Raw genomic sequence first — 57,457 nt, forward strand, 5'->3', positions numbered from 1 at the left:
GGGCCGGCTGGCCCTGTCGGCCGGCTTCTACGCGGTGTTCGCGGTCGGCCTGGTCGTCATCCTGACCTGAGCGACGGCCCCCGGGGCCCCGGTGCAGCGGGGGCACCCCTTGCGCTGCTAGGTATCGTTACCTAGCAGATCTAGGGATGGAGTGCGTGGTGCACATCGACAAGGACCTCGTGGCCGCCTCGGCCACGCCGCTCGTGCTCGGCATCCTGGCCGAGGAGGAGTCCTCGTACGGGTACGCGATCCTCAAGCGGGTGCGCGAGCTCTCGGACGGACGCATGGAGTGGACGGACGGGATGCTCTACCCGCTCCTGCACCGGCTCGAGCGCCAGGGCCTCGTCGGCGCCTCCTGGGGGACGTCGGAGGAGGGCCGGCGGCGCAAGCACTACGCCCTCACCGAGGCCGGTCGGCGTCAGCTCGCCGAGCGGCAGAGCCAGTGGGCGGTCGTGAGCCAGACGCTGGCCCGGGTCTGGGACGCGCCCGGTGCGGCCGGTCCGCTGTCGGGGCCGGTGCTCGCGTGAGCTCCGGTCTGGAGGAGCAGGTCGCGCAGTGGCGCGGCTTCGTGCGGCGGCGCGCGGTGCTGAGCGCGGACGACGTGGCCGAGCTCGAGGAGCACCTGCGCGGACAGGTGGACGACCTGAGGGCCGTCGGGCTCTCCGACGACGAGGCCTTCCTCGTCGCCGTCTCCCGGATGGGCAGCATGGACGCGCTCTCCCGGGAGTTCGCCGCGGTGCACTCCGAGCGGCTGTGGAAGCAGCTCGTGCTCAGCGACGAGGACCGGGGCCCCGCCGCCCGGGCCGCCTCCCGCCGGCGGACGTGGCTGGTGCTGGCGCTGGCCGTCGGCGCAGCGCTCACGTTCCGCGCAGCGCTGTGGCTGATGGACACCGATGTGGTGTGGCGCGCGGGCGCGGGGCTCGTGCTCCCGTGGCTGGCCGGCTCGTTCTGCCTGCGGCACCGGGTGCCGCGCGGCGTGGTGCTCACCGCCGCCGCGGGCTGGGTCGCGCTGCTCGTCGTCCTGCTGGTGTCCCCGTTCGAGGCCGGCGGCGACACCCTCGTGCTGGCCGCCGCGCACGCCCCCGTCGTGTGGTGGCTGCTCGCCGGGGCGTTCTACACCGGGGGCCGGTGGCGCGACCCGGCCCGGCGGATGGACTTCGTGCGCTTCACCGGCGAGTGGGCCGTCTACTACTTCCTCCTCGCCGCCGGCGGAGGCGCCCTGATCGGGCTCTCGCTCGCCGTCTTCGGTGCGGTGGGGGTGGACGCGTCACCGGTGCTGCTCTCGTGGGTCCTGCCGTGCGGGGCGGCCGGCGCGACCGTGGTCGCCGCCTGGCTGGTGGAGGCCAAGCAGAGCGTCGTGGAGAACATGGCGCCCGTGCTGGCCCGCGTGTTCTCGCCGCTCGTGCTGGCGCTGCTGGTGGCGCTGCTGGTGGCGTTCGCGCTGGACCCGCGGGTGCTGGGGGTGGACCGCGACCTGCTCGTCCTCATGACGGTCGTGCTGGTCGTCGTCCTGGGGCTGTGGCTCTACACCGTCTCGGCGCGCCGGCCGGAGGCGCCGGTGGGGGCCTGGGACCGGGGCCTCGTCGCGCTGCTCCTCGCGGCCGTCGCGGTCGACCTCGTGGTGCTGGTGGCCATGGCCGGACGCATCGCCGAGCTCGGCCTCACGCCGAACCGCGCCGCCGCTCTCGGCCTCAACCTCCTGCTGCTGGGCGACCTGGTGGGCTCGGCGTGGCTGGCGATCGGCTTCGCGCGGCAGGCGCGCCCGTTCTCGGCGCTCGAGCGTTGGCAGACGTCCTCCCTGCCCGTGCTCGGCGCCTGGGCGGCCCTCGTGGCCGTCGCGTGGGGGCCCCTGTTCTCCTGGACGTGAGCCGTCCCGGGCGGCCCTCACGGGGAGGTGCGCGGCTCCAGCCACTGCACCGAGACGTCCACGGGGCGGCCGAGGATCTCCTCGACGCGCGCGTCGAGGTCGGAGGTCGGGGGAGGACGCACCGCGGAGACCAGCAGGACGCCGACCCCGCCGTCGTCGGTGACGACCTGGAGCACCTGGGCGTCCGGGACGGGCGCGAGCCACGCGTCGAGCGCGGAGCGCACGGCGGCCTCCTCGTCCTCGCTCCTGACGGCGTCGAGGCCGGTCGTGGCGAGCGGGATCGCCAGGACCGCCAGGGCGAGCCCGCCCGCGAGGGAGAGCGTGAGCAGTCGGTGGCCGCCGAGCCCGGCGACCGTCCCGAAGCCGTGCAGCACGAGGACGGCGCCGGTCGCCACGACGATCGCCACCATGTTGATCGCGAAGAGCAGGAAGGCGCCCAGGGCCTCGCTCGGTCGCCCGCCTGCCAGGCACGAGCCGGACACGCACAGCGGAGGCACGAGCGAGACCGCGATCGCGACGCCGGGCAGGGAGTCGCCGACGTCGGCGCGCACGAGCGCGAGCCCGCCCGCGACCCCGGCGGCGAGCGCCACGGCCAGGTCGGGCAGGGCGGGGGCGGTCCTGGCCAGGACCTGCTCCCCGTCGAGCAGGACGACGAGGTCGCGGGTCGTGGCCGCGATGAGCATCGAGACCGCCAGCACCGCCAGGGTGCCGCCGGTCAGCACCAGCGCGGCGCGGGCCGCGCGACGCCCGGCCCCGGCCACGAGGCCGACCGCCAGGGCCTGGATCGGCCCCATGAGCGGGGCGACGATCATGCCGCCGATGACCGCGGCGACCGAGCCCGCCAGCACGCCGTAGGTGGCGATCACGGTGGCCAGGACCAGCAGCAGCACGAACCGCGCGAGCCGCTGTCTCGCCTGCGGACCGTCGAAGTGCACGCGGTCCGCGAGGGCGGCCCGCTCGTCGGGCGTCATGGCCCCACCACGGGGGATCGGCGCGGTGACCCACGGCCGCCCGTCCTGGTCGTCGGGGTCGGCGACGGGAGTGGTCACGGGGCCGGCGGTGGGGTCGGCGGTGGGATCGCGGGGCTCCAGGGCGCGCAGGGTGACGACCAGCCCGCCGGCCAGCCACGCGAACGCCAGCGTCACCAGCGCCGCCTGGCCGAAGAGGTCGGTGAGCAGCAGCCCGGCGACGGCCCCCGCCGTCTCGGCGGCGGCCAGCCCCGCGAGCCACGCCCTGGCCCCGGTGCGGTCTCCGACGGTCGCGAGGGCGAGCAGGTCCCCGGCCGCGCGGACGGCCAGCACCGCACCGGCGGCCCGGGCGGGGGTGCCGGCGTCACCGGGCGCCGCGAGCAGCACCACCGCCCCGGCGAGCGGGGCCAGGGCGCGCACGGCCGCTGCTCGGCGTCCGGCAGGGTGCACGCGCCGGACCTCGGCCACCTCCGCGGTGGCCAGCCCCAGGAAGGCCAGGCCGATGGCCGGGGTGAGGGTCGCGTGGTCGAGGGGGAGCAGGACCCACGCGAGCAGCACCGCGAGCACCAGCAGCGAACGCAGCGCGGCGGGCGCCAGGAGCCCGCGGCCGAGCGGTGCCGGCCCCGCGGGTGCCGGAGCGGGGGCACCAGTGGCGGCGGGCGCGGCGGGCGGACGTGACGATCCCCCTGACGTCATGCGCCGAGGCTAGGGACGGCCGCCGGGCCGGGGGAGGGCTCGCCCGCCGCGCTGTGCGATCGGGAACGGGTCAGCCCGCGGTGCCGGCGGTGGCCCCGGAGCGGGCCACGCCCCACAGCGCGGCGACGTGCCCGGCGTCCGTGCCGCAGCAGCCGCCGACGACGCGGACGGCCGGCATCCGGTCGCGCACGGCGGCCGTCGCGCCGGTGAGCAGGTCGAGGTCGCCGGCGTCGAGGTCGTCCGCCTCGTCCAGCTCGGTGTGGCTGAGGGTGGAGGCGTTGGGCCGGAAGAACGTGAGGCGCTCCTGCCAGGGGCCGCCGTCGAGGCCGGCCAGCACGTGGAGCGGGTGGGCGCAGTTGAGGCCGTACCAGTCGGCGGGGGCGACCTCGTCGACGACGTCGATCGCCTCGGCGACCGTCCGTCCGTCGGGGAGCCGGCCGTCCGTCTCGACCGTGAAGGAGACCGCCACCGGCAGGCCCACCGAGCGCGCAGCGCGGACGATCCCGATCGCCTCGGCGGGTGCCGTCATCGTCATCGCGTGCACCAGGTCGGCGCCGGCCGCGTCGAAGGAGCGGAGCTGGCGCAGGTGGTAGTCGGCCGCCTCGTCCGCGTCGGAGCCCGCGGCCACGTACCCGTCGCCGCGGGGCCCCACGACCCCGGAGACGAGCGCGCGGCGCAGGTCGGCGCCCTCGGCGATGCCCCGTGCCAGGCGGACCGCCAGACGGTTCACCCGGTCCAGGCCCGCAGCGTCGTAGCCCACGCGGGCGCCCCAGTCGGGGTTGGCCCGCCACGTGGGGGTCTCGACGAGGAGACCTGCGTCGGCGCGGTCGGCGATCGCGGCGAAGGCGAGGTAGTACTCGCGCAGGAGCCGTGCCCCCTCGTGCTCCTCGACCAGGGGGAACGCGGCGAACTCCGGGAGGTCGATCCCACGGTGGAAGATCAGGTCGGTCTCCAGCCCCGCGTCCGTGACCCACGCCGTGCCCTGCAAGAGACCGCTCATCACACGCACCCCTCCCGTGACCCGGGTCACCTCCCGGTGCGGTCGGGTCTACCACGCGGGCGCCGCGGCGGGGAGGGGCGTCACCGGCGCCGGAGTCCCGCGGAACAGCCCTGGTGCCGCCCCGCGTCACACGGCGCCCACCACCCCGGCACCACCCTGGGACCGGCGGCGCGAGAAATCTCGCGCGGCGGCCCGGCCGGCGGCACAGTGAGGATCGCGGGGGCGGTGGACGTATGTACCTCAATGTGGGGATGCGGCTGCCGAAGAGGAACGGAGCAGGCGCGTGTCGAGCAGGATCCCACGCGCGCCGTCCGCCCCAGCACCGCCAGCCAGGAGCCCGAGATGACCGAGCACGAGCAGGTCTACGAGAAGTCCGCCGCGCTGCAGCGCACCTATGCCCACCTCCGCGACGGCCTGGAGAACGGGTATGCGCCCGGCCAGCTGCGCGCCTACGCCCAGGTCGTGGCCCGGCAGGCCCTCGAGCTCGCCGACCTCCTGGAGGCGGCCGGCCGCGAGGCCGGCATCCTCCTCTCCGCCGCGACCGGGGAGTCCGAGGCGTGCGGTGAGTCGTTCGGGCGCCCGCTCGTCATCGGCGACACCGTGCCCGCGGAGTGGCTCGACCAGGACTGACGACCGCGACGTCCGGCCCGCCTCACCCGTGGTGGGCGAGGCGTGGCGCGGGTCCGTGGCGGTTGGCTCGGGGGTCCGACGCCGCCCGGGGGGAGCGCGTTGCCGGTGTCCAGGCGCCACCCGCCCCGGCGGTCCACGCCGCACCCGGTGCGGCTGACCCCAGGGGGACCCGCATGGCCGCACCCAGCATGAGCAAGCGTCTCGCCGCCGAGTTCCTGGGCACCTTCGTGCTCGTGCTCGGGGGCTGCGGGACGGCCGTCCTCGCCACCTCGAACACGGACGTCGGGGTCGGCTGGCTCGGCGTCGCGCTCGCCTTCGGCCTCACCGTCGTGACCATGGCCTACGCCGTCGGGCACGTGTCGGGTGGCCACTTCAACCCGGCCGTCACGCTCGGTGCCGCGGCGGGCGGACGCAACGCCTGGAAGGACACCCCGGCCTACATCGTGACCCAGCTCGTCGCAGGCGTGGTGGCCGGCGCCGTGCTCCTGCTCATCGCCAGCGGGCAGGACGGCTTCTCCGCGACGGAGAGCGGCTTCGCGTCCAACGGGTACGGCGACCGCTCGCCCATGGGCTACGGCCTCCTGGCCTGCCTGGTGACGGAGGTCGTGCTCACCGCGATCTTCCTGTTCGTCATCCTCGGTTCCACCGACTCCCGCGCGCCCAAGGGCCTGGCGCCGCTGGCCATCGGCCTCGCGCTGACCCTCATCCACCTCATCAGCATCCCGGTCACGAACACCTCGGTGAACCCGGCCCGGTCGATCGGCGTGGGTCTCTTCGCCGGCGGGGACGCCATCGCCCAGCTGTGGCTCTTCATCGTCGCCCCGATCGCCGGCGCGCTGATCGCCGGCTTCAGCTATGCCTTCCTCCTCGGAGACGAGGAGCCGGTGAGCCTGCCGGAGGCGATGGAGTCCTGAGCCGTCAGGGCCGCCCAGCAGGCGTCAGGGAGTAGCGGACGCATCCGGTCTAGATCGTGGTGCGGCGGTGCTCGCACCGGGCTGAAGAGCGCTCCTATGCTCCGGGCGTCCGTTCCCCGGCCCCGCTCGCGGCGAGCGGAGAAGGAGCCGTCGCGATGCGCTGGCCCGGTCCGTCCACGTCCTGGTCCCTGCCCGGTCTCTCGGCCTGTCTCTCGGCCGCTCTCCCCGCCGGTCGCACGGCCAGGCTGCTACGGCGCGGCGTCGCGCTGGCCTGTGCCTCCGGCGGGCTGGCGGTGGTCGTGGTCGGCACGCCGCTGACCGCGCCCGCCACGGCCGCGACGACGACGGTGACCGCCACCTTCACGAACAGCAGCTGGACGGTGCCCGCGGGCATCACCTCGGTCCACGTGCGCGCGGTCGGTGCCTCGGGTGGCTCCACCTTCTACGACGGGACGAGGGGCGGCAGCGGCGCCGTCGTGGAGACGGACCTCGCGGTGAGCCCGGGCGACGTCCTGACCGCCCACGTGGGCGGCGCCGGGGCAGCCGGCTCCTACTCCTCCGGCGGCTCGGGCGGCTCGAACGGCGGCGCCGCCGCCGGCTCCTGGACGTCGGGCGGCGGCGGCGGCGCGAGCGACCTGCGCCTCGACGGGGACGCCCTCGCCGACCGGGTCGTCGTGGCGGCAGGCGGGGGCGGGGCGGCCTTCTACGGGAGCGGCAGCGCTGCGGGCGGCGACGCCGGGGCCGCCGGCAACGTGGTGGGCGGGTGCAGCGGCGCGATCGCCGCCCAGCCCGGCACCGAGTCCGCCGGGGGTGCCGGCTCCTACGGCACCGGCGACTGCTCGTACTGGACGGCGGGTGGCAGCGGCTCGTTCGGCGCCGGCGGAGCGGGTGGCTTCAACAGCGGCTCGAACACCTCCGGCGGCGGCGGTGGCGCCGGCTGGTACGGCGGGGGCGGTGGCGGCCAGTACGCCTCCGGGGCCGGCGGGTCCTCGCACGTCGACGCCGACCTCGGCTCCTCCACGACCGTCACGACGGCGTCCTACCAGGCCACCCCGACCGTCGTCGTCACCTACGCCCTGGCGGCGCAGGACGTCACGTTCGGGGACGACACCCCGACCGAGACGGTCGCCGGCACGTCCACGGACCTCACGGTGACCGGGGGCGGGAGCGGGAACGACGTCGTCCTGTCGGTCGGCGACGGCACCAGCGACGCCGCCTGCACCCTCACCGGTAGCACCGTCAGCTTCGCCCACGCGGGCACCTGCGAGATCGTCGCGACCCAGGCCGGTGACGACGTCTCCTACCTGGACGGGACGGCCACGGCCACCATCACCGTCGACCCGGCCCCGACGACCACCGACCTCGACGTCGAGGCGGGCTCGCTCTCCGCCACGGTCGGCGTCGACGACCCGTCCACGCTCCTGCCCGAGGGCGAGGTCACCTTCAGCCTGGGCGACGAGGTGGTCGGGACGGCCGACCTGGCCGACGGCACCGCCACGCTCGACCAGGACGTGCCGGCCGGCTCGGCAGCCCAGGTGACCGCGAGCTTCGCCGGCACCGCCGACCTCGAGGGATCCCAGGACACCGCCACGCGCGCCGCGCAGTCCGTGTCCTTCGACGACGCCCCCGACGAGGCGACCGTGGGCACGACCGCCGACCTGTCGACCACCGGTGGGGCCTCCTCCATCGGCGTGACCCTCGCGGTGGGTGCGGGCACCACCGGCACCGCGTGCACGGTGGCGGGGAGCACGGTGACGTTCGCGCACGCCGGGACCTGCGAGGTGCGAGCCGACCAGGCGGGGGACTGGCGGTTCCTCCCCGCGGCCGCGACGACGACCGTGACGGTCGCCGCGACGTCCACCACCACGGCGGTGGCGGTCGGTCGGGCCAAGGTGACCGCCACGGTGAGCGCGGCCGCGCCGTCCACGCTCGTCCCGACCGGGACGGTGGAGTTCCTCGTCGACGGCGAGAGCCTCGGCACGGCCGCCCTCGCCGACGGCACCGCCGTCCTCTCCCAGGCCGTGCCCACGGGCGCGACCCGCACGGTGACGGCCCGCTACCTCGGCAGCGACGACGCGACCTCGTCGCAGGCCTCGGTGGAACGCCGTGACCCGACGATCAGCGCCACGGTGAGCAGCGCCCACAACCCCGTGCACGGCTGGTACCGCACGCCGGTGACGGTCAGCTTCACCTGCCAGGCGCAGGGCTCCGCGCTCGTGTCCTGCCCCTCCGCGCTCGTGCTGACCCGGAACGGCAGGTCCGTCGGCACCTCGGGCACGGTGACGGCGAAGGACGGCGGGTCCGCCACCGCGACGGTCGCCGGGCTGCACATCGACACCGTGGCCCCGAAGGTCCACGTCACCGGCGTACGGCCGGGCCGGACGTACCGCGGGGTCGCGCCGACCCCGCGCTGCGTCGCCCGCGACGGGCTCTCCGGCTCCGCCGGGTGCGACGTCACCGAGAAGGTGGTCTCGCTCCGGGGCACCCGCACGGTCGTCCGCTACACGGCGACGGGCGAGGACGTGGCCGGCAACGTCCGTCGCGTGGTCGGGCGGTACACGCTCGTGCCCCGCGGCTGACCCGGGGACTCAGGAGTCGTCGGCCTGCCCCCGCGCGGCGGGCAGGTCGAAGGTGAAGGTGGTGCCGGGGCCGCCGTGGGGGTCGATGGGGCGCGGGGGAGTGGAGCAGGAGATGCGTCCCCCGTGCCGCTCCACCACCGAGCGGCAGATCGCGAGGCCCAGGCCCGTCCCCTCGTAGGTCGTGAGGTGGGCGTGGGCCCGGGTGAACCGGGAGAACACCCGCTCCTGCCACTCCTCCGGGATGCCGATGCCGTTGTCGGTGACCCGGACGACGAGCCGGTCGCCCTCGCGGTGCGCGTCGACGGCCAGCTCCGGCAGGTGCCCGGTGGGGACGTACTTCGCGGCGTTGCCGACGAGGTTGCGCAGGAGCTGGCGGACCATCATCGGGTCCGCCAGGACCCGGGACGCCGACGCGTCGACGCGGACCCGCGCGTGGGGCGCCGCCTCGGCCACGACCTGGGAGAACAGGCCCCCGCGGCCGAGCAGGTCCAGCTCCTCGGCCTGGAGGGCCGCCCCCTCGGCGGTCGCCTGCGCCAGGACGTCGGCCAGGACGTCGTCCATGCGCTCCACCGCCCGGGCGGCGTGGTCCACCGCGGCCAGCGCCCGCTCGGCGGAGGCCTCGTCGTGCTCGGTGGACCCGGAGCCACCGCTCGCGGCACCCTCGCCCCCCTCGCCCCCCTCGCCCCCCTCGCCCTGGGGCTGGAGATGGCTCGACGCCATCTCGAGCCACCCGGAGGCTGCCGTGAGCGGGCCGCGGATGTCGTGGGCGGCGATCTGCGCGAACTCGGCCAGGCGGTTCGTCCGGTCGCGCTCCTCGGTGACGTCCGAGGCGACCACCAGCACGAGGGGGCGGGCGCGACCCCCGGCGGTGCCGGGATCGAGCCGACGCGCCGAGATGGTGAGCACCAGGTGGCCGCCGTCGACGGTCTCCACCTGCACGTCCTGAGGCGCGACGACGCCCTCCACGAGCGCCCGGCGGGAGGGGCGCTCGTCGGGCGGCAGCGGTGTGCCGTCCGCTGCCCGGAGCCAGGCGTCCAGGTGCTGCCCGTCGCCCGGGCGCCTCAGGTGCGTGAGGAGCCGGCGGGCGGCGTCGTTGGCCTCGACCACGCGGCCCTCCTCGTCGGCCACGACGAGGGCGTCGGTGACGTGGCTGGTGATAGCCCCCAGCAGCTGCGCCCGCTGGACGTGGAAGGCACGGTTGGCGGCCAGCGTCCCCGTGAACCGCTGGTAGTCCCAGGTGTAGGCGTAGGCCATCGCGGTCGCGGCGATGACGCAGGAGAGGAACAGCTGGACGGCGAACGACTCCGCGGTCGTGTCGTCGATGGTGCTGAACGTGGTCAGGCCCCTGCCGGTGAGCACCAGCACCGCGACGACGTAGGCCCACGTGAGCGCGACCAGGAGCCGTGCGCGGCTCCGACCGCCGATCCAGGCGAACGCCAGGAGCGCGATGCTCACCGTCTGCGCGTACGGCCAGAACAGGCAGGCCACGGCCACCCCGAACCAGACGACCACCCACAGCGTCAGCGGCACGTGGCCCCGCGTGGGCGTCGTCGCGCGCGCCGAGTCCTCCGCGGCCCGCGCTTCCCCGCGCTCGCCCAGACGGCCGGCCGTCAGCGGTCCACGACCCAGGCGGGCGACGGTCGCGCTGGCGGTCACGGTGCCCGCGACGTCCACCGCCCCCAGCAGGAGCACCGCGCCGAGCACGAGGATCATCCCGAGGACGTGCCGGGCGAACCAGGCGCCCACCGTGCTGGGCTCCACCGGGAACCCGCTGAGGGTGAGGCCGGCGACCGCGAACGAGACACCGACCGCGCAGGCCAGCACGACGACCGCGAGGAACACGGCCATCGCCGAGACGAGGCGCGGCTGCGGCTCGACGTCCACGCCGCCCCCGCCGAGCTCCGAGCCGATCCGCGGGAGGCGCCGGCGCCGCGGACTGGGCGCCGTGTCCACCGGCTTCTCGCCCTCGGCCGGCTCCGGCGCCGCGGTGTCGAGCTCCGCTGTCACGGTGTCGTGCTCCGCCTCCTCGGCGACGGGCGTCGCGTCCTGCGCGGCGGAGGGTGCGGCGGAGGGTGCGGCGGAGGGTGCGGAAGCCTCGGCCACCGGCTCGTCCGCGCGGAGGTCGGAGGGGTGGGGGAGCCTGCCCAGGAGGTAGCGCCGCACGAGCACCGCGGCCACCCACGCCTCGAGGAGGCCGCTCAACGACCCGAAGACCGTGAGGGAGAGCGGGGCGTCGGTGAGGGCGTTCGCCGCCGCGTGCATGCCGAGCAGGCCGACGCTCACCAGGACGGCGCGTGGTCGGGTGGTGGGCAGGACGAGGAGGGCCAGCACCGCGACCGCCTGCGCCGGCCACACCAGCGAGACCCCGTCCGGGCCGACGAGCAGGCGCCCGAGGAGGAGGGCACCCACGTACGCCACGAGCAGGACGCCGTGGGTGGCGATCGTCCGGCGGTCCGGCAGCCGGCGGGGGCGGCCGGTGGGGGTCCTGCGGCTGGGCAGCGGGGGTCCGGGGCGGTCACCGTGGTCGCCCTGGCCGTCGTGGTCGCTGTGGCCGTCGTGGTCGTCGACGGCGTCCGGCGTCGCCGCGGCCTCCGCGGTGTCGGGTCCTGGCATGGCGTCGCCAGGGACCTCGGCGGAGTCGTCGCCCGGCGAGCGCCGGCCGTCGCCGAGGCCTTCGGCCGGCTCGAGCGGAGCGGGAGCCTGCGGGGCAGCACCGTCGCCGGTGCGTCCCGTCGAGCCGGGGCCGCCGTCCACGGCCGCGGGCGGACGGAAGGGCCCCGAGCGCTGGAACGTCGAGGTGCGCACCATGTCGGTGATGACGCGCTGGCGATCGATCGACGGCGGCGCCGGCCACCGCGTCCCCGCCTCGTCGCCCCCACGGCCGCGGCGCCGCGGCGCGCGGCCCTCCTGCCGGGCGTCGCTCTGCGAGTCCTGGCGCGTGTCCTGGGACGAGGTATCCCTGGGTCGGGTCACGGAGGCTCCTGGGGGGAATCGAGCCGGTGCTGCGGGAGGCGGCGGTGCTGTCGGTGGTCCTGTCGGTGGTGCTGCCGGAAACGCTGGGGCGGTGGGACGGCGGTGCTCCGGGACGGGCGTGCGCGGGCGTCCTGCACACCCGTTACCTCGGGGGGTACGGACCATCGTGCCTCCTGGGACGCCCGAGCGCAGCGTCTCTTCAGGAATCCGCTGCGGTCCGCAACGGCCGGGGTGCACGGGCGCGTCGTCTGGCCCGGGGACGCCGTGGGAGGCGCGCCGGGACACCGGGGCGCGCCCCGGGTGGCCCCGGGTGGCCCCGGGTGGCCCCGGCCCGGGGGACCAAGGTCACCTCAGCCACCGGCCGGCGCGGACGATGGGCCCAGTGCGTCCCCTGCTCCACCCGTCGGCACCCGCCGGCACCGCCGCCGGCCGGTCGGACGCACCGGCCACCCGTCCTGCGTGAGCCCCGCCGCCCGGAGACGTCCCGCCAGGAGCAGCCAGCCGATGAACGCCACCCGCACCCGTCCCGCGCCCAACGGGCTCGAGACGACCTTCCCGCCCTCGGACCTGTTCTTCTCGCGCACGGACGACCGCGGTCACATCCTGTCCGGCAACACCGTGTTCGCCCAGGTCTCCAAGTACGAGCTGGCCGACCTCGTCGGCGCCCCGCACTCCATCGTCCGCCACCCCTCGATGCCGCGTGGTCTCTTCCGCCTGCTCTGGACGGAGATCTCCGAGGGACGGCAGATCGTCGCCTACACCGACAACCTCGCCTCGGACGGGAGCCACTACTGGACGCTGGCCTCGATCCGGCCCGTGCCCGGCGGCGAGTACCTGTCGGTGCGCGCCAAGCCGTGCGACACGGCGACGATGGAGGTCGTCTCGGGGCTGTACGCCCAGGTGCTCGAGCACGAGCAGGAGCTGGCCGCGGGCGGGATGGCCGCCCGCGACGTCGCGGACGCCGGCTACGTCCGGCTGCTCGAGCTGCTCGCCTCCGCCGGCTACCCCAGCTACCGGGAGTTCCAGCGCGAGCTGCTGCCGCGTGAGGTGGCGCTGCGCTCGGAGGCGACGGCGAGCGGCGGGCAGCACCCCTCGGCGCGACGCGGACGGGTCCACGGCGAGCTCGACGACTCCCACGCGGCGCTCGTGCAGGCCCTCGACACCCTCGTCGGCGGGCTGGGGCCCTTCACCTCCGAGAGCGCGAGGCTGGGGGACCAGGCGGCCTACCTGCGCACGTTGGCCCGCACCATCCGTCGCTTCAGCCTCAACTCGCAGATCCTGGGCTACCAGGTGGGCGACTCCGGTGCCGGGCTCTCCGCCGTCGCGCGCCTCATCAACGACGAGGCCGGACGCTTCGCGGGTCTCGTGACCCCCGTGGCGGACACGATCGCCAGCATCCGCGAGCACCTGGCCGAGCTCACGTTCGCCGTGGCCTCGGCCAAGATGCAGCTGGACGTGATCGACGTCTTCGTCACCGACCTCGGGGCCTCCCACGTGGCCCCCGACGGCAGCACCCAGGGCGCCGACCCGGTGCGGATGGCCGACCTGCGCGGGCTCGTGGACAACCTGGCGCTCGACATCGAGGCGGCCGCGGGCGCGCTCCACGAGCTCCAGGAGCTGTCCTCCGGGCTCGACCGTCCGCTGGGCAAGGTGGAGCTCGTCCTCTCCCAGATCAGCCTGCTCGCGTTCAACGGGCGGGTGGAGGCGGTGCGCCTCGAGGACCCGGCCAGCGCCCTCCAGCTCTTCAACGAGGTCCGGGCGCTCGCCAAGGCGGCCGGCAGCCAGCTCTCGGGCGGCACGACGCTCGCGGGGCTGGTCCGCGAGGCCGCCCGCGAGGAGATGGTCGTGCAGGACAGCCTCCTGCACGTCCTCACCGTGCTCGAGTCGTTCGGCCGCGCCGCCTGACCCCTGGCCACACCGCGTCCGCCCGATAGTCCCTGACCAACGGACCCGATTCCCGCCCCGCGGAGGGTCCGTTGGTCAGGGACTATCGCTGCTCCTGGCCGCGGCGGAAACTTTGCAAACGATTTCGCTGGGACCCCTCCGACTCGTCGTGTGAAGGACGATGAAGAAGGTGTGAACACCATCCTGCTCGTCGAGGACGACGAGGACATCGCGTTCCTCGTCCGGCTGGTGCTGACCTCGGCGGGCTGCCAGGTCACCACCTGTCGCACCGCCGACGAGGCCCTCAGACACCTGGCCGCCGCCGCCCTCCCGGCCACCCCGCCCTTCGACCTCCTGGTCACCGATGTCCACCTCCCGGGGCCCCTGGACGGGCTGGCGCTCGTGGCCCGGGCGCGGGCCGAGGGCCTGGAGCCGGTCGCCGGCACCCTGGTGATCTCGGCCAGCGTGGGTACCGCCGACCTGGCCGGGTACGCCCGGGCCGGGGTGGGGGAGAGCTTCCTGGGCAAGCCGTTCGAGCTGAGCGACCTCACGGCGAGGGTGCGCGACCTGCTGGAGCGGGCCGGGCGCCCGTGCGTCGGGGCGCCGCTCGCGGTCTGAGGCCCGCGATCCCGCGGGTCGGGCGCCGCACCCGGGCGCGCCTGCGGCACCCTGGTGCGGTGACGGGTGGCGTGAGGGGCGACAGGGCCGTGACCGAGCCGGCCGAGCCGGGCGAGCCGGTTGAGCCGGGCGTAGGAGTCCCCACCCACGCCCTCGAGGACGAGGTCCTCGCTGCCACCGGTGCGTCGCGGCTGGCGGCGCTGGACGAGGTCGGCCGCGGCGCGGCCGCCGGTGAGCTCGTCGTCTGCGCGGTCGTCCCCGGGCCGAGGCCGGCGCCGGAGGGGCTCGCCGACTCCAAGCTGCTGTCGGCGGCCGAGCGGGCCAGGCTGGAGACGGTCCTCCTGGGATGGGTCGAGGCGCACGCCTTCGGCGCGGCGAGCGCGGCCGAGATCGACGACCTGGGCATGGCCCGCTGCCTCACGCTGGCCGCCACCCGGGCGTTGGCCGGGCTGCCGCAGCCGCCCGACCACGTCCTGCTCGACGGGCCGCACGACTACGTGGGGCACCCGTGGCAGGTGACGGCCCGGGCCAAGGCCGACCGGGACAGCATCGCGGTGGCCGCCGCGTCCGTGCTGGCCAAGGAGCACCGCGACCGACGCATGCGCGCGCTCGCCGAGACGTGGCCGGGCTACGGGTTCGAGGAGAACGTCGGCTACCTCTCGGGCGCCCACGACGAGGCGCTCGGACGCCTCGGGCCGACGCCCGAGCACCGCACGAGCTGGCGCTTCATGGAGTCGCACCCGCAGTGGGAGCACGCCCGCCGGGGCGTCGTGCAGCTCTCGCTCTTCGGCGGCTGACGGCCGCCCAGGACGCGACGGGCCGGAGGCTCAGCCGCGCAGCACCTTCTCCAGGGCCTTGCCCTTCGCGAGCTCGTCGACCAGCTTGTCGAGGATGCGGACGCGGCGCATGAGCGGGTCCTCGACCTGCTCGACCCGGACGCCGCAGACGACGCCGGTCACCAGGTCGGAGGCGGGGTTGAGGCAGGCGTCCTCGAAGAAGGCGGCGAAGGTGGTGCCCGCCTCCACGTGGGCCGCGAGCGCGGCGTCGTCGAACCCGGTGAGCCAGGTCAGGACGGCGTGGAGCTCCTCCTTGGTCCGGCCCTTCCGCTCCACCTTGGCGAGGTAGAGCGGGTAGACGGAGCCGAAGGGCATGGCGGCGACGCGGTCCATGCCGACAGCGTAGGCGCTGGTGTGGGCAGGGCCACTGCCGTAGGGCGACGGCGGTCAGGTTCCGGTCAGGTCCGCGGGGCAAGGGTGAGGTGTGACCCTCTCCCCGGACTCCCCGCAGCCGTCACCCGGTACCCCTGACCGCGGGCCCGCCGCGCCCCTCGCCGCCGGCGTCGGGCTCGTGCTGGCGCGGGCGAGGGCCGTCGTGGTCGTGCCGACCTACTGCGAGGCCGAGGGCATCGACGCGATCCTCGACCGGCTGCTCGCGCTCACCCCGCCGGACGGCGTGGACCTCGACGTCCTCGTGGTCGACGACGAGAGCCCGGACGGGACGGGCGACCTGGTCGCGGCCAGGGCCGCCACCGACCCGCGCCTCCACCTCCTGCGCCGTCACGACCGCACCGGCCTGGGCGCCGCCTACCGCGACGGCTTCGCGCACGCACTGGCCGAGGGCTACGACGCGGTGGTGCAGATGGACGCGGACGGCTCGCACCCGGCCGACGCGGTGCCGGCGATGCTGGAGCGGCTGCTCGGGCACGGGTCCGAGGGCTCGGACGATCGCCCCGACGTGGTCCTGGGCTCGCGCTACGTGCCCGGCGGCCGCACCGAGGGCTGGCCCCTGCGTCGCCGGCTGCTCTCGCGCGCCGCCAACGGCTACGCCCGCACCGTGCTGGGCCTGGGCACCCGTGACGCCACCGCCGGGTTCCGGGCCTGGAGCGCGGACGCGGTGCGCCGGGCGGGCGTCCTGTCGACCCGCTCCTCCGGATACGGCTTCCAGGTCGAGAACACCTGGCACGCCGAGCGCCGCGGCCTGCGGGTCGACGAGCACCCCATCACCTTCACCGAGCGGGAGACCGGAGCGTCCAAGATGAGCCTCGCCACCGCCCGCGAGGCGTGGATGCTCGTGCTGCGCTGGCGGCTGGGGGAGGTGCGACCGTGGACGCCGGTCGTCCTGGTGCTCGCGCTCGCCCTGATCGCCCGCCTCGCCATGCTGACCCAGCCGCTCACCTCCGACGAGGGCGGCTTCCTCATGGTCGCCGCCCAGTGGCACGCCGGCACCTCGCTGTACGGCGACTACTGGGTCGACAGGCCCCCGCTGCTCATCGGGCTCTTCCAGCTCGCGGACCTCCTGCGCGCGGGCCTGCTGGGCGCGGCCCACGCGGTGCTCGGCGGGGGCGCGGCCCTGCCGGCCTGGCTCACCGACGGTGCCGCCGCGCTGCGCCTCGTGGGGCTCGGCTGCGTCGCCGTCTCCGTGCTGCTCGCCGCGCGGCTGACGTCGCTGCTGGCGCCCACCCGGCGGGTGGCGCCCCTGCTCGGGGCCGCGGTCGCGGGCATCTTCCTGGTCGACCCCCTGCTCGGCGCCTCCGAGGTGGACGGCGAGCTGCTGGCCGCGCCCCTCGTGCTCGGCGGCCTGCTCACCGTCGTCCTGGCGTGGCGGGCCGGCGACGTGGGGCGGACCCGCGCCGCCCTCGGCTGGTGGGCCCTGGCCGGGCTGCTCACGGCGGCCGGGTTCGGGGTCAAGCAGTCGATGCTGGACGTCGGGGTGGCCGGTGCGGTCGCCGTGCTCGTCCTGCTCCGGCGGGGACGCCGCGGCGAGGCGCTGCGGGCGGTCGGCGCGCTGGGCCTCGGCGTGGTCGTGGGCTGCGCGGCGATGGTCGCGTGGGCCGCGCTGCGCGGCACCGACCCGGTGCAGCTCCTGCACGCGGTCGTCACCTTCCGGTTCCGCGCCTCGGCGGTGATCGGCGCCGACGCGTCCTCGGCCACTCCCGCCCGCGCCCTCAGCCTGGTGAGCGCCTTCGCCGGTTCGGGCGCGCTGTTCCTCCTCCTGGTCGCGGCCGTGCCCGGGCTGCGGCGCCGCGGGCTCGCGGCACCCCGCTCCGAGGGCACGGGCGTGGGCGTGCCGCTGGGGCTGCTCTGCGTGGCGGTCGTCGCCTGGGAGCTCGTGGCGGTCGCCGCGGGCGGCTCCTACTGGCTGCACTACCTCATCGGCACGGTGCCCGGGCTCGTCCTGGTCGCCGGGTGGGTGCTGGACCGGCGTCCCTACCGGGGCCGTCGGGTGGCCGGCGTCCTCGCCTACGCGGCGGCCGTGGGCGTCGCCGCCGTGGCCGTGGTGGCGACGGCGGCCCCCAGCACGTCGGCCGCGGACAGCGCCCAGGTCTCCCACTACCTGGCCGCGCACTCGACGCCCGCCGACACCGCCGTCGTGGCGTTCGGGGACCCCGCGATCCTCGAGGAGGCCGGGCTGGCCAGCCCCTACCCGGAGCTGTGGAGCCTGCCGGTCCGGGTGCGGGACGCCGACCTGACGACCCTGACCCGGGTGCTGCGCTCGCCCGAGGCGCCGACCTTCGTGGTGGTCGACGGCGACAGCCTGGCGACCTGGGGGGTGGACGCCACCCGCGCGGAGGCCGTCCTGCTGGAGCGCTACCGCGTGGTGCACGTCGCCGACGACTGGCACGTGTACCGGCTGCGAGCCTGAGTTCGTCCGGCAGGAGGGGCTCGTCCGGCAGGATGGGGCCGTGCACTACGTGGGAGTCGACCTCGCCTGGGGGCAGCGCAACCCGACCGGCCTCGCCGTCATCGACGAGCAGGCGCGGCTCCTGCACGTCTCGACCGTCCGCTCGGACGACGAGATCGTCGAGGCGCTCGCCCCGTTCACCGACGGGCCCTGCGCGGTGGGGATCGACGCGCCCATCGTCGTCGCCAACGCGACGGGCTCGCGGCCGGCCGAGCAGGCGTTGAGCAAGGACTTCCGCCGCTTCGAGGCCGGCACCCACCCCTCGAACACCGGCAAGCCCGAGTTCGCCGGCGGACGCACCCGGGCCCGCGTCCTGTGCAAGCGGCTCCAGCTGGACCCCGACCCGCGCAGCGGCCGCGCCCGCCGCGCGATCGAGGTCTACCCGCACGCGGCGTCCGTCGTCCTCTTCGACCTCTCGCTCACGCTGAAGTACAAGGCGAAGCCGGGACGCGACCTCGAGCTGCTGCGGCGCGAGCTGCTCACGCTCATGGGCCACGTCGAGACCATCGTGGAGACCGACGGCTCGTGGGCGGTGCTGCGCCGACAGGTGGAGACGGCGACCCGCAAGTCGCAGCTGCGGGTCGTCGAGGACCAGGTGGACGCCGTCGTCTGCGCCTACGTCGCCCTGTTCGCCGACACCCGGCCGGACGAGACGACGATCTACGGCGACCCCGAGCAGCGGTACCTGGAGACCGGCTACATCGTCACCCCGACCCTGCCCGCGCAGGGCGTCGAGCCGCCCGCCACGCGGGTCGCGCGCCGCGGCGGGGACGAGCTGGCGCTCGCCGTCCAGGCCTACGCGGACGACCAGCCGGGGCTGGTGGTGGCCGGGCGCGCGTGGGTCGAGGTGGTCACCGAGGTCCTGGACGAGGCTGGCATCAACTACCTCACGGTGACGGGCCGGACCAAGAGCGTCACCTCCTTCGCGGAGAAGGCCACCCGCCGGGGGGCCGACGGCGCCCTGCTCTACCCCGACCCGCTCCACGACATCCTCGACCAGGTCGGGGTCCGGGTGATCACGTACGTGCTCTCGGACGTGGCCGCGGTCGCCGACCTGCTCGGTGCCCAGGCCGACGTCCTGGATGACCGGGACATGGGCCGCGCGACCGCCAGCGAGGGCCGGTTCGGCTACGCCAGTCGCCACCTGCTGCTCGAGGCCGGCGCCGACCTCGCCTCCCGTCGCCCCGAGCTGGCCGAGCGGCAGGCCCAGGTGCAGCTGCGGACGGTGCTCCAGCACGCCTGGGCCGAGTTCGAGCACGAGGCGCGGTACAAGGGCAACGTCCCGCCGGAGCACGCGCACGACCTGGACCGGCGCTTCACCCTCGCCGCCGGCCTCCTCGAGCTGGCCGACCAGGAGTTCTCCGCGATCCGGGAGCGCCTCGGCTCGCCCGAGGAGACGCAGGACGACGTGCCGGGGGCCGCGCCCGCGACGGAGCCGGGCCCGACGGAGCCCAGTGCATCGCACCTGGACCCGCGCCTGGACCCGCGCGAGCTGGCGGCTTTCCTGGCCGGGCAGTTCCACGACGCCGGCTGGTCGCGCACCGACCACTACGACTGGATCGCCGGCCTCCTGCTCGAGCTCGGCATCACGAGCCTCGACGAGCTGGGCGAGGTGCTGCGCGACCCGGGGCTGCGCGGGCTCAACGAGGCGATGGCCTACCGGTTCCCGCCGGGTGCCGTGCGGCGCCTGGACGACGCGCTGCTGGGTGCGTTCGGCGAGCGCTACGTCGACCTGCGCGGCAACGCGCACCGGCGGGACCTGCTGGCCCAGCGCGCCGCGGCGATGGCCGAGGCGCGCCGGGGCTGAGCAGGCTCAGACGACGTCCTTGGCCTCGCTGATGATCTTCGCGAGCGTGGTCATCTGGGTGGCCTGCGAGGCGTAGTCCATCGCGGCGCCGTTCCAGGAGTAGACCTGCCCGGCGACGAGGGCCGGGTCGTCGGCGAACGTGGGCTGGTCGGCGAGGTCGTCGGCCTGGTAGCCCTCGACGTTGGCGAGGATGACGTCGCCGGTCATCATCTCGGCGGCGTTCTCCCAGGAGTAGATGTCCCAGTAGTAGGCGCCCTTGGGGTGCAGGTCGGTGTAGTCGACGCCGTAGGTGCTGTAGAGCTGGCTCTCGGGCTCGTCGGCGGTCTTCACGACGTAGACGCCGTCCGCGTCCGCGTACATCATCGTCACCTCGATGCCGGGGTTCGCCTCGGTGGCGCTGCGCAGGTCCGCGGCCGCGGCCTCGAACGACTTCTTGTCCTCCGCCACCTCGTCCTCGTCCGCGCCGAGGGCGAGGGCGAGGCTGGTGGTCGACTCGACGACGTCGATGCCCTTGCCGCCGATCTCGATCGCGGCCACGGGCGCGATCTTCTCCACCTGCTTCTGCTGGGACACGCCCGAGAAGCCGTAGTACGGGCCGTCGGTGTCGAGGGTGCCCTTGCGGTCCGAGGGATAGATGCCGGTGACGACGATGTCGGGGGCGGCGGCCGCGAGCTTCTCGAGGTCGATCTCACCGTAGGTGTTGCCGAGGATCTCCACACCGGAGAGGTCGTAGTCCGCGAACCGCGGGTCCGTCTTGACCTGGGTCCGCCCGAAGATCGCGACCGGGGTGATCCCGTAGGAGAGCAGCGCCAGCGCCTGGTCGGCGAACGCGACGACCCGGGTCGGCTGCGCGTCCAGGTCGATGGTCGTGCCCGTGTCGTCGGTGTAGGACCACGGGCCGCTGGCGGCGCTGCCGGAGGCCGCGCTCGACGTCTCGCCGCTGCTCATCGCGCCGCAGGCGGTGAGGGCGGGGGCGGAGAGGGCGAGGGCCACGAGGGCCGGGAGGGCCCTGCGGGTGAAGGTCGGTGCAGTCATGAGGTAAGCATAGGCTTACCTAACTTGATTGCCCACCTCGGGGTGCTGCTCCGTCTCGTCCTCGGGCTCGTGCGGCACGACCAGCGGGCCGCCGGTGTGCGGGTCCGCGATGACGGAGGCCTCGAGGCCGAAGGCGGTGCGCAGCACCTCCGGCGTGAGGACGTCCCACGGCGCTCCGTCGGCGACGACCCCGCCGTCGGCCAGGACCACGAGCCGGTCGGAGAACCGCGCCGCGAGGGTGAGGTCGTGCAGCACCATGACGACGGTGGCGCCCCGCCGACGGTTGATCCGGCGCACGATGCGCAGCACGTCGAGCTGGTGGCTGAGGTCGAGGAAGGTCGTCGGCTCGTCGAGCAGGATCGTCGGCGCGTCCTGGGCCAGGACGAGGGCGATCCACGCCCGCTGGAGCTGACCGCCCGACAGGGAGGCCGCGTCCCGTTCGGCGAGCTCGCTGAGCCCGGTGGCCTCGAGGGCCTCCTCCACGGCGCGCGCGTCCGCCGCCGTCCAGGGCCGCAGCATGCTCTGGTGCGGGTGGCGTCCGCGGGAGACCAGGTCGCGCACCCGCGTGGCACCGGGGGTGAGCGGCTTCTGCGGCAGGATCGCCAGCTGTCGCGCCACCTGCCGGGCGGACTGACCCTTGAGCGGGGCGCCGTGCAGGCGCACCTCGCCGGCCGCGGGGGAGAGGAGCCGCCCGAACGCCTTCAGCAGCGTGGACTTCCCGCTGCCGTTGGCGCCGACGAGCGTCGTGACGGTGCCGGGCTCGACCGCGAGGTCGAGCCCCGTCAGCACCTCGTGACCGTCGTAGGCCAGCGTGAGCCCGCGGGCCTCGAGCGCGGCTGGGCGGGGCGCGGGCGATCCCTCGTCGGCGGAGGCGGCGGAGGCAGCGGACGTGGCGGGGACGGCCGTGGCCTCGGGAGCGCGGGAGCGGGTGGTCATGCGGAGGCGGTCCTCTCGGCGGAGCTGCGGCGGGTGAGCAGCCAGATCAGGTACGGGGCGCCGACGACGGCGGTCACGATGCCGACCGGGACGGGCCAGGGCATGAGCGCGCGGCCGACGATGTCTGCGGCTGTGACCAGGGCCGCGCCGACGAGGGCGGAGGCGACGAGCGGCGGTCGGGACGAGCCGGCGAGCCTCCGGGCGACCTGCGGCGCCACGAACGCCACGAACTCGATCGGGCCGGCCGCGGAGACCGCCACGGAGGTGAGGACCACGGCGCAGGCCAGGACGACCAGCCGGTGCCGCTGCAGGCTGACGCCCAGCCCGACGGAGACGTCGTCGCCGAGCTGGCCGACCTCGAGGGCCCGCGTCTGCCCGAGGGCCAGGGGCGCCACGACGAGCAGGGTGACGGCGACCGGCCAGACGCTCGTCCACGAGACGCCCGACAGGCTGCCGACCAGCCACTGGGTCGCCGCGGCCGCCTGGGTCAGCTGGGCCCGGACCACGAGGTAGTTCACGACTCCGGTGAGGGCAGCGGTGACGCCGATCCCGATGAGGATCAGCCGGTAGCTGTCGACCCCGCTGCGCCAGGAGAGCCCGTAGACCAGCGCGGCCGTGAGCAGGCCCCCCGCGCACGCCACGACCGGGAGCCCGAACCCCAGCAGGCCCGCCCCGACGGCGTAGGCCCCGCCGCCGAGGACGATGGTGGCCACGGCGCCGGCGGCCGCGCCGGAGGTGACCCCGAGGATGTCCGGGGTCGCCAGGGGGTTGCGCGAGAAGGCCTGGGTGAGGGCACCCGCCATCCCCAGGCTCGCCCCCACGAGCACGGCCGCCGCGACGCGCGGCATCCGGAGCTCGAAGACGATGAAGTAGTCGGTGCGGTCCCCGCCCACGAAGAGGGTGTGCAGGACGTCGCCGACCCCGAGGTCGGAGGAGCCGGCCAGGATCCCGGCGACGAGCAGGACGCCCGCGGCCAGGGCCGCCCCGAGGGTGGTCGCCCAGAGCCGGGGCGTGAGCGTCCCCCTCACAGCGCGGCCATCCGTCCGCGCCGGACGATGGCGACGAACACGACCCCACCGAGGACCGACAGCACCACGCCCACGGACACCTCCGACTGGCCGCCGATGAGCCGTCCCACGACGTCGCACGCGAGCAGGACGACGGCCCCGACGGCCGCGGAGGCCGGGAGCAGCCGGGCGTGCCCGGACCCCACCAGCCGACGGGCCAGGTGAGGCGCGGTGAGCCCGACGAAGCCGATGGGCCCGGTGAGGGCGACGCCGGCGGCGGTGAGGAGCGTGATGGCGCCGAGGCCGACGAGGCGGGCCCGCAGCAGGCTCTCCCCGAGGCCCTGCGCGAGCTCGGTCCCCAGGGCGAGCGTGTCGAGGCTGCGGGTGTTGGCGGCCGCCAGGGCGGCGCCCACGCAGGCGATCGCCACGGCGGGCCAGATCCCCTCGAGCGTCCTGCCCGACAGGGAGCCGACCACCCAGACCCGGTACGCGGCCAGGGTGCTCTCGTCGGTGAGGACGAGGAACGAGGTGAGGGCGCCGAGCAGGGCGGTGACGGCCGTGCCCGCCAGGGCGAGCGGCACGGGGCTGGCCAGGCCCTTGCCCAGGGCGGCGACGCCGAAGACGAGCAGCGTCGCCAGCACCGCCCCGGTGAACGCCAGCCACAGGAGGGCCAGGACCGACGTCAGGTCGGCGACGTAGACGCCGACGACGACGGCGAGGGAGGCGCCGGCGGACACGCCGAAGATGCCCGGGTCGGCGAGCGGGTTGCGGGTCTGCCCCTGCATGACGGCGCCGGCCAGGCCCAGGCAGGCACCGACGAGGAGCCCGAGGACGGTGCGCGGGACCCGGGAGCCCCAGACGATCGCACCGGTGTCCTCGGCGGGGTGCAGGAGGCCGGTCACGACCTGGCCGAGGCCGAGGTGGTTGCTGCCGAGGGCGAGGCTGGCCGCCGTGACCAGCAGGACGGCGCAGGTCAGGGCCAGGGTCGCGCGGCGTCCGCCCCTCCTGGGCCTGCCGGGTCGGGGCGGCTCCGCGACCCCGGCGCCAGGCGCTGGTCGTGGGGGGCTGGTGACGGGCACGTGTCGAGACCCTACCCCGCGTGACTAAGGTAAGCCTTATCGAAGTGAGGAAAGGCTAACCTTGACCAACGAACTCCGGCGGATGCCCGCCGAGCCGCGCATGTTCACCGCGCACGTGGTGCGCACGCGCCGTCTCTCGCCGTCCTTCCAGCGCGTGACCGTGGCGGGGCCCGACCTCGCGGACTTCGAATACCAGGGGCTCGACCACTGGTTCCGGCTGTTCCTCCCGACCTTGCCGGGACGTCCGCTGCGGCTGCCCCGGGTCGAGGGGCGCAGCTGGTGGCAGCCCTACCTGGACATCCCCGAGGACGTCCGGCCGCACTGCTCGAACTACACCGTGGCCGCGGTCCGCCACGGCGCCGGCGTGGACGACCTCACCGAGCTGGACGTCGACGTCGTGCTCCACGACGACGAGGCCGGGGAGCTGTGCGGTGCCGTGGCGCTGTGGGCCACCACCTGCGGCCCCGGGGACCCGCTGGCGCTGCTGGACCAGGGCGTCCTCTTCGACCCGCCGGAGGACGCCGGGGAGGTCGTCCTGGTCGGGGACGAGACCGGGATGCCGGGGCTGAGGGGCATCGTCCGGGACCTGCCTGCGGGGACGCGCGGGCGGGTCCTCGTCGAGGTCCCGAGGAGCGAGGACGTCGAGGAGTGGGCCGCCCCGGAGGGGCTGGACGTCGTCTGGCTGCCGCGGGACGGCCGGGCCGGGCGTCCGGGGGAGCTGGCGCTCGCGACGCTGCGGGAGGGGCCGGCGCCGCGTCCGGACGCCTACGCCTGCGTGGTGGGGGAGTCGGCCCTGGCCACGGGCGGGCGTCGGTGGCTGGTGGGCGAGGGCCTGTCGAAGGAGCGGATCTTCTTCTCGGGGTACTACCGGGTCGACGCGGGCTGACCGGGCGACCCGCGCCGGTGCGCGCCGGTGCGCGCCGGTTGATCAGGCGACGAAGCCGAGCGGGCGGAAGCCCCGGTGCGCGCCGGCCCCCGCGCCGGCCCGGTCGAGGGCCTGCGCGGCCTCGATCTCCCGGGTGAGGAGCACGTCGACGACGACGTGGATGTCGCGGGTCGCGAAGGTCTCGACGTGGCCGGTCCGCTCGTCGCGGACCAGCACGCGGCCGTGCTCGTCGGCCGAGGAGGTGTAGCGGGACTCCAGGTGCTCCAGCGCGCCGGGGTGGGCGGCCGCGGAGGCGGCGAGGTCCCAGGTGCGGCGGTGAGTCTGTCGGAAGGCGACGAGGGCGTCGGTGCCGACGGGGGAGAACATGGTGGTCATCGGAAGACCTCCTGGATGCGGGGGGTGGCATGTGGGTCAACGACCCCCGCGTCCCCGGGTCACGCCCCGTTCTTCACGACTTCTTCAGGTCCAGACCGGTCGTCGCGGTGGCGTCGTGCGCGGGGACGACCACGAGCCCCGGCTCGCTCTCCCGCAGGCGGAGCACCGCGCGGCTCGAGGCCTCCTGGGTCGCGGCGTCGCCGGTGCCGGGCAGGGCGCCGCGCTCGAGCCGGTCGCAGTCGTAGGTGAGGTCCCCCACGAGGAGGAGGGGAGGGCCGTCGGGTCGGCGCACCAGCAGGCTCACCGAGCCCGGGGAGTGGCCGGGGGTGGGCAGCGCGACGAGCGTGCCGTCACCGTAGAGGTCGTGGCCCGCCGTGAAGGCGGGGTCCTCGCCGGGGCCGCCGGGGCCGAGCGGCGACGGGAGCGCGCTCCAGGACAGCGGCTGGAGGTCGGCGTCGTGGGGGACCACCGCGCCCGGCAGGACTCCGTGCAGCTCGGGGTGGGGCTCGGAGAGGAGCGCGAGCTCCTCGGGTGCGAGCAGCACGCGTGCGCCCGGCACCACGTCCAGGTTGCCCGCGTGGTCCTGGTGCAGGTGGGACAGGACGACGGTGTCGACGTCCGCGGGGGACAGGCCGACCTCGGCGAGCCGTGAGACGAGGGTGTCGGTCGGGGGCACCTCGAACTGCGCCTGGCGGCGGAACGCCCACCCGACGACGGCGCCCAGGAGGCCGCCGGTGCGCCGGCCGGGGTAGTAGTCCGGCTCGGCGAGGGAGCGGGGGGACTGCCCGGTGTCGAACAGCAGGACCCCCTCCTCGTGGACGACGAGCACCACGTTGACGGGGAGCCAGGCCGACCAGCGACGACTCGTCGCCGTCCACCACAGCTCCGGGGAGCGGCCCCGCTGCAGGTTCTGCGGGCGGACCCGGACCCGGCCGCAGCGGAGGACGTGGACGGCGCTGACTCGGGGCACCCGCCGAGTCTGGCACCTCCTCGGACCCCGTGGACCCTGGACGCGTGGACCCTGAACGCTGGGAGCCGGCTGGGAGCCGGCTGGTGCGGCCGGGCGGACCAGACCGCCGAGCGCTCCGGGCGGTCCGAAAGCGACCGTGGGTTCGGTCCGGAACGCCCTTCACAAGAACTTCATCGTGGCGGTCGTGCGAGAACCCGGACCCCGCACGCGCCGGGGAGGAGGGTGCGGGTCATGGCGAACCTGCTGGTCGTGGACGACGAGGTGGACATCCGTGAGGTCCTCACGCTGATGCTCTCGACGGCCGGGCACGCCGTGGACACGGTGGCCGACGGCGGGCAGGCCCTCGCTGCGCTCGACGCCCGGCACTACGACCTGGTGCTGCTGGACCGCACCATGCCCGTCCTCGACGGGCTCGCGGTGCTCGCGCGACTGAGGTCTCGGGCCGTCCCGAGCCCTCCGGTCCTCATGGTCTCGGCGCTCACCTCGCGGGCCGACCGAGCCGCGGCCGAGGCCGCGGGCGCCCGGGGCTTCCTGGGCAAGCCGTTCGACCGCGCCCGGCTGCTCCAGAAGGTCGACGACCTCCTCGGTGACGACCCGGAGGTGCCGCTGCGCACTGCCTGACGCCTCCTCGCGGCCACCCTCCGAGTCCAGGCTCCCGGTGACCGCGAGGACACATCCCCTCCCCCCCACCCAGAAGGTCTCCCCCCATGGCCACCACCAGACGTGTGCCCCCGTCGCCGGCCGCGCCCCGTCCGCAGGTGCTCCGGCTCGCCCTCCCGCGCCCCCAGCGGGCGGACGTCGCACCCGCTCAGCCTGCGCAGGCCGTCCCGGCCCCGGTGCGCGACCTCGGACTCCTGGTGGCGCTCATCGGTGCTGTCGTCCTCGGCCGGTGGTCGGCCCCTGGCCCGGGCGAGCTCGCCCAGTTCTGGCCGGCGGCCGGCGTCGAGGTGGTCTGGCTCGCGGTGGCCAGCACCGGGTGGGGTGTCGCGCGGTGGGCCGTGGGCGTGCCCGTCGCCACGGTCGTCGGCGGCGTCCTCACCGGGTCGTCGGTGGCGTGGGGGCTGGTGCAGACCCCGGGCAACCTCGTCTTCGGCGTCGTCGCGGTCGCGCCCCTCGGTGTCCTCACCGACGTGGGCGGACGCGGCCGGGCGTCGGGGCGCAGCACCGGGCACGCCGAGGACTCCGGCGCCGACGAGGCCCTGTGGCGGCTGGCCGGGCTGACCGTCGCCATCCTGGTGGCGGCGCTCGCTGCGACGACCACGCTCGTGGTCGTGAGCCTGGCGGCGGAGCGGACGCTCGGCGTCCTGCCCCTGCCCCTCCACCTCGACTCCCTGCACCTCGTGGGGTACTTCTCGCGGCTCGTGGGTGGTTCCGTGGCACTCGCCCTCCCGGCGCTCCTCCTGCGGGACCGGGCCCGTGCCGGGCACGGCGTCGCGGCGGAGGTGCGGCTCATGGACGGCTGGTCGCTGCCGGACGCGATGCTCGCCGTCGCCGGCACGGGCGCCTGCTACGTGGTGCTGACCGACGCCCGGCTCGGGCACCTCGCCTTCCTGGCGCCGCCGGTCGCCATGGCTGCCGCCGTGCGCCTGCGTCCGGCCCTCGTGCACGTCCAGCTCCTCGTCTTCGCCGTGGCCGTGACCGTGGTCGCCGCGGACGGTCGGGTCGTGCTGTCGGGGGTCGAGCCCGCGGAGCTGCGGGCGATCTGTCTGCAGGCCTTCGTGGCGGCCGTGGCCCTCAGCAGCCTGACCGTCGCGGCCGTGGCGGACGACCGGCGCAGCCTGGTGGCCGTCGAGGAGGCCCGGCGGGCGCGCGTCGTGGACCGGCTGGCGCTGTTCCACGCGCTCGCGGAGCACCTGGGGGAGGCCCTGGTCGTCGTGGACGAGGCCCGGAGGCCGGTCATCATGAACCGCGCGGCGGTGGCCTACCTGGGGCGTCCGGGGCCGAAGGACACGGTGGACCTGCCCGCGCGCTGGCTCGACGGCTCCGAGGTGCGCCCGGGGCAGCACCCGCTCGCCCGGGTGTGGACGGAGGGGGACGTGGGCCCCGTCGACCTCGTCGTGACCCGACGGGACGGGCGCGACGTCGTCGTCCGGGTGCGGGCCTCCCGGGTCGCCGACGTGTCCGAGGCCGAGGCCGAGGCCCAGGCACTGCTCGTCGTCACGGACGTGTCCGCCGACCACGCCCGCGTCAACGAGCTGGCGCGGTTCGCCACCATGGCGGCCCACGACCTGCGCAGCCCCCTGACCCTGCTCCGGGGCTGGCTGGACATGGCGGCGCTCCAGGTGGATTCGGACACCCCGGGGCGGGCCGATCGCGCGCTGCACGCGGTGCACGCCGGCGACAGGGCTCGTCGCTCCGTCGCGAGGGCCCAGGACGCCGCGGAACGGATGTCGCGCCAGATCGACACCATGCTGGCGCAGGCCCGCGCCGAGGGAGCGCAACCGCGCCCCGAGGTGGTGGAGCTGCACGGAGTCCTGAGCCCGCTGCGCGAGATCGTCGAGGCGGCGGCGCCCCACGCCCGGGTCGAGATCCGCGACCACCTGCCCGCGGTGCTCGTGGACCCCGAGATGTTCCGCCAGCTCGTGCACAACCTGGTGGAGAACGCCGCCACCTACGTGGCCCGCGACGTCCGACCCCACGTGCGGGTGGACGGCGAGCTGGTCGACGGCCGCGTCGTGCTCACGGTGACGGACAACGGCATCGGCGTGCCGGTGGAGTGGCGCGAGCGGATCTTCACGCGGTTCGAGCGGGCTCACGCCTACGACGCCGACCACCACGGTGCCGGGGTGGGGCTGGCGGTGTGCCGGGCCGTGGTGGAGCGGCACGGGGGACGGATCTCCTGCGTGGCCGCGCCCGCGGTTCCCGGCGCGCACGCGGGCGAGCTGTTCCCCGGGGGCCCCGGCAGCCGCTTCGTCCTCGACCTCCCGGCGGCGCCCGAGGCGACGGTCGACCGAGAGGTGGACCTGGGCGTGGACCTGGGCGTGGACCTGGGCGCGGGCGCAGGCCTGGACAGGGGCGCGGGCCTGCCGGCGGGCGGCGGTCGCGAGTGGAGCGGACCTGGTGCGGCCGTCGGCCGGGTCTCGGGGCGGACGTGGGCCGCCGGCGCGGCGGGACGACGTGCCGGACGCGCACCGCGGGACCCGGACGGCGGATCACTAACCTGACGCGCATGCCCGCCGACGTCGCGCCCGTCGACGTCGCGCCCGCTCGACCGCAGGGGCAGTCGTCGAGGCAGTCGTCGCGGCCGTCCCGCGCCGTCCAGCGTGCCCTCGTCACCGCCGTCGAGGCGTGGGGCGACGGGCTGCGCCGGCCCCTGGTCCCGTCCGGCGACGACGGGGGCGTGGGTCCCGCGGACGACCCGGGGGCGCTGCCCGGGCTGGTCCGGCTGGTCCTCCGGCTCGTGCTCCACCGCCGGCTGGCGGACCTCGGCGTCCTGCCCGCCCCGCCGGCGCCCGGCTCGGCGGAGGACACCTGGGAGGCGCACCGCCGGCTCGCCGCCACGGTGGCCGGCGACCACCCGAGCGCCGACCTGCCGGTGCTCGGGGGGCTCTTCCGCGGAGGCCTGCCCCCGCGGACCCGGATCGTCGACGAGGCGTGGCGGCGGGGGACCGAGGCGCTGCTCGGCGTCCTGGACGGGGAGGAGGGCGCCTGCGACCTCGGCGCGCTCCACCAGCTCCTGCTCTCCCTGGCGGCCGACGACGCTCGGCAGGAACTGGGCCAGGAAGTGGACCAGGGACGGTGGGTGCTGCGCCGCTCGGCGACCGGTCGGCGGTCGACGGGGAGCTGGTACACGCCGCCGGACGTCGTCGACCTGGTCCTCGACCACGCGCTCGAGCCGGTGCTGGACGCGGCCGAGGCGGGCGGGCCCGAGGCCGCCGCGACGGCCCGGCTCCTCGGAGTCCGGGTGTGCGACCCCGCCGTGGGCGCGGGCGACTTCCTGGTCGCCGCGGCGGCGCGGATCGCCGCCCGCCTCGTCCGCCTCGGCACGGACCCGTCGAGAGCCGTGCAGGACGCCGTGGCCACCTGCGTGCGGGGGGTCGACCTCGACCCCGTGGCGGTTGACGTGGCGGCCGCGGCGCTGCAGCTCTGCGTCGCCCGCGCCGGCGGCACCCCCTCGGACCTCGGCCACCACCTGCGGCACGGCGACGCCCTGCTCGGCGCGACGCCCACCCTGCTCGAGCGGGGGCTGCCCGCACTGGCGCTGTCCGCCGTGGCGGGCGAGCCGCGGGAGGCCCGGACGGTGCTGAGCGCCCACCGCCGCCGTCACGTCCGGGAGGTCGCCGCGGCGGCCGGGGACCCGGTGTCGGTGACGCCGGGTCAGGAGGCGCCGGCCGCCGACGCCTGGTGCGCGGGCTTCCTGGCCCCTGCGGAGGCGGTGCTGCGGGTGACCGACGGCAGCCTGCGGGCGCTGGCCGGGGACGGCGCCGTCGACGCAGCTGAGCAGCTCGCCGCGGCGGTCGCCTCGGCCGTCGGCGAGGCGGCGCTGCTCCACTGGCACCTGGCCTTCCCCGACGTCCACGCGGCCGGCGGCTTCGACGTCGTCGTCGGCAACCCGCCCTTCCTCTCCCCGCTGCGCGCGGGGGCGCGCGTGTCGCGCCGGCGGCTGCTGGTGCGGGCCGCCGCGGACGGGCTGGGCGGGCCCAAGGCCGACGACAGCGCCTACTTCCTGCTGCTGGGCACCCGGATCACCCGGCCCGGGGGCAGGTGCGGGATGGTGCTGCCGGACTCGTTCCTCTCCGCCGCGGACGTGGCGGACGTCCGCGCTCACCTGGCGGGCTCGCGCGACCTGACGGCCGTGTGGCGCGGCGACGGCACGGAGTTCGACGCGGCCGTGACCCCGGTGGTCGTGGTCCTGGCCGACCGTGCGACCGCCGGCGGCGGGGCGAGCGCGGAGCCGGCGCGACTGGTGGGGCGTCCTCCCCGGCGGCTCACGGGCGAGACCGGCGACTGGCGGACCGCGGGCTGGGGCCACCTGGTGACCGAGAACGTCGGCGGGCTCGGCGGGCTCGCCGGGCGGGCCGGGGGCGCGGTGCTCGCGGACCTGGCCGAGGTGACCGCCGACTACCGGGACCAGTTCTACGGGCTGCGCGGGCACGTGCACGAGGCCGAGGGGGACGCGCTGCCGGACCCGGCGTCCGGCCTGGCCGCCCTCGTCACGACCGGCCTCATCGACCCCGGGGTGCTGCGCTGGGGCGAGGCCACGGCCCGCTTCGACGGCCGCACGTACCGGCGGCCGGTGGTGCACCTGCGGGGGCTGCCGGCGGCCATGGCCGCGTGGGCCCAGCGCAGGTTGAGACCCAAGCTGCTGGTCGCGACCCAGGGCCGGACGGTCGAGGTGGTGCTGGACGAGGACGGCGTCCTCCTGCCGTGCGTGCCCGTCGTGAGCGTCGTGCCGCGCCCGGACGGGCCGTCGCTGGCCGAGCTCGCGGCGCTGCTGTCCAGCCCTGCGGTGCACGACTGGCTGCGGGCCCGCACGCTCGGTGCCGGGCTCGGGCACCGGACGCTCAAGCTCGCGGCCTCCGACCTCCGCGCGGTCCCTGCCCCGACGGACCGGGAGGCCCTGGGCCGCGCCGCACGGGTGCTGCCCGCGGCGGCGCTGGGCGACCGGGACCGGGAGGACGCGCTGGCCGCCCTCACGGACCGGGCCTTCGGGCTGCCGGTCACCGAGCACACGGACTGGGCCGCCGCCCGGGCGTCCTACGTGGCAGGTCCCGGGTCCTCGGGCCGTACTCCCGGGACGTAGGTCCCCTCAGCCGGCCCTCGGCGCCGTCCGATCGGCAGTGACATGACGCACACCCTGCAGGGCCGGGAGGTCCGGCTCCGGCCCGGCGAGATCATCGTCTCGAAGACCGACCCCCGCGGCCGGGTCACCTACGTCAACGACACCCTGGTGCGGGTGAGCGGCTTCACCGAGGCCGAGATGCTCGGGCAGCCGCACAACGTGGTCCGGCACCCGCAGATGCCGCGTGCCGTCTTCGGCTACCTGTGGACCGAGCTGCTCGCGGGCCGCGAGGTCTTCGGCTACCTCGCCAACGCCACGCGGGACGGCGGGTTCTACTGGGTCTTCGCGCACGTCACGCCCACGCGGGCGCCGGACGGCTCGATCCGCGGGTTCCACTCGACCCGGCGTGCGCCGCAGCAGGCGGGCATCGACGTCTTCCACCCGCTGTACCGCCGGGTGCTCGAGGCGGAGCAGCGGGCCGGCGGGTCGGCGCGGGAGCAGCTCGCCGCGGGCGAGGCCGCCCTGGCCGCGGAGCTCGCGGCCAGGGCGACGACGTTCGACGCCCTCGTGTGGTCCTCGACCGCCGCCGAGGGCGCGGCGGCCTGATCCCCTTCGGTCAGGCTCCGTCCGCTCAGGCCCGTCGGTTCAGGAGGCGAAGCGGCCCCGACCGGCGAGCAGGAAGGACGCCGAGCACACGACGGCGCTGGCGAGCATGAGGAGCGCGACCGGCAGCGGGCCGTCGCCGATCCCGGACAGGACGGAGACGACGCCGCCGAGGGTGAACTGGGCCGCGCCCAGCACGGCCGAGGCGGTCCCGCGGCCCCGGGGGACGGCGGCCATCGCGAGCGCCGCGAGGTTGCCCAGGAGCAGACCGAGCGAGGAGACCGCGACGAAGATCGGCACGGCGAGCCAGCCGACCGGGACGCCGGCGAGCGCCAGCACGACGAGCGCCACGCAGGCCAGGCCGACCAGGGTCAGGCCGACGCCCGCGAGCCGGTGGATGGGGTGGACGGTCACGAGCTTCGCGGAGACCGCGCTCACGACCATGAGGCCGAGGGCGTTGAGGCCGAAGACGAGGCCGTAGACGGTCTCGGAGAGGCCCATCTGGTCCTGGTAGAGGAACGGGGAGGCCGAGATGTAGGTCATGAGCACACCGAAGGCGAACGTGAAGGCCACGGTGTAGCCGACGAAGGCCCGGTTGGCGAGGCCGGCCCACGCCGAGGGGCGGCCCACGTGGGCGGCGTGCTCGGCGGCCCGACGGTCGGCGGGGAACGTCTCGGGGACGAACGCCACGACGGTGACGAGCATGAGCACGGTGAGGCCCAGGACGACGGACAGCAGGCCGCGCCAGCCGAGCGGCCCGGCCAGCACGCCGCCGACCGCGGGACCGATGACGGGCGCGACACCGCCGACGATCATCATCAGCGAGAGGCCACGCGCTGCGGCGCGCCCGCTGGTGAGGTCGGTGACGACGGCGCGGCCGAGGACCAGGCCCGCGGAGCCGGCCAGGCCCTGCACCAGTCGCGCGGCGGCGAGCAGCCAGAGCGAGGTCGCCGACACCGCGACGACGCCGGCGAGGATGCAGACGACGACCCCGACGAGCAGCGGCCCGCGGCGTCCGAAGCGGTCCGAGACCGGCCCGAAGACGAGCTGCCCGGCGGCCATCCCGACGAGGAACATGGTGAGCGTGAGCTGGGCGCCCGTGTCGGTGGTTCCCAGGTCGGAGACCATCGACGGGAACGCCGGCAGGTAGAGGTCCGTGGCGAGCGGGGCGACGGCCGCGAGCAGCGCCAGCGTCAGCAGCAGCGGCCGCGAGAGGGCACCGGAGGGCGCCTGGGGGTCGGGCTCGGGGGCGTGGTCGAGGGGGGTGGGGGCGACGTCGGTCGTCACGGGGAGCGCTCCTGCGGGATGGCGTGTGGTTATGAGAACATAAAGACTGCCCGAGACCAACGACGGTTGTCGAACAGGAGAGCGCATGACGTCGCCCACACCAGGTCAGGAACCGGTCCCGATGATGGAGGACGTCGCCGACGCCCTGACGTCGGTGGCGCGGGTCCTGCTCGGTGCCCACTTCCCGCGGGACGCCGTCCGGCTGACCCCGAACGAGGTCGCGGTGCTGCGCCACGTCCACCGGCATCCCGGCGCCACGTCGGGGGAGACCGCCGCCGCCACCGGGCTCCAGCGCAGCAACCTCTCGACGACCCTGCGCTCGCTGGAGGCCTCGGGCCTGGTGGAGCGGCGGCACGGCGACGACGCGCGGACGGTGTGCCTGCACGTCACCGCGGCCGCCGAGGCAAGCATGCAATCGGTGAGGCAGGGCTGGGGGCGCGCCCTCGAGGACGCGCTCGCCCGGAACGGCGGACCGGTGTCGGCTTCCGCCCTCGAGACGCTGCTGGCGGTCGTCGTCCGGATGGAGGAGGGCCTCGCGGCCGCCCTCTGAGCGCGGGGGGTGGTGCGTGGGGGGCTGTGCGCGGGGCGCGCCCGGTCAGCCCCGCAGCTGCGCGAGCAGCCGGTGCATCACCGTCACGACGGTGCGCCGGCGCACGCGCTCGCGCGGGCCCCGCAGGTGCAGGGCCTCGGCCAGGACGACGTCCTCGCTGGTGAGGCAGACGTGCACGAGCCCGACGGGCTTCTCGGGGGTCCCGCCACCCGGGCCGGCCACGCCGGTGATCCCGACGCCCCAGGTGGTGCCCAGCCGGGTGCGAGCCCCGTCCGCCAACGCCCGTGCCACCTCGGCGGAGACGGCCCCGTGCTCGGCCAGCACCTCCTCGGGCACGCCCACCTGGTCCCGCTTCACCTCGTTCGCGTAGACGACGAACCCGCCCTGCAGGTAGTCGGAGGAGCCGGGCAGGTCGGCCAGGCGCGAGGCGAGCATGCCGGCCGTGCAGGACTCGGCGGTCGCCACCGTAGCCCCGGCCGAGCGGAGCGCCTCGGCGAGCAGCGCGTCGAGGCTGCGGCCGTCGGGGCTGAACAGGGTGGCGCCGAACTCGTCGGCCACCGCGTCGACCAACGCGTGCCAGGCGTCCGCGTCGTCCGGCGAGAACCGGCCGACGACCTCGAGCTCGCCCACGTCGTCGATGCAGGTCGTGAGCTCGACGGCGGAAAGCCGCGAGCCGGGTGCGTCCTCGAGCCGCCGCAGCAGCGCGGCCAGGTCGGACTCCAGGGTCCCCCACAGCCGCAGGCGCTCCTGGACGAGCGGGACGCCGGCGTCCAGGACCGCGGCGACGTGGGGGTCGAGGACGGCCAGGGGCCACATGCCCTGGAGCTCGCCGGGAGGGCCGGGGAGCACCAGGACCGGCGCGCCGGTGCCCCGGGCGGGAGGCACGACCAGGCCGGGGGCGGTGCCGACCGGCTCGATCACCGTGGCGCCGCGCGGCACCAGCGACTGCTTGCGGGCCCCCTCGGCCGCGGCGGCCGGGTCCAGGCTCCAGCCGTTGCGGGCGGTCACCGCGTCGATGCGGGCCTGCACCCTCGTCCGCAGGCCCTCGTCGGGCTCCAGGGGCCGGCCCTGGTGCGCGCCGACGACCTCGGCGGTGAGGTCGTCGGCGGTGGGGCCGAGCCCGCCGGTGGTGACCACGAGGGCGTGCGTGGGGGTGAGCCACGAGAGGGCGGCGTGCAGGTCCTCGGGGCGGTCGCCCACCACGACGACGGTGCCGATCTCGACCCCGGCCTCGCGGAAGCGGTCGGCGAGCCAGCCGCCGTTGGCGTCCTTGACCCTGCCGGTGAGCACCTCCGTCCCGGTGACGACGACGGCGGCGCGGGGACGGGCAGGGCTGCTCACGCTGCCAACGTATCCCCGTGGCTGAGGGGTGGGTCGCTCAGGCCGCCGAGGCGATGCCCTGGAGGGTCGCGGCGCCGTCGGCGATCCCGCGGGCCTCGTTCGCCGTGGCGGCGACGGTGCCGGTGATCTGCGCGACCACCGCCGACTGCTCCTCGATCGCCGCGGCCAGGGTGGCGACCTGGCGCTGGAGCTCGTCGATCTCGCCGCCGATGCGGCTCACGTGCTGCACGGCGTTGCCCATGTCCGTCTCGACCTGGCCGATCGTGCTGCTGATCGACTCGGCGTTCTCGCCGGTCTGCCGGGCCAGGTCCTTCACCTCGCCCGCGACCACTGCGAAGCCGGCGCCGGCGGCCCCGGCGCGGGCGGCCTCGATGGTGGCGTTGAGGGCCAGCAGGTTCGTCTGGTCGGCGATCGTCGAGATGACGCTGCTCGCGGTGACGACGGCACGGCTGGAGCCGGCCAGGGCCTCCATCACGCTCCCGGCCTCGCGGGCCATCTCGGCCACCTGGTCGCCGATGGCGCCGGTCGTCTGGGCCGTCCGGGACAGCTCGGCGATCGCCGCGGAGAGCTCGTTGACGGAGGCCGAGGCGACGCCGGACTGGTCGGAGACGGTGGCCGCCGCGGTGGCCAGGCTGAGGGCCTCCTGCTGGATGCGGGCCTGGAGCGCCTCGCGGGCGGCGAGCTCCTCCGCGACGCCGCGGGCGCGCTCCTCGGCGGCCCGCTCGTCCGCCTCCTTCGCGGCGACCTGGGCGGCGAGGGTCTCGGCCTGGGCCTCGGCGACGCGCGCCGCGGTGAGGTCCATCTGGTGCCGCAGCCACGACAGGCAGCCGCCCACGGCGGCCGCCACCGGCCAGACGACGACCACGTAACCGACGGGGTCGGTCTGGGACGGGTCGAGCGTCGCGATCAAGGAGAGCGAGCCGAGCTGGAGGGCGAGGGTCACGTAAAGCGTGGCGCGGGGCAGCGACACGCCCACCCACAGGGAGAGGCAGATGCTCGCCACGGCCGCCGAGAGCGACAGGCCGTCGACGAGGAAGGCCTGCGCGACCTGGACGACGACGACCTGGTACGGGATCGACAGGGGGAGGGCGGCCGGCACGCGCGACCAGTCGAGGGGCCAGAGCGCGGCACCGACCACGACCTCGAGCAGGCCGAAGCCGATCATCGGCCACGACACCCCGCCGAGGACGCCGGCGACGACGAGGACGGCACCGTTCACGCCCCAGAGGATGGGGAGGAGCCGCCCGGTGAGGGAGACGTCGATGCCCGGTCGGGCGGTGGCGGCGGCAGCGGTGGTGGAGGTCGTCACGCTGCGGGGATCGGCAGGGGTCGGCGTGACTTGAGCAAGGGCCCCGCGGACGGGTCCTTCGCCCCGTGGACGACGCGGGGCGAGCCGCTCAGGGAGCGGGGAAGCGGGCGAGCGCGGCGGTGACGACGTCCTGGTCCCCGGCGTAGCAGGCGCGCACCCACCCCTCGCCCAGGCTGCCGAAGGTGGACCCGGGGGCCACGGCCACCCCGCGGGTGAGGAGCAGCTCCTCGCACCAGGCGGCCACGTCCCCGCCGCTGACGTGGGAGACGTCGATCCACAGGTAGAAGGCCCCGCCGGGCACGAGGTAGCGGATGCCGAGGCCGTCGAGGACCTCCCGGGCGGCAGCCAGGGTGGCGCGGTAGCGCTCGCGCGCCTGCTCGATGGCGTCCTGGGGGCCGGTGAGCGCGGCCAGGGCGGCCAGCTGGGCCGGGGCGTTCACGCAGGAGACGGAGGCCTCCTGGGAGGCGCGGAAGCGCTCGTCGAGGCCGGGCGGCGTGACCAGGTAGCCGACCCGGGCGCCGGTGAGGGCGTAGGTCTTGGAGAGGGAGAAGACGCCGAGGACGCGGTGGTCGGTGTCGAGGGCGGTGAGGGAGGTGAAGTCGCCGCCCCAGTCGAGGTACTCGTAGACCTCGTCGCTGATCACCCACAGGTCGTGGCGCCGGGCGACGTCGAGCAGGGCACGCAGGACGTCCTCGTCGTAGGTGACGCCGAGCGGGTTGGACGGGCTGTTGACGAGCAGCGCCCGCGTCCGCGGGGTGACGAGGGCCTCGACGGCCGCGGGGTCGGGCACGAAGCCGTGCTCGGGCAGGAGGGGGTAGGGCACCGGCACCCCGCCGACGAGACGGGCGGTCATCGGGAAGTTCGAGTAGCCGGGGTTCGGCACGAGGATCTCGTCGCCGGGGGAGAGGGCCATCGCCATCGCCGTCTGGAGCGCCTGCATCCCGCCCGCGGTGACGTGCACCTGCGAGAGGTCCACCTCCACGCCGGTGAACCGGGCGAGCTTGTCGACGATCGCGGCGCGCAGCGCCGGGATCCCGCTGTTCGGCGTGTAGTGGGTGACGTCGTCCAGCCAGGCCTTCGCGCCCGCCTCGAGGATGTGCGGGGCCACCGGCATCGAGGGCTCCCCGACGGTCAGGTCGAGGACGTCGTCCAGGCCCTGCGCGAGGTCGTAGATGCGGCGGATGCCGGACGCGGGGACGGAGGCGACGGTGGACGAGAGGTGCGGCACGGGCCCATGGAAGCGCCTCGCGGCGTCCTCGTGCCAGGGGCCCTCCCGCCACGCGCCACCGGCGTGTGCCAGGTCACGCCTGGACCGCGGGACATGCCGTCGGAAATCTTGACTCGATCAAGAAAGTGCGGCAGGTTCGGCCCCATGACAGGTCCGACGAGTGATCCCGCCACGCTGCTGCGTGCCGCGGGCCTGCGCGTCACCCAGCCCCGGCTGGCGACCCTCCGGGTGCTCGCCGGCATGCCCCACGCCGAGACCGAGGCGGTCATCGCGGCCGTCCGCGCCGACCTCGGCGAGGTCTCGCACCAGGCCGTCTACGACGTGCTGCGCGTGCTGACCGACGCCGGTCTCGTGCGACGCATCCAGCCGCAGGGCTCGGTCGCGCGGTACGAGACCCGCACCGGCGACAACCACCACCACGTCGTGTGCCGCTCCTGCGGCGCCATCGAGGACGTCGACTGCGCCGTCGGTCACGCTCCCTGCCTGACCGCGGAGGACGACCACGGCTTCCGGATCGAGGAGGCCGAGGTCGTGTACTGGGGCACCTGCCCCGCCTGCGCCTCCGCCCGCGTCGCGACCTGACGTCCGCACCACCCGCTCTTTCCCGCTCCCACCGCCCACCGCCGCCACTCTCGCGGCAGCACCACCGGAAGGACATCGCATGACCACGGAGCCCACCCCAGGCAACGAGCACGGTCAGATCACCACCGACGAGCCCGTCGAGGCTCCCGCGGCCGGTTGCCCGGTCGCGCACGGTGAGGACCTGCCGTCCCCGCTGACCGGCGACGCCAACGCCGTCTGGTGGCCGAACCGCCTCAACCTCAACATCCTGGCCAAGCACGCCCCGGCCAAGGACCCGATGGACGAGGGCTTCGACTACGCGGCCGCCTTCTCGGCGCTCGACCTGCCGGCCGTCAAGGCCGACATCGTGGACGTCCTCACGACCTCCCAGCCCTGGTGGCCGGCCGACTTCGGCCACTACGGCCCGCTGATGATCCGGATGGCGTGGCACTCCGCGGGCACCTACCGCGTCACCGACGGCCGCGGTGGCGCCGGTGCCGGTCAGCAGCGCTTCGCGCCGCTGAACTCCTGGCCGGACAACGTGAGCCTGGACAAGGCCCGCCGCCTCCTGTGGCCGGTGAAGAAGAAGTACGGCAAGGCCATCTCGTGGGCCGACCTGCTCATCCTGGCCGGCAATGTCGCGCTCGAGGACATGGGCTTCGAGACCTTCGGCTTCGCCGGTGGCCGCGCGGACGTGTGGGAGCCGGACAACGACGTGTACTGGGGCTCCGAGACCACCTGGCTGGGCACCGACAAGCGCTACTCGGGCGACCGCCAGCTCGAGAAGCCCCTCGGAGCCACCACCATGGGCCTCATCTACGTCAACCCGGAGGGCCCCGAGGGCGTCCCGGACCCGCTGGCCGCCGCCCGCGACATCCGCGAGACCTTCGGCCGCATGGCGATGAACGACGAGGAGACCGTCGCCCTCATCGCCGGTGGTCACACCTTCGGCAAGACCCACGGCGCCCACGCCGACGACAAGATCGGCGCCGACCCCGAGGCCGCCCCGCTCGAGGACCAGGGCCTGGGCTGGAAGAACGGCTACGGCTCCGGCAAGGGCGTCGACACCGTCACCTCCGGCCTCGAGGTCACCTGGACCACCACCCCCACGAAGTGGGGCATGGGCTTCTTCCACAACCTCTTCTCCTACGAGTGGGAGCTCACCAAGAGCCCTGCCGGGGCGAACCAGTGGGTCGCCAAGGACGCCGAGGACACCATCCCCGGTGCCCACGGCGAGCCGAACAAGAAGCCGACGATGCTCACCACGGACCTCTCGCTGCGCTTCGACCCGATCTACGAGCCCATCGCCCGCAGCTTCTACGAGAACCCCGAGAAGTTCGCCGACGCCTTCGCCCGCGCCTGGTTCAAGCTGACCCACCGCGACATGGGCCCGCTGGCCCGCTACCTCGGCTCCGAGGTCCCCTCGGAGACCCTGGTCTGGCAGGACGTCGTGCCGGCCGGTGCCCCGCTGACCAAGTCCGAGGTCGTCAAGGTCAAGGCCGCCATTGCCGAGACCGACCTCTCCGTCGCCCAGCTGGTCTCCACCGCGTGGGCCGCGGCGTCCTCGTTCCGCTCCTCCGACAAGCGCGGTGGCGCCAACGGTGGCCGCCTGCGCCTCGAGCCCCAGGTCACCTGGGAGGTCAACGAGCCCGAGAAGCTCCGCGGCGTCATCGCGACGCTCGAGGGTGTCGTCGAGACCGTCGCCGCCGCCGGCATCACCGTCTCGTTCGCCGACGTCGTCGTCCTCGCCGGTTCCGTGGGCGTGGAGAAGGCCGCGGCCGCGGCGGGCGTCACCGTCTCCGTGGACGTCACCACCGGTCGCGGCGACGCCACGCAGGAGCAGACCGACGTCGAGTCGTTCTCCTACCTGGAGCCCGCCGCCGACGGCTTCCGCAACTACGTCGGCAAGTCCGCCGAGCGGCCCGCCGAGTTCGAGCTCGTCGACCGCGCCAACCTGCTCGGTCTCTCCGCCCCGGAGATGACCGTGCTCGTCGGCGGCCTGCGCGCCATCGGTGCCACCTACCAGGGCACCGAGGCCGGCGTCCTCACCTCCACCCCGGGCGCGCTGACGAACGACTTCTTCGTCAACCTGCTCGACCTGGGCCACACCTGGAAGCCGGTCGACGGCGCCGAGGGCACGTACGCGTGCTTCGACGACGCCACCGGCGAGCAGAAGTGGACCGGCACCCGCGCCGACCTGCTGTTCGGCTCGAACTCCGAGCTCCGCGCCGTCGCCGAGGTCTACGCCTCCGACGACGCCTCGGAGAAGCTGGTCCGCGACTTCGTCGCGGCCTGGACCAAGGTCATGGACGCGGACCGCTTCGACCTCGCGTGAGCCGGTGGGGCGCTGCGGCGCCCCACCCCCCGCGCACCCGACGCTGCACTCGACGCCCGGCCGGACCACGAGGTCCGGCCGGGCGTCGGCGCTTTCCGAAGGCCCGGCGCGACCGGGTCCGAGGTCCCTCGGGGTGGCGGGACGTCGGCTCCTCGGGCAGGCTCGGCGCATGACCTCCCACCGGACCGGTACCCGTCGCGCCCGCGCCGTCCTGCCCGCCGTCACCGTGCTCGCCCTCGTCGGCCTCGGGCTGGTGGGCTGCGGCTCGGACGACTCCGACAGCGCCGCCTCGGCGGACTCGTCCTCCGCCGCGGCGTCCACGGACGACTCGGCGAGCGCCTCCGACTCGGCGGCCGGCTCGGCGTCCGGCTCCGGCGACTACTGCGCCGACCTCGCCTCCACCCAGGACGACCTCAGCGCGCTCGACTCCGACGACCCCACGAGCCTGGAGAAGGCCTTCGACGCCTTCGACGTGCTCGCCGCGGAGGCGCCCGACGACGTGGCGGACGACTGGGCCGTCCTGGCCGGGGTGGCCGACAACGTCCGCAACGCCCTCGAGCAGACCGGCCTGACCCTCTCCGACCTCTCCGAGCTCAGCAGCACCGGCGAGCTCCCCGACGGCGTCACCCAGGCGCAGGTGCTCGCCGTGGCCAACGAGCTGACGAAGATGTCGAGCACCAAGACCAGCAAGGCTGCCCAGGCCATCGCCGCCGCGGCCCAGAGCGACTGCGGCATCACGCTCGGCGCCGCCGGCTGACGGTTGGTTCGGCCGCTGGTTCGTCGGCTGGCGGGGTGCTGGCGGGGTCGGTCTCGGCCGTGGCGTGGTCAGGTTTGGTCACCAACGGTGTGCTGCGGGGCTGTCTGGCGCACGTTGGTGATCAAACGTGGGGCTGGCGGCGGTCGGCGGCGGCTGGGGTCGTCCGGCCGGGATGCGGGCTGAGTTCGGCCGTGGCGTGGTCGGGTTTGGTCACCAACGGTGTGTTTCGGGGTCGCCAGCCTCACGTTGGTGACCAAACGTGGGGCCGAGCGCCGTGGCGGAGGCGCAGGAGCCGCCAGAGCCGCCAGAGCCGCCAGAGGCGCCAGGCCGCCAGAGACGCCAGGCCGGTAGGGCCGAAGGCCGCGATGTGGGCGGACGCACGGCGCCGGTGATGGTGCGCACCGACCACCCGACCCGTACGCTGGTGGACATCAGCTCGGCTCCGGCTCCCGCCACGGGTTGATCGCACGTCGCAGCAGCCCGTCCTCGACAGGCCGCACCCGCGGCCGCCGGCCCCGCGCCGGCCCTGCTCCGTGCGCGCCGCACCCCGACCCGGGGCTCGCGGTCACCGGCGGGACGTAGAGAGATTGCGACGTTCCTTGTCACACCCCACCGCCGACGTGCGCGCCGGCTTCGCCGGCCTCGGCCTGCCCACCTCCCTCGTGTCCGTGCTCGCCGAGCGCGGCATCACCGACCCCACCCCGATCCAGGCGGCGACGCTGCCGGACTCCCTCGCGGGCCGTGACGTCCTCGGCTGCGGCCGCACGGGCTCCGGCAAGACCTACGCCTTCCTGCTGCCGCTCGTGGCACGCCTCCAGGGTGGACGCCGTGCCGCCGCAGGGGCCCCGCGCGCCCTCGTCCTGGCCCCGACCCGGGAGCTGGCCAACCAGATCCTCGAGTCGCTCCAGCCGCTGGCCGAGGCCGCGGGCCTGAGCACGCGCGTCGTGTTCGGCGGCGTGGGGCAGAACCCGCAGGTCCAGGCGCTGCGGAAGGGCGTCGACGTCCTGGTCGCCACCCCGGGCCGCCTCGAGGACCTCATCGGCCAGGGCCACTGCCGCCTGTCGTCGGTCGAGGTCAGCGTCCTGGACGAGGCAGACCACATGTCCGACCTCGGCTTCCTGCCCGCCGTCCGCCGCCTGCTCCGGGCGACCCCCGCCGACGGCCAGCGCCTCCTGTTCTCCGCCACCCTCGACAAGGCCGTCGACGGCGTGGTCCGCGAGTTCCTGAGCTCGCCGGTGACGCACCGAGCCGACCCGCCGGTGGCGCCGGTCAGCACGATGACCCACCACGTGCTGCACCTCGACCGCGACCAGCGGCTCCCCGTGCTCGTCGACCTCACCAGCGCCCCCGGCCGCACGGTGGTCTTCACCCGCACCAAGCACGGCGCCAAGGCGCTGGCCCGCCAGCTGAACAAGAACGGCGTCCCGACCGTGGAGCTGCACGGCAACCTCGGCCAGAACGCCCGGGTGCGCAACCTCGACGCCTTCACGGACGGTCGGGCCAGCACGCTGGTGGCCACGGACATCGCCGCGCGCGGCATCCACGTGGACGACGTGACGCTCGTCGTCCACGCCGACCCGCCGGCCGAGCACAAGGCCTACCTCCACCGCTCCGGCCGCACGGCCCGCGCGGGGGAGTCCGGCACCGTCGTCACCCTCATGACCTCCGAGCAGGTGCGCGACGTCCGCGACCTCACCCGCGCGGCCGGCATCAAGCCCACCACCACCAAGGTGGACGGGCCGAGCCACCCCGTCCTGCGCAGCCTCGCCCCGGGCGAGCGGCGGCGCAGCGGGGGTCTCGACCTCACTCCGCCGGCCCAGCCGGCGGCGTCCGGCGAGAGGACCGAGGGCGGGCGCAGCGGTGGCCGTCGGCGTCGTCGCGGTGGTCAGGGTGGCCAGGCAGGCCAGGGCACCCAGTCCGGCCAGGCCCACGCCGGCCAGTCGCGGACGGGGCAGTCGCGCTCCGGCCAGGGTGGCGGCACGCGGTCGGGCCAGGCCCGGACGCAGGGTGCCGGCTCGTCGACCGGTGGCGCTCGCACGGGTGGCGCCCGTCGCGGCTCCGGCCAGGGCACGGGCGGCTCGAGCAACGGGTCGTCGCGTCGTCGCGGTGGACGCTCCGGCGGCTCCCGCCCCGCTCAGCCGCGCGGCTGAGACACCGGCCGGACACGGCGTCCGGCCTCACCTGCTGTTCCGCCCACGGGCGGGGGCGCTGCCCCCGCCCGTGGTGTCGTCTCCGGGTCGGAGATCCGTCAGCCGCGCGCGGCCGGGCGGTCGGCGAAGCAGTGGGCAGCGCCCGCGGTCACCGCGGTGACGACGCCGACCGACGGCCACGCGCCGATCTTCTTCGCGAGCGGGTGGGAGCCGCCGAACGCGCCCAGGTAGAGGCCGAGCAGGCCCGCGGTGCGGGCGGGCCCGACGTCCTTGCTCCACGTGACGGCACTGGCGGCTCCGGCGGCGGCCAGGACGACCCCGCCGAGGGGGCGGACGCCCGTGAAGCGAGCGGTGGCGTAGCCGCCGACGAGGCCGGCGCTGACGAGGACTGAGGTAGGAACACGCACGACGGCGACGGTAGCGCGGCGGCACGAGCCGCCTTCGGGTGGACGCGGCGAGGGCCGCCCCCGGTGACGCACCTCGCACCCGGCCGGGCGACGAGGGCGGCCGTCGGGACTGCCTACGGTCGTGGCGGGCGGTGCGCCTGTGCCGCTCGAGCCGAGCCCCGAGGAGACCGTGGTGACCACCACCAGCGCGCTGACGACCGGATCCACGACGAGGCTGACCCCGCGGGGGATCAACCACGTCGGCATGACCGTGCCCGACCTGGACGAGGCCACTCGATTCCTGCGCGAGGCGTTCGGCGCCCGCGTCGCCTACGACGGCCTGACCGCCGACGACGACCCCCGCGAGGGCCCGGAGGTGGAGCGTCAGCTGGGCCTGCCGCCGGGCGCCCGCATCGTCCGCCAACGGATGCTGGTGCTGGGGGAGGAGGGTCCGTCGGTGGAGACGTTCGAGGTCGAGGCCCCGCACGGCCGTGCCGCGGACCTCACCACTCTGGGGCTCCAGCACCTGAGCCTCCTCGTGGACGACATCGAGGGCATGCTCGAGCAGGTCGTGAGCGCCGGGGGCGAGGCGCTCTCGGAGGTCCACCCCAACTCCCGGCACGAGGACACCCCCGGCAACGGCAGCGTCTACGTGCGGGCGCCCTGGGGGATGCTGGTGGAGCTCCAGACCCTGCCCCACGGGCACTGGTACGGGCCCGACTCCGAGGCGAGGCTGTGGAGCCCCGGTCGCAGCGACGCCTGAGAGGGACTGCCGGCCCGCGGCCGGACCGGGCGTGAGGATCGTGTGAGGATCGCAGGTCGCACTCAGTGCACACGTTTGCGCGTCGATGGGGGACGAAAGTCCCTCGGCAGAGAGTCGTGTGTCATGAACCCGGTACGGAGTCCTCAGATGGTCCCGACCGGCGCGACCGGCGCGTCCGCGCTGCTGCGCCGCACGTCCATCAGCACGCGGCTGGTCGGCCTGGCGCTGCTCGGGCCGGTGGCACTGGCCGTGGCCGCCGGTCTCGGCGTCCGTGCGTTCGCCACGCAGCAGGAAGCCACCGATCGCGTGGGTACCGCGGTGGCCCTGGCCACCCTGGCGCAGGCGACGCGGTACGACACTGCGGACATGAACGGCTGGCAGACCGCCTACGCCTTCGACGCGCTGAGGGGCGTGGAGGGTGCGTCGACCACGGGCGAGAGCAGGGCCGCGTTCCTGGACTCCGCTGCGCGGTTGGACGGTCACCTCTCCGAGCTCGCGGGCCTCGTCCCTGCCGACCTCGCCGACGACCTGGCGGCGGCCCAGGCCGCCTACGACGCGTTCATGGCCGCGGACGTCGAGGTCGCCGACGCCTACGAGGTGGGCACCGTCGCGGCGACCGAGCGGGCGAACGACCTTGTGCTGGGTCCCGAGATCGAGAACTTCCAGGCGATGGCGGTCGCGCTCGACGCGCTGGCGACCGGGGTCCAGTCCGCGAGTGACGCGGCCTCGGCCGAGGCGGCCGCGGCGGCTGCAGCGGGGAAGCGGGAGCTGGTGCTGGCCGCGGTGCTGGGTGGGTTGGCGTCCCTCGGCGTGGCCGTGCTGGTGGGGTCGTCCGTGCGGCGTCCCCTCGCCCTGCTGGAGCGGACGCTGGACGGCCTCGCGCACGAGCAGGAGGCGGACCTCACGCTCCGCCTGCCCGCCGACGGCGGTGACGAGCTGGCCCGCATCTCCGGTTCCTTCAACGCCTTCGCGGACCGGATCGCCGCCGCCATCTCGGACGTCCGGGAGGCCGCGCTGGCGGTCACGGCCGCCACGCACGAGCTGTCGACGACCGCCGGGCAGGTCGCGGCGGAGGCGGAGTCCTCCTCGCGTCGTACCGGTGAGGCGGCCCGCGCCGCCCGTGAGGTCTCGACCGGCATCACCGCCGCCGCGCGGGCCACCGACGAGATCGTGCTGGCCGTCGGCGAGGTCTCGGAGGCCACCGTCCAGGCGGCCGCCGTGGCCGACGACGCCGTCTCCGGTGCGGGCGTGGCCACGGACGTCATGGGCCGTCTCGAGCAGTCGTCGTCCGGCATCGCGGACGTGGTCCGGCTCATCACCCGGGTCGCCGAGCAGACCAACCTCCTCGCCCTCAACGCCACGATCGAGGCGGCGCGCGCCGGCGAGGCCGGCCGCGGGTTCGCCGTCGTGGCGGGCGAGGTCAAGGAGCTGGCGCACCAGACCTCGTCGGCGACGGAGGACGTCTTCGCGCGGGTGGGCTCCATCCAGGAGGACGCGGCGCAGGCGACCGCGGCGATCCAGGGCATCCGCGCCCTCATCGGCACCGTCAACGAGCACCAGCAGACCATCGCGGCGGCGGCGGAGCAGCAGACCGCCACGTCCGGGGAGATGCGGCGCAGCGTGGGCCGCGTCTCCGAGGCGGCCGAGCTGATCGCGACGCAGGTGTCCGGCGTGGCGGAGAGCGCGGCGCAGACGTCGGAGGCGATGGGCCAGGCCGTGGTCGCGGTGGAGGAGCTCGCCCGGCTCTCGGACGAGCTGGACCGGCTGACCGGCTCGTTCCGGGTCACCGCCCGCGCCGCATGAGTGAAGGCTAGCGCTTCATTTAATCCATCTGAAGCGTTACGCTTCAGTGCATGACAGCCGTGTACACCCTCATCGGCGACCTCGTGGGGTCCCGGCGGCTCCCGGACCGCGCGGCTGCTCAGGAGCACCTGGCCGACGTCCTGGCCGCCGTCGGTGACGAGGTGCCGGGGCGGCAGCCGCTCGAGGCGACCGTCGGTGACGAGGTCCAGGGTGCCTTCGACTCCCTCGGCGACGCCACCCGTGCGGGTCTGCTGGTCCGGCTGCGCCTGCTGGCGGCCGGGATGGACCTGCGGTGCGGCTACGGCCACGGCGAGGTCACGGTCCTCGATCCCGGCCGTCGTCCCCTCCTCCAGGACGGTCCGGGCTGGTGGGCCGCGCGCGAGGCCGTCGAGGTGCTCGACGGCCCGCGGCGGTCCGGCACGAGGAGCTGGTACGTGGGGCCCGGCGCCGAGGCCGCGCGGGCGTACCTGCTCGTGCGGGACGCCCTGGTCGACCGGCTCTCGCCCGCCCACCGGACCATGCTCGACCTCGCCCTCTCCGGTGCGAGCCAGGCCGAGGTCGCCGCGGCGACGGGGGTCTCGCCGTCGGCCGTGAGCCAGGCCTTCGCCCGGGGTGTCGGCGCCGTGCGGGAGGCTCAGGACCTGGTGTCCGGCGGCGCGCTGGGCGGTGTCGCCGCGGAGGGGGAGGGAGAGAAATGAGTCTCGTCGTGGTCGGGCTGTGGCTCGCGGTCCTGGGGGCGGCCGACCTCGGTCGGGCCGGCGCCGACACGGTCGGGCGGACGCGGCAGGCCCTGTGCCTGGCCCTGGGTCTGGCCGTGCTGGTCCCCGGTCTGCTGCTGGTGCGGCCCTCGGGGGCCTGGGGCCTCCTGCTCGGCCTCGTGCTCGCCGCGCTGCTCGGCGCCTGGCTGGTCAGCACCGGCTGGGCCCTGGACCCGCGGCGCCCGCCACGGCACCGCGCCCGCGCCCGGGTCGCCGCGTTCGGCGCCGTGGGGCTGGGCCTGCTCGTGGCGCTGCTCGCGGTGCAGGTGGTGGACCACGAGGTGACCTGGCCGGCGTGGACGTCGCGCACGCTGGCCGCGAGGTGGCCGGCCGCCGACCTCGTCGTGGCCGGCGGGGCGGTCCTGGTCCAGCTGGCCACGGGGAACCTGCTCGTGCGGCTGCTGCTGGACGCCGTCGGCGTGCCGGCGACGAGCAACGAGAAGCGGCTGCGCGGCGGCCGGGTGCTGGGCCCGATGGAGCGGCTGTTCGTCCTGGGGCTCGGCGGCGTCGGCGAGCTGACGGCCGCGGCAGTGGTGGTCGCCGCGAAGGGGCTGCTCCGCTTCCCCGAGCTGCAGCGCGCCCAGCTCGAGCCGCGCCGGCTCGCGCCGGCGCCCGACGGGCCGAGCGACGTCACCGAGTACTTCCTCATCGGCAGCTTCGCCAGCTGGTTGCTGGCGCTCGCCGGGGTGGCGCTGGTCCACCTCGCCTGAGGGAGATCGACGACGGGGCGTGACCCGCCGGGGACGGGGTCGTTGAGAGGTGGGTCACACCCTCGCTCGCTCCCCCCAGGAGGTCCCACCGTGGCGCACCCGTCCCGACGTCCGCGTCGTCGTCGCCCCCGAGCCGTCGGAGCCTCGCTCCTCGCGGCGAGCCTGGCCCTCACCGCGCTCGTCTCCAGCGGTCCGCTGGGCTCGTTCACGGCCAGCGCCGACGGGACCGTTCCCCCGACGGACGCCACCGCGGTCCCTCTGCCCAGCCACGACCCGTTCTACCGCTACCAGGGCGAGACGCCGCTGCGCGAGGTGCCCCGCGGGACGATCCTCGCCCAGCGCGCCGTGACCCTCAGCGCCTTCGGGGTCGTCGGCACGCCGGTCGAGGCCGAGCAGCTGCTCTACCGGACCCAGGACCAGCGTCGGCGTCCGAGCGTGGGCGTGACGACGGTGCTGACGCCCAGCGCGCCCGCGACCGCGACGGTGGCCTACCTGAGCTTCTACGACGCGCTGGGTGACCAGTGCTCGCCCTCCTACACCCTGCGCGGAGGGGACGCGGGCACCGACTCCGCCAACCAGACCGCCCAGATCGAGGAGGGACTCGTCGCCGAGCTGCTGGCCCAGGGCTACGCCGTGACGGTGCCCGACTTCGAGGGAGTCCACCAGCACTGGGTCGCGGGCCAGGAGTCCGGGTGGAGCACGCTGGACTCCGTCCGGGCGACCAGCACGTTCCTCGCCGCCGACCCGCTCACCACGCCGCTGACCGACCAGGTCGGGCTCTACGGCTACTCGGGCGGATCGATCGCGGGGGAGTGGGCCGCCGAGCTCGCGCCGCGGTACGCCCCCGAGATCGACCTCGCCGGCGCCGCCCTGGGCGGTCTGCCCGTCCACCTGGCGCACAACCTCGAGTACGTGAACGGCTCGGAGGACTGGTCGGGGGTGATCCCCGCCGTCCTCGTCTCCCTGGGTCGGGCCTTCGGCGTCCCGATGCGCAAGTACGAGTCCGCGTACGGCCGACGCGTGCACCGCGAGGTGCACGACCAGTGCATCGGCTCGTTCAACGGCAACTACCCCGGGCTCACCGTCCAGCAGCTGCTCAAGCCGCGCTACGCCGACTTCCTCGGCGTCCCCGTCTTCGCCCGGATCGTCAACCGACTCATCATGGGCAGCACTCCGGGGGACCCGGAGACGCCGATGATGCTGGCGGTCGGGGACCACGACGGCACCGGCGACGACGTCATGGTCGTGGCGGACGTCGGCGCCCTGGCCCGGGAGTACTGCGACGCCGGCCTGGAGGTGCGCTACCGGGTGTACGCGAGCTCCGACCACTCCCAGGCGGGGCTGCAATTCTTCGAGCAGGGCATGGAATTCCTGGCCGAGCGGTTCGCCGGCCTGCCCGTCGCCGACTCCTGCGTCGGCGTCCCCGAGGGGGGCTCCCTGGACCCGGTGCCCGTGGAGCGGGGCTGACGCGGCGGTGTGTCAGTCCTCGCTGATGGGAACCCGGCACCGGTGAGACGGCCCGGACGCCGAGCCCCCTGTGCGGCGTCCGGGCCCCGTCTCGCCCCGCCCACCCGACCGGGCGGAACAGATGTCGGAGAGCGCGTGCTGTGGTGGAGGTGACGGGACAGCACCGCCCCGCCCTCATCACCTCACCGAAGGAGGCCGTGGCATGGCCACGCTCGGCAGCACCGGTATCGATCTCTTCCCGCTCGTCCTCGGCACCAACAACTTCGGCTGGACGTCGCAGGCCGACGAGGCCCACGCGATCCTCGACGCGTTCGCCGACGGCGGCGGCACGCTGGTGGACACCGCGGACTCCTACTCCGCCTGGGTGCCGGGTCACACCGGTGGCGAGTCCGAGACCGTCATCGGTCAGTGGATCGCCCGGGGGAACCGCGACCGCCTGATGGTCGGGACGAAGGTGAGCCAGCACCCCGACTTCCAGGGCCTGTCGGCGGCCAACGTCCGCAAGGCGCTGGACGCCTCGCTCCAGCGGCTCCGCACCGACCACGTGGACGTCTACTGGGCGCACTTCGACGACGAGTCGGTGCCCCTGGAGGAGACGGTGGCGGCGTTCGAGGAGGCCAGGCTCGCCGGCAAGACGCGTTTTGTGGCGGTGAGCAACTACTCGGCCGAGCGGATCGAGGAGTGGGTCGCCATCGCCCGGCGCGAGGGCTTCGCCGCCCCGGTGGCGCTCCAGCCGCACTACAACCTCGTCGTCCGCGAGCCGTACGAGTCCACGCTCGCCCCGGTGGCGGCCGCGCACGACCTGGGCGTGACGCCCTACTGGTCGCTGGCCGCGGGCTTCCTGACCGGCAAGTACCGCACGCGCGAGGACCTCGCGGGCACCGCCCGGGAGCAGCAGACCTCGGGCTACTTCTCCGAGGAGGGCCTGGCCGTCGTCGACGTCGCGGCGCAGGTCGCCGAGGCCCACTCGGTGAGCATCGCGGCCGTCGCCCTGGCGTGGCTCGCCGGTCGTCCGCAGGTGGCGGCGCCCATCGCGTCGGCCCGGACCACCGAGCAGCTCGCGGACCTCATGCAGGTCGGCTCGCTCCAGCTCACGGCGGAGGAGACCGCGGCCCTCGACGACGCCTCGGCGAAGGTGCCCGCCCAGAACTGAGTCCAGGGCCGAGTCCTGGGTTCCCCCGCTCACGTCACGACCTCGCCGCCGCCCGGCGGCGAGGTCGTCGTGTCAGATGGTGGCGCTCAGACGCCCGGGACGATCCGCAGGTCGCGCACGGCGCCGTCGCCGAGCGCCTCGAGCGCCCGCTGGTAGGCCTCGCTGTCGTGCGCGGCGACCGCGGTCTCGACGTCGGGGAAGGTCAGGACCGTCGTGCGCTGCATGAGCCCGGCCTCGTACACGGCGCCCGGCATCCCGCGGGCGACGACGACGCCACCGGCCGCCTCGAGCGCGGGGACGGAGATGGCCGCGTAGGCGGCCAGCTTCTCGGGGTCGGAGATCTCGCGGTAGCAGCTCACCCAGTACGCAGTCATGGCCCCATCCTGCCGCGCGTCCTCAACGGGCCACACGTCGGGACCTCGGTCCCGGGGACAGGCGTGCACCGTCAGCCCTACCCTTCTCGACATGCAGGAGGCAGACGCCCGCTCGGGAGCGTCGCGCGGGCCACGGACGGTCCGGGTCGCGGCGCCGTTGCTGCTCGCCGCGCTCCTGGGTGCGCTGCTCGTTGGTGTGCCGCTCCTCGGCAGCGGGCCCGCCGGAGGTGACGCCGTCCGTGCACCCCGCGTCGAGCCCGTGGCGGGTCCGGCGCAGCGGACGGCACAGGAGACGGCGACCCCGCGCTCGGCCGGCGCGATCGACACCACCGACCGGTCCGCGGTCGCGATCGCCTACCGCCGCCGGTTCGCGCCGGCGCTCACCACGCGCCTGGGTTGGACGGGGTCCGTGGACGGGTGCGTCGCCGGACGGGTGCGTCGGGCCGCCCACGCGGCGACGCTGGACTCGATCAACTTCGCCCGGGCCCTCGCCGGGCTCGACCCCGTGTCCCTGGCCCCGGCGCTCACGCGCGACGCCCAGAAGGCGGCCCTCATCATGGCCGCCCAGGGTGCCCTGTCGCACGACCCGCCGCGGTCGTGGCGGTGCTGGACGAAGGCCGGCGCGGCCGCGGCCGGGCGTTCGAACCTGGCCCTGACATCGGGTTCGATGACGCCGGGCCTCGCCACCGAGCTCTACCTCGGCGACGAGGGCTCCTCCAACACGGCCGTCGGGCACCGGCGCTGGCTGCTCTACCCCTATGCCCACCGCTTCGGCGACGGCCTCACGTCCACCAGCAGCGCGCTCACCGTGCTCGGGAGCACCGACCCGGACGCGTCCGCCCCCGCCTTCGTGCCCTGGCCGAGCGCGGGCTGGTTCCCGGCCCCGCTGGAGCCGTCCGGCCGCTGGTCGCTGTCGTCCACCGCCGACGCCGACTTCTCCTCCGCCCACGTGCGGGTGCTCCGCAACGGCACCCGGCTGCGCACGACCACCTACGCCCAGCAGGACGGGTACGGCCTCGACACCCTGGTGATGGAGGTCCACGGCGTGCGGCCCACGGGGCGCTACCGGGTCACCGTGCGCGGCATCGCGGGGGAGGGCCCGAGCCGGTTCACGTGGACGGTGCGGCTGATGGACCCGAGCGCCCGGGGCTGAGCCGCCGCCGGACGCAGGGCCGCCCCGTCCAGGTCCCGGACCCTGCTCCGATCCCGGGTGCTCTCGTAGCCTGCCCCCGTGGCGCGACGGAGCAGACGGACGGACGAGCAGGGCTCCGACGACGTGGCCGACGGGCGCTTCGAGCTCGTCGAGCAGGACGGCGGGGTGCTCGTGCGCCGCGACGGGCGCGACCAGTCCTTCGTCGACCCGGCCGACCCCACCCGGCTCGCCTTCGACTACGTGCGGCGCCTCGGGGACGCGCTGGACGTGCTGCGTCCCGCGGGCGTCCCGCTCCGGGTGGTGCACGTGGGCGGGGCCGGCCTGACGCTGCCGCGCTACGTGGCGGCGATGCGGCCCGGCTCCTCCCAGGTCGTCCTCGAGCCGGACGCGGAGCTGACCGACGCCGTGCGCCGGGTCCTGCCGCTGCCGGCGCGCAGCGGCATCCGGGTGCGGCCCGTCCTGGGCCGTCCCGGCCTCGCGGAGCTGCCGCCCGGGCGGGCCGACGTCGTGGTGGTCGACGCGTTCGACGACGGCGAGGTCCCCGCCGATCTCGTGAGCGGTCCCGGCCTGGTGGCCGTGGCGACCGCGCTGGCCGAGGACGGCCTCGCCCTGCTCAACCTCGCGGACGCCGCCCCCTTCCGGGCCACGCGGGACGCCCTCGCGGCGGTCCGTGCGGTGCTGCCCCACGTCTGCGTCTCGGCGGAGCCGGCCACCCTGCGCGGCCGCCGGCCGGGCAACCTGCTGGTCGCCGGCTCGCGACAGCCGCTCCCGGTCGAGCTGCTGCGCGAGCGGGCGCGCACCGGAGGCTCGCCCTACCGGGTCCTCGACACCTCCGAGGCCTCGGACACGGTCGGCGGCGGGCGGGTGCAGGCCGACCCGGTCCGGTGAGGCGGGGCCCGTCGGGGTCCTACTAGGTTGGCGAGGTCAACGGTGCCGGCCCCGCCGGTGCCGCACCAGATCGAGAGGACCCCATGAGCACCACGCCCCGCCCCACGCCCGAGCAGGAGAGCGCCCCGGAGGCGGGGTCCGCCCTGGTGGTGCCCGCCGGTGGAGCCACCAGCGTCGCCGTGCTCGGCACCGGGACGATGGGGGCGGGCATGGCCCGCAACCTCGCGGCCGCGGGCCTCGACGTCCGGGTGTGGAACCGCAACCCCCAGCGGGCCGCCCCGCTGGCCGATGTCGCGACCGTCGCGTCGACGGCCGCCGAGGCCTGCGCGGGCGCCGACGTCGTCCTCACCATGCTGTTCGACCTGGACGCCACCCTCGAGGTGATGGCGGGCGTGGGGACCTCCTGCGCGCCGGGCACGGTGTGGCTCCAGTGCGCCACGGTGGGCGTGCCCGGCTGCGACCGCCTGGCGGCGCAGGCCGACGAGCTCGGGCTCGTCCTGGTGGACGCACCCGTCCTGGGCACCCGCAAGCCCGCGGAGGACGGGACGCTGCTGGTGCTGGCGTCCGGGCCGGACGAGGCGCGCCCGCGCCTGGAGCCGGTGCTGGACGCCGTCTCCTCGCGGGTCATGTGGCTCGGCCCGGCGGGTCACGGGCAGCGGCTCAAGCTGGCCGCCAACGCCTGGGTGCTCACCGTCGTCGAGGGGGTGGCCGAGTCGATGGCCCTCACCCGCGAGCTGGGCCTGGATCCCGCGCTCTTCCTCGAGGCGGTCGCCGGCGGGGCGATGGACGCCCCGTACGTCCAGATGAAGGGCCGGGCCATGCTCTCGGGCGAGCACCCGGCGTCCTTCGCGCTCTCCGGCGGGGTCAAGGACGCCGCCCTCGTCCTGGAGGCCGCCGAGGTGGCGGGCGTCGAGCTCGGCCTCATGCCGGGCATCCACGCGCACATGGAGCGGGCCGCGCAGGCCGGCCACGGGGACGAGGACCTCTCGGCGTCCTACTTCACGCACTGACCCGCGCCGAGGTGCATCTCGCTCCATCGGCCCCACCGGCCGGGATGACCCGGGAGGGAGGCGCCGCGTGGCACCGCCCGTTACGCTGGTGCCTCCCGCTCCCGGACCAGTGAAGGACCCTGACCGACCCTCATGGACGGCCCCCATAGTCGGCCGCTCTCCACGCCGCACCACACCCGCGCTGGAGAGCCCCGATGACCGCCCTGCTCCTGCTCGCCCTGGCCCTGCTCCTCGTGGTGGCCTGCGGCATCTTCGTCGCGGCCGAGTTCTCGCTCGTGACCGTCGACCGCGCGTCCGTCGACCAGGCCGCCGAGGCCGGTGACGCCGGCGCGGCCGGCGTGGCCAGCGCCCTGCGCTCCCTGTCGACCCAGCTCTCCGGGGCGCAGGTCGGGATCACGGTGACGAACCTCGGCGTCGGCTTCCTCGCCGAGCCCGCGGTCGCCGACCTGATCGACGGCCCGCTGGAGGCCGCAGGGCTCCCGGCGTCCGTCGTGCCCGCCACCTCGGTGGCGATCGGCCTGGTGGTCGGCACGGTGCTCACGATGATCTTCGGCGAGCTCGTGCCCAAGAACCTGGCGCTCGCGCTGCCGCTGCCCACCGCGCGGGCCACGCAGCGCCCGCTGCGGGTCTTCACCACCGTCATGCGCGGCCCGATCCGCGTCCTCAACGGCTCGGCGAACGCCCTCGTGCGCAAGCTCGGCATCGAGCCGCAGGAGGAGCTGCGCTCGGCGCGCTCCTCGACCGAGCTCGCCTCGCTCATCGCCCGGTCCGCCGACGAGGGCACGCTCGACGCCGACACGGCCGAGCTCATGGAGCGCTCCGTGGAGTTCGGCGCCCGCACGGCGGGCGAGATCATGACGCCGCGGGTGCGCACCGTCTCCCTCGAGCGCAACGACCGGGCGCAGGCGGTCATCGACCTCACCCGCGCCACCGGCCACTCCCGCTTCCCCGTCCTGGACGAGGAGGACAACGTCGTCGGCACCGTGCACGTGAAGAACGCCGTCGCCCTGCCGCTGCACGAGCGCTCCACCACCCGGGTCAAGCACCTGATGGCGCGCCCGACCGTCGTGCCCGACTCGCTGCGCCTCGACCCGCTGCTCGCGCTGCTGCGCGAGGACGGGTTCCAGATGGCCGTCGTCCTGGACGAGTACGGCGGTCACGCCGGCATCGTGACCATGGAGGACGTCGTGGAGGAGATCGTCGGCGACATCGCCGACGAGCACGACCGCTCGGGCTCCCGGGCCCGCCGCCGCCGCGACGGCAGCTGGTTGCTCTCGGGGCTCCTGCGCCCCGACGAGGTCGCGGACGTCACCGAGGTCGAGCTGCCCGAGGACGAGGCCTACGACACGCTCGGCGGCATGGTCATGCGCCACCTGGGCCGCATCCCGGTCGCCGGCGACGTGGCGCGGCTGACCGTGCCCGACCGCTCCGACCCCGACGAGCCGGCGGAGCTGGTCGTCGAGCTCAGCGTCGAGCACATGGACGGCCTGCGCGTCGACCGCGTCGGCCTGCGCGTCGTGCCGGAGGAGCCGGGCGAGGCCCCGGCCGCCCCGGTCGGGAGCCCGGCCGCCGCCGGGACCAGCGGGACCAGCGCCGGGACCAGCGCCGGGGGTGCCCGTGTCTGACTGGACCGGCCTCGGCCTCACCGTCCTGCTCCTGGCCCTCAACGCCTTCTTCGTCGGCGCCGAGTTCGCGCTCATCTCCGCGCGCCGCAGCCAGATCGAGCCCCTGGCCCAGAACGGGTCGCGGATGGCTCGCTCCACGCTGCGGGCGATGGAGAACGTCTCGGAGATGATGGCCGGCGCGCAGCTGGGCATCACCGTGTGCTCCGTGGTCCTCGGTGCCGTCGCCGAGCCGGCGATCGCGCACCTCGTGGAGCCCGCCTTCGAGGCGCTCGGCGCCCCCGAGAGCCTGCTGCACCCGATCTCGTTCGTCCTGGCGCTCTCGCTGGTCACGTACCTGCACGTGGTCTTCGGGGAGATGGTGCCGAAGAACATCGCCATCGCCGGCCCCGACCGCGCCGCGCTCGTCCTCGGCCCGCCGATGCTGGTCGTCGTCACCGTGCTCAAGCCGCTCATCGTCGTCCTCAACGCCACCGCGAACCTGGCCCTGCGCCTGGTGCGGGTGGAGCCGAAGGACGAGGTCTCCTCGGCGTACACGCGCGAGGAGGTGGCCGCGCTCGTGGAGGAGTCGCGGGGCGAGGGGCTGCTGGAGGAGGACGAGTACGACCGGCTCGCCGGCGCCCTCGGCTTCACCGAGAAGACGGTCGCGGACGTCATGCTGCCGCTGGCCGACCTCGCCACGGCACCCCAGGGTGCGTGCGGGGCGGACCTGGAGGCCCTGTGCGCGGCCACCGGGTTCAGCCGCTTCCCGGTGGTGGCGGACGGGGACCTCGTCGGCTACCTGCACATCAAGGACACCCTCGAGCCCGACGAGGACCGCCGCCGTCGCCCGGTCGAGGACAAGTGGATCCGTCCGTTCGCGACGGTCGGCACCGCCGACCTCCTGCACGACGTCCTGGAGCAGCTCCAGCGGCGCGGCGCGCACATGGCGCGGGTCGTCCGGCCCGACGGCACCACGGTCGGCGTCGCCACGCTGGAGGACGTCATCGAGGAGCTGGTGGGCGAGATCCGGGACGCCGCGCACACCGCGCCCGACACGTCCGTCGTCGTGACCGCGAGCCCCGCGGCGCTGGACCTCGACGGTTAGTGTGGCGCTGCGCCGGACCCCCGCCGGGCGCCGGCGCGGCGGGGCCACGCACCAGGCACCACGCACGACGGACGAGGAGGAGCACGCCATGAGTGCGGAGGCGAGCACGCCGCAGGACGCCCCCAGCACCCGCGTCCTCACGCTGCCCAACCTCCTGAGCGTCGTGCGGCTGGCGGGCGTTCCGCTGTTCCTCTGGCTCGTCCTGGGCCCCGAGGCCGACCTCTGGGCCCTCGGGCTGCTCGTGGTCTCGGGCCTCACCGACTGGGCCGACGGGTGGCTGGCCCGGCGGCTCGGCCAGACCTCGGTCGTCGGCCAGGTCCTCGACCCCGTCGCGGACCGGCTCTACATCCTCGCCGTGGTCGTCGGCCTCGGGCTGCGCGACGTGATCCCGTGGTGGTTGGTCGTGGCGCTGCCGCTGCGCGACGCGCTGATGTGGGGCCTCGTGCCGCTGCTGCGCACCCGCGGCTACTCGTCGCTGCCGGTGCACTTCCTGGGCAAGGCCGCCACCTTCAACCTGCTCTACGCGTTCCCGCTG

At 75.4% G+C, this 57,457-nt stretch carries 49 protein-coding genes (2 of these 49 only partly in view); 33 read left to right on the forward strand and 16 right to left on the reverse strand.

All coding sequences use genetic code 11. The features are described 5' to 3' along the window. The 3 genes from E8D37_RS00255 to E8D37_RS00265 all read left to right on the forward strand — a co-directional run. A protein-coding gene (locus tag E8D37_RS00255) for a sodium:calcium antiporter (protein WP_136567762.1) crosses the window boundary here: on the forward strand, positions 1–70 show its 3' portion. The gene continues 953 nt to the left of window position 1, outside the view; the window shows 70 of its 1,023 coding nt (coding positions 954–1,023); the start codon falls outside the window, past its left edge; it ends in the stop codon at positions 68–70. An 85-nt stretch (positions 71–155) separates the two neighbouring features. Continuing rightward, positions 156–527 carry a helix-turn-helix transcriptional regulator gene (locus E8D37_RS00260; protein WP_240770093.1) on the forward strand — a complete coding sequence of 124 codons (372 nt, stop codon included), beginning with the start codon at positions 156–158 and terminating at the stop codon, positions 525–527. Then, complete coding sequence (locus E8D37_RS00265) at positions 524–1,867, forward strand: permease prefix domain 1-containing protein (RefSeq protein WP_136567763.1); 1,344 nt, start codon at positions 524–526, stop codon at positions 1,865–1,867. Before E8D37_RS00260 ends, E8D37_RS00265 begins: the two co-directional genes overlap by 4 nt. Positions 1,868–1,884: 17 nt before the next feature. Here E8D37_RS00265 and E8D37_RS00270 read toward each other — a convergent pair whose 3' ends face one another. Both E8D37_RS00270 and E8D37_RS00275 read right to left on the reverse strand, forming a co-directional pair. Further along, positions 1,885–3,531 carry a DUF389 domain-containing protein gene (locus E8D37_RS00270; RefSeq protein ID WP_136567764.1) on the reverse strand — a complete coding sequence of 549 codons (1,647 nt, stop codon included), beginning with the start codon at positions 3,529–3,531 and terminating at the stop codon, positions 1,885–1,887. Positions 3,532–3,601: 70 nt separating this feature from the next. Beyond that, complete coding sequence (locus tag E8D37_RS00275; protein ID WP_136567765.1) at positions 3,602–4,531, reverse strand: homocysteine S-methyltransferase family protein; 930 nt, start codon at positions 4,529–4,531, stop codon at positions 3,602–3,604. A 342-nt stretch (positions 4,532–4,873) separates the two neighbouring features. On the opposite strand from E8D37_RS00275, the gene E8D37_RS00280 reads away from it, so the two are divergent. From E8D37_RS00280 to E8D37_RS00290, 3 genes are all read left to right on the forward strand, one after another. Beyond that, positions 4,874–5,161 (forward strand): hypothetical protein, encoded by a 288-nt coding sequence (locus E8D37_RS00280; RefSeq protein WP_136567766.1) that lies wholly within the window; start codon positions 4,874–4,876, stop codon positions 5,159–5,161. Positions 5,162–5,334: 173 nt separating this feature from the next. Further along, entirely contained in the window at positions 5,335–6,075 is a 741-nt protein-coding gene (gene aqpZ / locus E8D37_RS00285; RefSeq protein WP_206055493.1) for an aquaporin Z, read from the forward strand. A 155-nt stretch (positions 6,076–6,230) separates the two neighbouring features. Then, complete coding sequence (locus E8D37_RS00290; protein ID WP_136567767.1) at positions 6,231–8,654, forward strand: Ig-like domain-containing protein; 2,424 nt, start codon at positions 6,231–6,233, stop codon at positions 8,652–8,654. 9 nt (positions 8,655–8,663) lie between these two features. Here the strand turns inward: E8D37_RS00290 and E8D37_RS00295 are convergent, their stop codons facing one another. After that, on the reverse strand, positions 8,664–11,627 hold the full coding sequence (locus E8D37_RS00295) for a PAS domain-containing sensor histidine kinase (protein WP_136567768.1): 2,964 nt from the start codon (positions 11,625–11,627) through the stop codon (positions 8,664–8,666). 504 nt (positions 11,628–12,131) lie between these two features. On the opposite strand from E8D37_RS00295, the gene E8D37_RS00300 reads away from it, so the two are divergent. The 3 genes from E8D37_RS00300 to E8D37_RS00310 all read left to right on the forward strand — a co-directional run bounded on the left by E8D37_RS00300 (position 12,132) and on the right by E8D37_RS00310 (position 14,926). Further along, entirely contained in the window at positions 12,132–13,532 is a 1,401-nt protein-coding gene (locus E8D37_RS00300) for a PAS domain-containing protein (RefSeq protein ID WP_136567769.1), read from the forward strand. A gap of 171 nt (positions 13,533–13,703) precedes the next feature. Next, complete coding sequence (locus E8D37_RS00305; protein ID WP_168929552.1) at positions 13,704–14,129, forward strand: response regulator; 426 nt, start codon at positions 13,704–13,706, stop codon at positions 14,127–14,129. An 89-nt stretch (positions 14,130–14,218) separates the two neighbouring features. Then, positions 14,219–14,926 (forward strand): ribonuclease HII, encoded by a 708-nt coding sequence (locus tag E8D37_RS00310; RefSeq protein WP_136567771.1) that lies wholly within the window; start codon positions 14,219–14,221, stop codon positions 14,924–14,926. 30 nt (positions 14,927–14,956) lie between these two features. Here the strand turns inward: E8D37_RS00310 and E8D37_RS00315 are convergent, their stop codons facing one another. After that, positions 14,957–15,298, reverse strand: a complete 342-nt coding sequence (locus E8D37_RS00315; RefSeq protein ID WP_136567772.1) for a DUF2200 domain-containing protein — start codon at positions 15,296–15,298, stop codon at positions 14,957–14,959. Between the two features lie 91 nt (positions 15,299–15,389). Between E8D37_RS00315 and E8D37_RS20190 the strand changes: the two genes are divergently transcribed. After that, the gene (locus tag E8D37_RS20190; RefSeq protein WP_240770094.1) at positions 15,390–17,771 is read left to right on the forward strand and encodes a polyprenol monophosphomannose synthase; all 2,382 of its coding nucleotides are present in this window, start codon (positions 15,390–15,392) and stop codon (positions 17,769–17,771) included. Positions 17,772–17,811: 40 nt separating this feature from the next. Beyond that, complete coding sequence (locus tag E8D37_RS00325; protein WP_136567773.1) at positions 17,812–19,617, forward strand: DUF429 domain-containing protein; 1,806 nt, start codon at positions 17,812–17,814, stop codon at positions 19,615–19,617. A gap of 6 nt (positions 19,618–19,623) precedes the next feature. Here E8D37_RS00325 and E8D37_RS00330 read toward each other — a convergent pair whose 3' ends face one another. The 4 genes from E8D37_RS00330 to E8D37_RS00345 are packed head-to-tail and all read right to left on the reverse strand — an operon-like array spanning position 19,624 to position 23,674. Beyond that, a complete protein-coding gene (locus E8D37_RS00330) occupies positions 19,624–20,652 on the reverse strand; it encodes an ABC transporter substrate-binding protein (protein ID WP_136567774.1) in 1,029 nt (342 codons plus the stop codon). Positions 20,653–20,667: 15 nt separating this feature from the next. Then, entirely contained in the window at positions 20,668–21,588 is a 921-nt protein-coding gene (locus tag E8D37_RS00335) for an ABC transporter ATP-binding protein (protein WP_136567775.1), read from the reverse strand. Then, positions 21,585–22,616 carry an iron ABC transporter permease gene (locus E8D37_RS00340; RefSeq protein ID WP_136567776.1) on the reverse strand — a complete coding sequence of 344 codons (1,032 nt, stop codon included), beginning with the start codon at positions 22,614–22,616 and terminating at the stop codon, positions 21,585–21,587. Before E8D37_RS00340 ends, E8D37_RS00335 begins: the two co-directional genes overlap by 4 nt. Continuing rightward, entirely contained in the window at positions 22,613–23,674 is a 1,062-nt protein-coding gene (locus E8D37_RS00345) for an iron ABC transporter permease (RefSeq protein WP_240770095.1), read from the reverse strand. The genes E8D37_RS00340 and E8D37_RS00345 overlap by 4 nt, the downstream gene beginning before the upstream one ends. Before the next feature lie 61 nt (positions 23,675–23,735). Here E8D37_RS00345 and E8D37_RS00350 point away from each other — a divergent pair, with 61 nt between their 5' ends. Next, the gene (locus E8D37_RS00350; RefSeq protein ID WP_206055494.1) at positions 23,736–24,560 is read left to right on the forward strand and encodes a siderophore-interacting protein; all 825 of its coding nucleotides are present in this window, start codon (positions 23,736–23,738) and stop codon (positions 24,558–24,560) included. Between the two features lie 42 nt (positions 24,561–24,602). Here the strand turns inward: E8D37_RS00350 and E8D37_RS00355 are convergent, their stop codons facing one another. Together E8D37_RS00355 and E8D37_RS00360 are read right to left on the reverse strand one after the other, a co-directional pair. Then, complete coding sequence (locus tag E8D37_RS00355) at positions 24,603–24,935, reverse strand: hypothetical protein (RefSeq protein ID WP_136567777.1); 333 nt, start codon at positions 24,933–24,935, stop codon at positions 24,603–24,605. A gap of 73 nt (positions 24,936–25,008) precedes the next feature. Continuing rightward, on the reverse strand, positions 25,009–25,905 hold the full coding sequence (locus tag E8D37_RS00360) for an MBL fold metallo-hydrolase (RefSeq protein WP_168929553.1): 897 nt from the start codon (positions 25,903–25,905) through the stop codon (positions 25,009–25,011). A gap of 231 nt (positions 25,906–26,136) precedes the next feature. On the opposite strand from E8D37_RS00360, the gene E8D37_RS00365 reads away from it, so the two are divergent. From E8D37_RS00365 to E8D37_RS00380, 4 genes are all read left to right on the forward strand, one after another. Continuing rightward, positions 26,137–26,526: a response regulator gene (locus E8D37_RS00365; protein ID WP_136567779.1), complete on the forward strand. Its 390-nt coding sequence runs from the start codon at positions 26,137–26,139 to the stop codon at positions 26,524–26,526. 86 nt (positions 26,527–26,612) lie between these two features. Further along, positions 26,613–29,069 carry a HAMP domain-containing sensor histidine kinase gene (locus E8D37_RS00370; protein WP_136567780.1) on the forward strand — a complete coding sequence of 819 codons (2,457 nt, stop codon included), beginning with the start codon at positions 26,613–26,615 and terminating at the stop codon, positions 29,067–29,069. A gap of 5 nt (positions 29,070–29,074) precedes the next feature. After that, positions 29,075–31,648 carry an SAM-dependent DNA methyltransferase gene (locus E8D37_RS00375; protein ID WP_136567781.1) on the forward strand — a complete coding sequence of 858 codons (2,574 nt, stop codon included), beginning with the start codon at positions 29,075–29,077 and terminating at the stop codon, positions 31,646–31,648. 42 nt (positions 31,649–31,690) lie between these two features. Further along, entirely contained in the window at positions 31,691–32,233 is a 543-nt protein-coding gene (locus tag E8D37_RS00380) for a PAS domain-containing protein (protein WP_136567782.1), read from the forward strand. 39 nt (positions 32,234–32,272) lie between these two features. Here the strand turns inward: E8D37_RS00380 and E8D37_RS00385 are convergent, their stop codons facing one another. Beyond that, on the reverse strand, positions 32,273–33,517 hold the full coding sequence (locus E8D37_RS00385) for a multidrug effflux MFS transporter (RefSeq protein WP_206055495.1): 1,245 nt from the start codon (positions 33,515–33,517) through the stop codon (positions 32,273–32,275). An 85-nt stretch (positions 33,518–33,602) separates the two neighbouring features. On the opposite strand from E8D37_RS00385, the gene E8D37_RS00390 reads away from it, so the two are divergent. Further along, entirely contained in the window at positions 33,603–34,067 is a 465-nt protein-coding gene (locus tag E8D37_RS00390; protein ID WP_136567784.1) for a MarR family transcriptional regulator, read from the forward strand. A gap of 45 nt (positions 34,068–34,112) precedes the next feature. Here E8D37_RS00390 and E8D37_RS00395 read toward each other — a convergent pair whose 3' ends face one another. The 3 genes from E8D37_RS00395 to E8D37_RS00405 form a co-directional block, all read right to left on the reverse strand. Beyond that, positions 34,113–35,408, reverse strand: coding sequence for a nicotinamide-nucleotide amidohydrolase family protein (locus E8D37_RS00395; protein WP_136567785.1), 1,296 nt, complete (start codon positions 35,406–35,408; stop codon positions 34,113–34,115). Positions 35,409–35,445: 37 nt separating this feature from the next. After that, complete coding sequence (locus E8D37_RS00400) at positions 35,446–36,717, reverse strand: methyl-accepting chemotaxis protein (RefSeq protein ID WP_136567786.1); 1,272 nt, start codon at positions 36,715–36,717, stop codon at positions 35,446–35,448. An 88-nt stretch (positions 36,718–36,805) separates the two neighbouring features. Then, entirely contained in the window at positions 36,806–37,945 is a 1,140-nt protein-coding gene (locus tag E8D37_RS00405; protein WP_136567787.1) for an aminotransferase class I/II-fold pyridoxal phosphate-dependent enzyme, read from the reverse strand. 144 nt (positions 37,946–38,089) lie between these two features. On the opposite strand from E8D37_RS00405, the gene E8D37_RS00410 reads away from it, so the two are divergent. The 4 genes from E8D37_RS00410 to E8D37_RS00425 all read left to right on the forward strand — a co-directional run bounded on the left by E8D37_RS00410 (position 38,090) and on the right by E8D37_RS00425 (position 43,748). After that, positions 38,090–38,527, forward strand: a complete 438-nt coding sequence (locus E8D37_RS00410) for a Fur family transcriptional regulator (RefSeq protein ID WP_136567788.1) — start codon at positions 38,090–38,092, stop codon at positions 38,525–38,527. Between the two features lie 79 nt (positions 38,528–38,606). Then, positions 38,607–40,841 carry a catalase/peroxidase HPI gene (katG, locus tag E8D37_RS00415; RefSeq protein ID WP_136567789.1) on the forward strand — a complete coding sequence of 745 codons (2,235 nt, stop codon included), beginning with the start codon at positions 38,607–38,609 and terminating at the stop codon, positions 40,839–40,841. A 169-nt stretch (positions 40,842–41,010) separates the two neighbouring features. Next, on the forward strand, positions 41,011–41,598 hold the full coding sequence (locus E8D37_RS00420; protein ID WP_136567790.1) for a hypothetical protein: 588 nt from the start codon (positions 41,011–41,013) through the stop codon (positions 41,596–41,598). A gap of 599 nt (positions 41,599–42,197) precedes the next feature. Further along, positions 42,198–43,748 (forward strand): DEAD/DEAH box helicase, encoded by a 1,551-nt coding sequence (locus tag E8D37_RS00425; protein WP_240770096.1) that lies wholly within the window; start codon positions 42,198–42,200, stop codon positions 43,746–43,748. Positions 43,749–43,846: 98 nt separating this feature from the next. Here the strand turns inward: E8D37_RS00425 and E8D37_RS00430 are convergent, their stop codons facing one another. Beyond that, positions 43,847–44,155 (reverse strand): hypothetical protein, encoded by a 309-nt coding sequence (locus E8D37_RS00430; protein WP_136567791.1) that lies wholly within the window; start codon positions 44,153–44,155, stop codon positions 43,847–43,849. A 172-nt stretch (positions 44,156–44,327) separates the two neighbouring features. Here E8D37_RS00430 and E8D37_RS00435 point away from each other — a divergent pair, with 172 nt between their 5' ends. From E8D37_RS00435 to E8D37_RS00460, 6 genes are all read left to right on the forward strand, one after another. Beyond that, complete coding sequence (locus E8D37_RS00435; RefSeq protein WP_206055496.1) at positions 44,328–44,897, forward strand: VOC family protein; 570 nt, start codon at positions 44,328–44,330, stop codon at positions 44,895–44,897. A 147-nt stretch (positions 44,898–45,044) separates the two neighbouring features. Beyond that, positions 45,045–46,700, forward strand: a complete 1,656-nt coding sequence (locus E8D37_RS00440) for a methyl-accepting chemotaxis protein (protein WP_136567792.1) — start codon at positions 45,045–45,047, stop codon at positions 46,698–46,700. Between the two features lie 50 nt (positions 46,701–46,750). Next, positions 46,751–47,398 carry a SatD family protein gene (locus E8D37_RS00445; RefSeq protein WP_136567793.1) on the forward strand — a complete coding sequence of 216 codons (648 nt, stop codon included), beginning with the start codon at positions 46,751–46,753 and terminating at the stop codon, positions 47,396–47,398. Continuing rightward, positions 47,395–48,168, forward strand: a complete 774-nt coding sequence (locus tag E8D37_RS00450; RefSeq protein WP_136567794.1) for a hypothetical protein — start codon at positions 47,395–47,397, stop codon at positions 48,166–48,168. Before E8D37_RS00445 ends, E8D37_RS00450 begins: the two co-directional genes overlap by 4 nt. Positions 48,169–48,258: 90 nt before the next feature. After that, the gene (locus E8D37_RS00455) at positions 48,259–49,635 is read left to right on the forward strand and encodes a lipase family protein (protein ID WP_168929554.1); all 1,377 of its coding nucleotides are present in this window, start codon (positions 48,259–48,261) and stop codon (positions 49,633–49,635) included. 202 nt (positions 49,636–49,837) lie between these two features. After that, the gene (locus tag E8D37_RS00460) at positions 49,838–50,788 is read left to right on the forward strand and encodes an aldo/keto reductase (RefSeq protein ID WP_136567796.1); all 951 of its coding nucleotides are present in this window, start codon (positions 49,838–49,840) and stop codon (positions 50,786–50,788) included. Between the two features lie 86 nt (positions 50,789–50,874). Here E8D37_RS00460 and E8D37_RS00465 read toward each other — a convergent pair whose 3' ends face one another. Beyond that, positions 50,875–51,162 carry a DUF1330 domain-containing protein gene (locus E8D37_RS00465; protein WP_136567797.1) on the reverse strand — a complete coding sequence of 96 codons (288 nt, stop codon included), beginning with the start codon at positions 51,160–51,162 and terminating at the stop codon, positions 50,875–50,877. Positions 51,163–51,253: 91 nt separating this feature from the next. Here E8D37_RS00465 and E8D37_RS00470 point away from each other — a divergent pair, with 91 nt between their 5' ends. The 6 genes from E8D37_RS00470 to E8D37_RS00495 form a co-directional block, all read left to right on the forward strand. Continuing rightward, complete coding sequence (locus E8D37_RS00470; RefSeq protein ID WP_168929555.1) at positions 51,254–52,315, forward strand: CAP domain-containing protein; 1,062 nt, start codon at positions 51,254–51,256, stop codon at positions 52,313–52,315. Between the two features lie 78 nt (positions 52,316–52,393). Continuing rightward, positions 52,394–53,203 (forward strand): fused MFS/spermidine synthase, encoded by an 810-nt coding sequence (locus E8D37_RS00475; protein WP_240770097.1) that lies wholly within the window; start codon positions 52,394–52,396, stop codon positions 53,201–53,203. Positions 53,204–53,286: 83 nt separating this feature from the next. Beyond that, complete coding sequence (locus E8D37_RS00480; RefSeq protein ID WP_136567799.1) at positions 53,287–54,213, forward strand: NAD(P)-dependent oxidoreductase; 927 nt, start codon at positions 53,287–53,289, stop codon at positions 54,211–54,213. Between the two features lie 194 nt (positions 54,214–54,407). Further along, entirely contained in the window at positions 54,408–55,838 is a 1,431-nt protein-coding gene (locus E8D37_RS00485) for a hemolysin family protein (protein WP_136567800.1), read from the forward strand. Beyond that, entirely contained in the window at positions 55,831–56,922 is a 1,092-nt protein-coding gene (locus E8D37_RS00490) for a hemolysin family protein (RefSeq protein WP_136567801.1), read from the forward strand. The genes E8D37_RS00485 and E8D37_RS00490 overlap by 8 nt, the downstream gene beginning before the upstream one ends. 88 nt (positions 56,923–57,010) lie before the next feature. Then, positions 57,011–57,457, forward strand: partial view of a CDP-alcohol phosphatidyltransferase family protein gene (locus E8D37_RS00495; protein WP_136567802.1) — the 5' portion only. 240 nt of this gene lie beyond the right edge of the window; the window shows 447 of its 687 coding nt (coding positions 1–447); the start codon lies at positions 57,011–57,013; its stop codon lies off the right edge, out of view.

Origin of the sequence: Nocardioides sp. GY 10127, assembly GCF_004919085.1 — a bacterium.
GTDB lineage: Bacteria > Actinomycetota > Actinomycetes > Propionibacteriales > Nocardioidaceae > Nocardioides.

Bases quoted from the DNA above. Each gene is read 5' to 3' on its own strand.
- E8D37_RS00270 (WP_136567764.1), bottom strand. From the start codon at position 3,531: ATGACGTCAGGGGGATCGTCACGTCCGCCCGCCGCGCCCGCCGCCACT.
- E8D37_RS00275 (WP_136567765.1), bottom strand. From the start codon at position 4,531: ATGAGCGGTCTCTTGCAGGGCACGGCGTGGGTCACGGACGCGGGGCTG.
- E8D37_RS00280 (WP_136567766.1), top strand. From the start codon at position 4,874: ATGACCGAGCACGAGCAGGTCTACGAGAAGTCCGCCGCGCTGCAGCGC.
- aqpZ (WP_206055493.1), top strand. From the start codon at position 5,335: ATGGCCGCACCCAGCATGAGCAAGCGTCTCGCCGCCGAGTTCCTGGGC.
- E8D37_RS00290 (WP_136567767.1), top strand. From the start codon at position 6,231: ATGCGCTGGCCCGGTCCGTCCACGTCCTGGTCCCTGCCCGGTCTCTCG.
- E8D37_RS00300 (WP_136567769.1), top strand. From the start codon at position 12,132: ATGAACGCCACCCGCACCCGTCCCGCGCCCAACGGGCTCGAGACGACC.
- E8D37_RS00315 (WP_136567772.1), bottom strand. From the start codon at position 15,298: ATGGACCGCGTCGCCGCCATGCCCTTCGGCTCCGTCTACCCGCTCTAC.
- E8D37_RS00330 (WP_136567774.1), bottom strand. From the start codon at position 20,652: ATGACTGCACCGACCTTCACCCGCAGGGCCCTCCCGGCCCTCGTGGCC.
- E8D37_RS00335 (WP_136567775.1), bottom strand. From the start codon at position 21,588: ATGACCACCCGCTCCCGCGCTCCCGAGGCCACGGCCGTCCCCGCCACG.
- E8D37_RS00355 (WP_136567777.1), bottom strand. From the start codon at position 24,935: ATGACCACCATGTTCTCCCCCGTCGGCACCGACGCCCTCGTCGCCTTC.
- E8D37_RS00365 (WP_136567779.1), top strand. From the start codon at position 26,137: ATGGCGAACCTGCTGGTCGTGGACGACGAGGTGGACATCCGTGAGGTC.
- E8D37_RS00370 (WP_136567780.1), top strand. From the start codon at position 26,613: ATGGCCACCACCAGACGTGTGCCCCCGTCGCCGGCCGCGCCCCGTCCG.
- E8D37_RS00375 (WP_136567781.1), top strand. From the start codon at position 29,075: ATGCCCGCCGACGTCGCGCCCGTCGACGTCGCGCCCGCTCGACCGCAG.
- E8D37_RS00380 (WP_136567782.1), top strand. From the start codon at position 31,691: ATGACGCACACCCTGCAGGGCCGGGAGGTCCGGCTCCGGCCCGGCGAG.
- E8D37_RS00390 (WP_136567784.1), top strand. From the start codon at position 33,603: ATGACGTCGCCCACACCAGGTCAGGAACCGGTCCCGATGATGGAGGAC.
- E8D37_RS00410 (WP_136567788.1), top strand. From the start codon at position 38,090: ATGACAGGTCCGACGAGTGATCCCGCCACGCTGCTGCGTGCCGCGGGC.
- katG (WP_136567789.1), top strand. From the start codon at position 38,607: ATGACCACGGAGCCCACCCCAGGCAACGAGCACGGTCAGATCACCACC.
- E8D37_RS00420 (WP_136567790.1), top strand. From the start codon at position 41,011: ATGACCTCCCACCGGACCGGTACCCGTCGCGCCCGCGCCGTCCTGCCC.
- E8D37_RS00440 (WP_136567792.1), top strand. From the start codon at position 45,045: ATGGTCCCGACCGGCGCGACCGGCGCGTCCGCGCTGCTGCGCCGCACG.
- E8D37_RS00445 (WP_136567793.1), top strand. From the start codon at position 46,751: ATGACAGCCGTGTACACCCTCATCGGCGACCTCGTGGGGTCCCGGCGG.
- E8D37_RS00450 (WP_136567794.1), top strand. From the start codon at position 47,395: ATGAGTCTCGTCGTGGTCGGGCTGTGGCTCGCGGTCCTGGGGGCGGCC.
- E8D37_RS00460 (WP_136567796.1), top strand. From the start codon at position 49,838: ATGGCCACGCTCGGCAGCACCGGTATCGATCTCTTCCCGCTCGTCCTC.
- E8D37_RS00465 (WP_136567797.1), bottom strand. From the start codon at position 51,162: ATGACTGCGTACTGGGTGAGCTGCTACCGCGAGATCTCCGACCCCGAG.
- E8D37_RS00470 (WP_168929555.1), top strand. From the start codon at position 51,254: ATGCAGGAGGCAGACGCCCGCTCGGGAGCGTCGCGCGGGCCACGGACG.
- E8D37_RS00480 (WP_136567799.1), top strand. From the start codon at position 53,287: ATGAGCACCACGCCCCGCCCCACGCCCGAGCAGGAGAGCGCCCCGGAG.
- E8D37_RS00485 (WP_136567800.1), top strand. From the start codon at position 54,408: ATGACCGCCCTGCTCCTGCTCGCCCTGGCCCTGCTCCTCGTGGTGGCC.